This window comes from Allosphingosinicella vermicomposti, assembly GCF_003012815.1.
Taxonomy (GTDB): domain Bacteria; phylum Pseudomonadota; class Alphaproteobacteria; order Sphingomonadales; family Sphingomonadaceae; genus Allosphingosinicella; species Allosphingosinicella vermicomposti.
The window spans coordinates 112871-170541 of sequence record NZ_PXYJ01000004.1 but is presented as its reverse complement, the minus strand read 5'-3'; the positions used below and the strand labels follow the sequence as shown (position 1 = coordinate 170541).

General features: G+C 63.8%; 51 protein-coding genes and 1 other RNA gene (2 of these 52 running past the window's edge). 24 read left to right on the top strand and 28 right to left on the bottom strand.

Translation table 11 applies throughout. From position 1 onward, the window contains the following. From C7I56_RS11955 to C7I56_RS11935, 5 genes are all read right to left on the bottom strand, one after another. Positions 1-432 carry the 5' portion of a retropepsin-like aspartic protease gene (locus C7I56_RS11955; RefSeq protein ID WP_158703130.1) on the bottom strand. The gene continues 429 nt to the left of window position 1, outside the view, so only the first 432 of its 861 coding nucleotides appear in the window; it begins with the start codon at positions 430-432; its stop codon lies beyond the left edge, outside the window. A gap of 125 nt (positions 433-557) precedes the next feature. After that, on the bottom strand, positions 558-1670 hold the full coding sequence (locus C7I56_RS11950) for an alpha/beta hydrolase family protein (RefSeq protein WP_106640849.1): 1113 nt from the start codon (positions 1668-1670) through the stop codon (positions 558-560). A 38-nt stretch (positions 1671-1708) separates the two neighbouring features. Further along, entirely contained in the window at positions 1709-2905 is a 1197-nt protein-coding gene (gene metK, locus C7I56_RS11945; RefSeq protein WP_106640848.1) for a methionine adenosyltransferase, read from the bottom strand. Between the two features lie 73 nt (positions 2906-2978). After that, complete coding sequence (gene lnt / locus C7I56_RS11940; protein ID WP_106640847.1) at positions 2979-4577, bottom strand: apolipoprotein N-acyltransferase; 1599 nt, start codon at positions 4575-4577, stop codon at positions 2979-2981. Beyond that, entirely contained in the window at positions 4558-5049 is a 492-nt protein-coding gene (locus tag C7I56_RS11935) for a flavin reductase family protein (protein WP_106640846.1), read from the bottom strand. The genes lnt and C7I56_RS11935 overlap by 20 nt, the downstream gene beginning before the upstream one ends. A 67-nt stretch (positions 5050-5116) precedes the next feature. Here C7I56_RS11935 and C7I56_RS11930 point away from each other — a divergent pair, with 67 nt between their 5' ends. Beyond that, a complete protein-coding gene (locus tag C7I56_RS11930) occupies positions 5117-6337 on the top strand; it encodes an NAD(P)/FAD-dependent oxidoreductase (RefSeq protein WP_106640912.1) in 1221 nt (406 codons plus the stop codon). A 26-nt stretch (positions 6338-6363) separates the two neighbouring features. Here C7I56_RS11930 and C7I56_RS11925 read toward each other — a convergent pair whose 3' ends face one another. Beyond that, positions 6364-7248, bottom strand: a complete 885-nt coding sequence (locus C7I56_RS11925) for an agmatinase family protein (RefSeq protein ID WP_106640845.1) — start codon at positions 7246-7248, stop codon at positions 6364-6366. Positions 7249-7289: 41 nt separating this feature from the next. Here C7I56_RS11925 and hutI point away from each other — a divergent pair, with 41 nt between their 5' ends. From hutI to pnp, 13 genes are all read left to right on the top strand, one after another. Beyond that, positions 7290-8501 (top strand): imidazolonepropionase, encoded by a 1212-nt coding sequence (hutI, locus tag C7I56_RS11920; protein ID WP_106640844.1) that lies wholly within the window; start codon positions 7290-7292, stop codon positions 8499-8501. Positions 8502-8607: 106 nt separating this feature from the next. Next, positions 8608-10275, top strand: a complete 1668-nt coding sequence (hutU, locus tag C7I56_RS11915; protein ID WP_106640843.1) for a urocanate hydratase — start codon at positions 8608-8610, stop codon at positions 10273-10275. After that, on the top strand, positions 10272-11777 hold the full coding sequence (gene hutH / locus C7I56_RS11910) for a histidine ammonia-lyase (RefSeq protein WP_106640842.1): 1506 nt from the start codon (positions 10272-10274) through the stop codon (positions 11775-11777). Before hutU ends, hutH begins: the two co-directional genes overlap by 4 nt. Next, the gene (locus C7I56_RS11905) at positions 11771-12553 is read left to right on the top strand and encodes a nucleotidyltransferase family protein (RefSeq protein ID WP_245409706.1); all 783 of its coding nucleotides are present in this window, start codon (positions 11771-11773) and stop codon (positions 12551-12553) included. The genes hutH and C7I56_RS11905 overlap by 7 nt, the downstream gene beginning before the upstream one ends. A 240-nt stretch (positions 12554-12793) precedes the next feature. After that, complete coding sequence (rimP, locus tag C7I56_RS11900) at positions 12794-13339, top strand: ribosome maturation protein RimP (protein ID WP_106640841.1); 546 nt, start codon at positions 12794-12796, stop codon at positions 13337-13339. Between the two features lie 4 nt (positions 13340-13343). Continuing rightward, on the top strand, positions 13344-14942 hold the full coding sequence (gene nusA / locus C7I56_RS11895; protein WP_106640840.1) for a transcription termination factor NusA: 1599 nt from the start codon (positions 13344-13346) through the stop codon (positions 14940-14942). Next, complete coding sequence (locus C7I56_RS11890; protein WP_425352399.1) at positions 14923-15645, top strand: DUF448 domain-containing protein; 723 nt, start codon at positions 14923-14925, stop codon at positions 15643-15645. The genes nusA and C7I56_RS11890 overlap by 20 nt, the downstream gene beginning before the upstream one ends. Position 15646: 1 nt before the next feature. Further along, a complete protein-coding gene (infB, locus tag C7I56_RS11885) occupies positions 15647-18184 on the top strand; it encodes a translation initiation factor IF-2 (RefSeq protein ID WP_106640838.1) in 2538 nt (845 codons plus the stop codon). A 102-nt stretch (positions 18185-18286) separates the two neighbouring features. Further along, positions 18287-18694, top strand: coding sequence for a 30S ribosome-binding factor RbfA (rbfA, locus tag C7I56_RS11880; protein ID WP_106640837.1), 408 nt, complete (start codon positions 18287-18289; stop codon positions 18692-18694). A 203-nt stretch (positions 18695-18897) separates the two neighbouring features. After that, positions 18898-19515 carry a thymidine kinase gene (locus tag C7I56_RS11875; protein ID WP_106640836.1) on the top strand — a complete coding sequence of 206 codons (618 nt, stop codon included), beginning with the start codon at positions 18898-18900 and terminating at the stop codon, positions 19513-19515. Positions 19516-19518: 3 nt separating this feature from the next. Next, on the top strand, positions 19519-20484 hold the full coding sequence (truB, locus tag C7I56_RS11870) for a tRNA pseudouridine(55) synthase TruB (protein ID WP_106640835.1): 966 nt from the start codon (positions 19519-19521) through the stop codon (positions 20482-20484). A gap of 18 nt (positions 20485-20502) precedes the next feature. Then, on the top strand, positions 20503-20772 hold the full coding sequence (gene rpsO / locus C7I56_RS11865) for a 30S ribosomal protein S15 (protein ID WP_106640910.1): 270 nt from the start codon (positions 20503-20505) through the stop codon (positions 20770-20772). A gap of 292 nt (positions 20773-21064) precedes the next feature. Then, a complete protein-coding gene (gene pnp, locus C7I56_RS11860) occupies positions 21065-23386 on the top strand; it encodes a polyribonucleotide nucleotidyltransferase (protein WP_106640834.1) in 2322 nt (773 codons plus the stop codon). Between the two features lie 292 nt (positions 23387-23678). On the opposite strand, the gene C7I56_RS11855 is transcribed toward pnp, so the two are convergent. The 3 genes from C7I56_RS11855 to mscL all read right to left on the bottom strand — a co-directional run bounded on the left by C7I56_RS11855 (position 23679) and on the right by mscL (position 24827). Next, a complete protein-coding gene (locus C7I56_RS11855; RefSeq protein WP_106640833.1) occupies positions 23679-23921 on the bottom strand; it encodes a hypothetical protein in 243 nt (80 codons plus the stop codon). Between the two features lie 133 nt (positions 23922-24054). Continuing rightward, positions 24055-24397: a transfer-messenger RNA gene (gene ssrA, locus C7I56_RS11850) on the bottom strand. Further along, positions 24375-24827: a large conductance mechanosensitive channel protein MscL gene (gene mscL / locus C7I56_RS11845; protein ID WP_158703128.1), complete on the bottom strand. Its 453-nt coding sequence runs from the start codon at positions 24825-24827 to the stop codon at positions 24375-24377. The genes ssrA and mscL overlap by 23 nt, the downstream gene beginning before the upstream one ends. Before the next feature lie 72 nt (positions 24828-24899). Here mscL and C7I56_RS11840 point away from each other — a divergent pair, with 72 nt between their 5' ends. The 4 genes from C7I56_RS11840 to C7I56_RS11825 all read left to right on the top strand — a co-directional run bounded on the left by C7I56_RS11840 (position 24900) and on the right by C7I56_RS11825 (position 27586). Continuing rightward, complete coding sequence (locus tag C7I56_RS11840; protein ID WP_106640832.1) at positions 24900-25502, top strand: LemA family protein; 603 nt, start codon at positions 24900-24902, stop codon at positions 25500-25502. A gap of 94 nt (positions 25503-25596) precedes the next feature. Then, positions 25597-26388, top strand: a complete 792-nt coding sequence (locus C7I56_RS11835) for a TPM domain-containing protein (RefSeq protein WP_342587711.1) — start codon at positions 25597-25599, stop codon at positions 26386-26388. Beyond that, the gene (locus C7I56_RS11830) at positions 26382-27062 is read left to right on the top strand and encodes a TPM domain-containing protein (protein WP_106640830.1); all 681 of its coding nucleotides are present in this window, start codon (positions 26382-26384) and stop codon (positions 27060-27062) included. The genes C7I56_RS11835 and C7I56_RS11830 overlap by 7 nt, the downstream gene beginning before the upstream one ends. After that, positions 27059-27586 (top strand): NUDIX hydrolase, encoded by a 528-nt coding sequence (locus C7I56_RS11825; RefSeq protein WP_245409704.1) that lies wholly within the window; start codon positions 27059-27061, stop codon positions 27584-27586. The genes C7I56_RS11830 and C7I56_RS11825 overlap by 4 nt, the downstream gene beginning before the upstream one ends. 105 nt (positions 27587-27691) lie before the next feature. Here the strand turns inward: C7I56_RS11825 and C7I56_RS11820 are convergent, their stop codons facing one another. The 6 genes from C7I56_RS11820 to C7I56_RS11795 all read right to left on the bottom strand — a co-directional run bounded on the left by C7I56_RS11820 (position 27692) and on the right by C7I56_RS11795 (position 34487). Then, positions 27692-27970, bottom strand: a complete 279-nt coding sequence (locus C7I56_RS11820) for an ETC complex I subunit (RefSeq protein WP_199792409.1) — start codon at positions 27968-27970, stop codon at positions 27692-27694. Positions 27971-28058: 88 nt separating this feature from the next. Further along, a complete protein-coding gene (gene hrpB / locus C7I56_RS11815; RefSeq protein WP_106640828.1) occupies positions 28059-30599 on the bottom strand; it encodes an ATP-dependent helicase HrpB in 2541 nt (846 codons plus the stop codon). Positions 30600-30751: 152 nt separating this feature from the next. Beyond that, positions 30752-31765 carry a polyprenyl synthetase family protein gene (locus C7I56_RS11810; RefSeq protein ID WP_425352398.1) on the bottom strand — a complete coding sequence of 338 codons (1014 nt, stop codon included), beginning with the start codon at positions 31763-31765 and terminating at the stop codon, positions 30752-30754. A 141-nt stretch (positions 31766-31906) separates the two neighbouring features. Further along, the gene (locus C7I56_RS11805; protein WP_425352397.1) at positions 31907-33316 is read right to left on the bottom strand and encodes a sensor histidine kinase; all 1410 of its coding nucleotides are present in this window, start codon (positions 33314-33316) and stop codon (positions 31907-31909) included. A gap of 106 nt (positions 33317-33422) precedes the next feature. Further along, positions 33423-34088 carry a response regulator transcription factor gene (locus C7I56_RS11800; RefSeq protein ID WP_106640827.1) on the bottom strand — a complete coding sequence of 222 codons (666 nt, stop codon included), beginning with the start codon at positions 34086-34088 and terminating at the stop codon, positions 33423-33425. A gap of 96 nt (positions 34089-34184) precedes the next feature. Continuing rightward, positions 34185-34487, bottom strand: coding sequence for a PepSY domain-containing protein (locus tag C7I56_RS11795; RefSeq protein WP_106640826.1), 303 nt, complete (start codon positions 34485-34487; stop codon positions 34185-34187). Between the two features lie 262 nt (positions 34488-34749). On the opposite strand from C7I56_RS11795, the gene C7I56_RS11790 reads away from it, so the two are divergent. Continuing rightward, on the top strand, positions 34750-36558 hold the full coding sequence (locus tag C7I56_RS11790; protein ID WP_106640825.1) for an ABC-F family ATP-binding cassette domain-containing protein: 1809 nt from the start codon (positions 34750-34752) through the stop codon (positions 36556-36558). Between the two features lie 23 nt (positions 36559-36581). On the opposite strand, the gene C7I56_RS11785 is transcribed toward C7I56_RS11790, so the two are convergent. The 9 genes from C7I56_RS11785 to C7I56_RS11745 form a co-directional block, all read right to left on the bottom strand. Further along, positions 36582-37523 carry a hypothetical protein gene (locus C7I56_RS11785; RefSeq protein ID WP_158703127.1) on the bottom strand — a complete coding sequence of 314 codons (942 nt, stop codon included), beginning with the start codon at positions 37521-37523 and terminating at the stop codon, positions 36582-36584. Between the two features lie 46 nt (positions 37524-37569). After that, on the bottom strand, positions 37570-38277 hold the full coding sequence (locus tag C7I56_RS11780; protein ID WP_158703126.1) for a hypothetical protein: 708 nt from the start codon (positions 38275-38277) through the stop codon (positions 37570-37572). A 31-nt stretch (positions 38278-38308) separates the two neighbouring features. Continuing rightward, complete coding sequence (locus C7I56_RS11775; protein ID WP_158703125.1) at positions 38309-39019, bottom strand: hypothetical protein; 711 nt, start codon at positions 39017-39019, stop codon at positions 38309-38311. A 243-nt stretch (positions 39020-39262) separates the two neighbouring features. Next, positions 39263-39985, bottom strand: a complete 723-nt coding sequence (locus tag C7I56_RS11770) for a tetratricopeptide repeat protein (protein ID WP_106640821.1) — start codon at positions 39983-39985, stop codon at positions 39263-39265. Further along, entirely contained in the window at positions 39982-41346 is a 1365-nt protein-coding gene (gene prsR / locus C7I56_RS11765) for a PEP-CTERM-box response regulator transcription factor (protein ID WP_106640820.1), read from the bottom strand. The genes C7I56_RS11770 and prsR overlap by 4 nt, the downstream gene beginning before the upstream one ends. Then, complete coding sequence (gene prsK, locus C7I56_RS11760) at positions 41343-43400, bottom strand: XrtA/PEP-CTERM system histidine kinase PrsK (RefSeq protein ID WP_106640819.1); 2058 nt, start codon at positions 43398-43400, stop codon at positions 41343-41345. Before prsK ends, prsR begins: the two co-directional genes overlap by 4 nt. Positions 43401-43580: 180 nt before the next feature. Beyond that, positions 43581-44894, bottom strand: coding sequence for an amidohydrolase (locus C7I56_RS11755; protein ID WP_106640906.1), 1314 nt, complete (start codon positions 44892-44894; stop codon positions 43581-43583). 5 nt (positions 44895-44899) lie between these two features. Continuing rightward, entirely contained in the window at positions 44900-45526 is a 627-nt protein-coding gene (locus C7I56_RS11750; RefSeq protein ID WP_158703124.1) for a DUF4893 domain-containing protein, read from the bottom strand. Continuing rightward, a complete protein-coding gene (locus C7I56_RS11745; protein ID WP_106640817.1) occupies positions 45511-46293 on the bottom strand; it encodes a 3-hydroxybutyrate dehydrogenase in 783 nt (260 codons plus the stop codon). Before C7I56_RS11745 ends, C7I56_RS11750 begins: the two co-directional genes overlap by 16 nt. Before the next feature lie 129 nt (positions 46294-46422). Between C7I56_RS11745 and ypfJ the strand changes: the two genes are divergently transcribed. After that, complete coding sequence (gene ypfJ / locus C7I56_RS11740; protein WP_106640816.1) at positions 46423-47307, top strand: KPN_02809 family neutral zinc metallopeptidase; 885 nt, start codon at positions 46423-46425, stop codon at positions 47305-47307. Between the two features lie 132 nt (positions 47308-47439). Here ypfJ and C7I56_RS11735 read toward each other — a convergent pair whose 3' ends face one another. The 4 genes from C7I56_RS11735 to C7I56_RS11720 are packed head-to-tail and all read right to left on the bottom strand — an operon-like array spanning position 47440 to position 52897. After that, positions 47440-50838, bottom strand: coding sequence for a chromosome segregation SMC family protein (locus C7I56_RS11735; protein WP_106640815.1), 3399 nt, complete (start codon positions 50836-50838; stop codon positions 47440-47442). Positions 50839-50859: 21 nt separating this feature from the next. Beyond that, positions 50860-51576, bottom strand: a complete 717-nt coding sequence (locus C7I56_RS11730; protein WP_106640814.1) for a thioredoxin domain-containing protein — start codon at positions 51574-51576, stop codon at positions 50860-50862. After that, on the bottom strand, positions 51576-52325 hold the full coding sequence (locus C7I56_RS11725; RefSeq protein ID WP_158703123.1) for a DsbA family protein: 750 nt from the start codon (positions 52323-52325) through the stop codon (positions 51576-51578). The genes C7I56_RS11730 and C7I56_RS11725 overlap by 1 nt, the downstream gene beginning before the upstream one ends. Next, complete coding sequence (locus tag C7I56_RS11720) at positions 52322-52897, bottom strand: DUF721 domain-containing protein (protein WP_106640812.1); 576 nt, start codon at positions 52895-52897, stop codon at positions 52322-52324. Before C7I56_RS11720 ends, C7I56_RS11725 begins: the two co-directional genes overlap by 4 nt. Positions 52898-52911: 14 nt before the next feature. Here C7I56_RS11720 and mutY point away from each other — a divergent pair, with 14 nt between their 5' ends. The 4 genes from mutY to C7I56_RS11700 form a co-directional block, all read left to right on the top strand. Next, a complete protein-coding gene (gene mutY, locus C7I56_RS11715; RefSeq protein ID WP_106640811.1) occupies positions 52912-53967 on the top strand; it encodes an A/G-specific adenine glycosylase in 1056 nt (351 codons plus the stop codon). Positions 53968-54074: 107 nt separating this feature from the next. Then, positions 54075-55661, top strand: coding sequence for a DNA methyltransferase (locus C7I56_RS11710; protein WP_106640810.1), 1587 nt, complete (start codon positions 54075-54077; stop codon positions 55659-55661). A gap of 162 nt (positions 55662-55823) precedes the next feature. Further along, positions 55824-57113: an adenylosuccinate synthase gene (locus C7I56_RS11705; protein WP_106640809.1), complete on the top strand. Its 1290-nt coding sequence runs from the start codon at positions 55824-55826 to the stop codon at positions 57111-57113. 19 nt (positions 57114-57132) lie between these two features. Then, positions 57133-57671 carry the 5' portion of a class I SAM-dependent methyltransferase gene (locus C7I56_RS11700; protein ID WP_106640808.1) on the top strand. 211 nt of this gene lie beyond the right edge of the window, so 539 of the gene's 750 nt are visible here — the first part of the coding sequence; its start codon is at positions 57133-57135; its stop codon lies off the right edge, out of view.

Genomic DNA, 57671 nt, shown 5'->3' with positions numbered 1-57671 from the left:
GATTGTGACGATGCCAGCGGCGAAATCGATGGTGATGGTTTTGTTTTCGAACAGGTTGAGGCCGATAATGCCGTCAAGCTCGGAATCCAGGGGGTTCAACTGTCCCATATCGATGAGGGTCAGAACCTGCGGCGCCAGCGTCAGGCCACCCACTTTCATCGCCAACCCGTCGCAACGAGGGCCGTCCCCGCGCTGCCCCATCATGCGGAAGCCGGTCAATTGACCCCAAGGCTCGCAGCCCGCCGCTTTGGCGGTGTCGGGGTGGATGAGCGTGAGGCCCCCGCCCGTGTCGAAAAGATATTTGCGGACCTTGCCGCCGATTTCGGCTTCCATCACCCAGCGGTTGCGCCAAGGTATGAGTTCGATGACTGCCTCTGGCTGCGCCTTGGGCGGCGCGGCATCGGCCGCCGTCCCGGTGAGCAGGCTCGTCATCACGCATAATAGAAGTCGGTTCACTTTAAGTCCCTCACGAAACATGTACCCGCTACAGAGGCAGCAGGTGAATGCGAAGTTGGAAAGGGTCGTTCCAATTTGCGCTGCGGATATCCGGCTGGCCGCTATCGGGCCGCAGGTTCCACCGGGAAGGGGGCAACTTCCGGGTAGGAGGTCGGGAGCTGCAACCCTTTTCCTCTCACATGATGCTCCAAGAAAGCGACAGCCAAATTATTCGTAATGGCCAGCGCGCGCGGACCGGAGATTGAGCCGAGCCTCGCCTCCCTATTTCTGGGAGACACGGATTGAGGCGGCGCCAATGCGATGTCAGTGAAAGTCAGGTGGCGGGAACCCTTGATCCGAAGCGATACGGCATGCGTCGATCTGGAGCCGACCTGCCGCCAAAGATCGGCGCGGCGCGTTTCATCCTTGGCGGCGCTGCCGAACAGCCGTGATAGGCCCGTCCGCTCTTCAGGGTCGGACGTCAGGTAAAGGATCGGCTGAACGGGGCGGGCCTCGGCGGTCGCGCCAGCGAAATCTCCGTCGAGGTTGATTGCTGCGAGAATCCGGGGATCGCGCGCGGCCGCCAGCACTGCGGCGGCGCCCCCGCGAGAATGTCCGAAAGCGGCGATCTTTCCGATGTCGAGGCGCCCGGCCAAGGGATGGCCGCTGGGGGCCGCAAGGCGATCGAGCATGGCCAAGAGGTCGAGCGAGACCTTCTCGAAATCCGATGCGCCCGATTGCCCTCCCGGCCCTGCGCATGAGCCCGTCTCGTTGGGCGACAATGCTGCGACCACATAGCCGTTCGACGCCAGGGCTTCGAGAAGAATGCTGTAATCGGTCGGCAGCTGGGCCGCGCCGGGCGCGAATAGAATCAATGGGAAGCGGCTGCCGGGTGCAAGGCCGGCGCCGGTCACCGCCGAGCCTATGGCTGGCGAGAAGGACGAAGCCGCAGCCGCGCCGAAGCGGCGTGCAAGTTGCCCGTAATTCTCATCGGCCTTTTGCGGAGGAAGAACAGCCTCCCGGCCATGAGCGGCGGCGGGGTAGTAAAGATAGACGGGCAGACGGCGCGGCGCGCTGCCGCCTATTTCAACGCGCTGCCAACATTCGAACGATCGCCCGACGCCATAAGGGCCGGACGGAGGCGGCAATTCAGATGGTGCCGCGGCAAGTTTCTGCGGTGTGGAGGGCTCCTGCGATATCAGCATCAGCGCGCCCGCAAGGAGGGTGGCGGCCACCAAGATGGCCAGCCAGACCTTGCGGACGCGCCTCCCGATCAGAGTGCCGCCTTCAGCTTTTCGACGAGGTCGGTGCGTTCCCAGCTGAACAGGTCACCTTCCGCCTTGCGGCCGAAATGGCCGTAAGCTGCAGTGCGGCTGTAGATCGGCTTGTTGAGGCCGAGATGGGTGCGGATGCCTTTCGGCGTCAGGCGGACGAGCTGCGGAAGCACTGCTTCGAGCTTGGCCTCATCCACATTGCCCGTGCCGTGCGTATCAACATAGACGGACAGAGGTTCGGCGACGCCGATCGCGTAGGAAAGCTGGATGGTGCAGCGCTTGGCAAGGCCCGCGGCGACCACATTCTTGGCGAGGTAGCGCGCGACATAGGCGGCCGATCGGTCGACCTTGGTCGGATCCTTGCCCGAGAAAGCGCCGCCGCCGTGCGGTGCCGCGCCGCCATAGGTGTCGACGATGATCTTGCGGCCGGTAAGGCCCGCGTCGCCGTCCGGGCCGCCAATTTCGAAGCTGCCGGTCGGGTTGATGTGGTAGACGGTTTCGTCCGACAGGAGTTCGGCCGGAATGACGCTGGCGATCGCCTGCTTCACATAGGTGTGGAGCTCGGCTTCCTTGTCGCCCTCGTCATAGCCCTTGGCATGCTGGGTCGAGACGACGATCGTCGTCGCGGCAACCGGCTTGCCGTTTTCGAACTTCAGCGTGACCTGGCTCTTAGCGTCCGGCTCGAGGAACGGCGCGGCGCCGCTGTGGCGGTCGGCGGCCATCTTTTCGAGGATCTTGTGGCTGTAATAGAGGGTCGCGGGCATGAGGTCCGGCGTCTCGTCGCAGGCGAAACCGAACATGATGCCCTGGTCGCCCGCGCCTTCATCCTTATTGCCGCTTTCATCGACGCCCTGCGCGATATGGGCGGACTGGCCATGAAGAAAGTTGGAGAATTCCAGCTTCTCCCAGTGGAAGCCCTCCTGTTCATAGCCGATCTTCTTCACGGTCTCGCGGACGGTGCGCTCGATCTCCTCCAGAGCGCCGGGCGCCCATTGGTCATTCTCGTAAACGCCCTTGCAGCGGATTTCGCCGGCAAGGACGACGCGCTGGGTGGTGGTCAAGGTCTCGCAGGCGATGCGCGCTTCAGGATCCTTAGAGAGGAAGAGATCGACGATCGCGTCCGAAATCTGGTCCGCAACCTTGTCGGGATGGCCTTCGGAAACCGACTCGGACGTGAAGATGTAATTGCTGCGCATCGCTGAAAACCGGCCTTTGCTTGGAGGTTTAAGGTGATATTTGCGGATATAAAGATATCCTTATGTGCGCGTCCTAGCGGGCTTTACGGCGGACTGCAATCGCGGCCGCGGCGATGAAGAGCGCAAAGGCGAGGGGCAGGATATTGCCCAGGCGCGCGAAGAGAGTCGGCGCCTTCGCGGACGGCAGCGGTGCATCGATCACGCCGGCGACACCGTTGCCGAGGCTATGGAGGATGCGCCCGTCGGCATCGACCACCGCCGAAATGCCGGTCGGCGTGGCGCGCAGGACAGGAAGCCCTTCCTCCAGCGCGCGAAGCTGGGCCTGCGCCAGATGCTGGGGCGGACCCCAGGCGCCGAACCAGGCGTCGTTGGACGGATTGAACAGGAAGAGCGGACGGTTGGCCCGTTCCACCACCTGGCCGGAGAAGATGATTTCGTAGCAAATCTGGAAACCGACCTTGCCGATGCGCGGAATGTCGAGCGTGAGCGGGCCGGGGCCGGGATCGAAATCAACATCGCCCGGCGCGAGGCGGGACAGGCCGATGGCGGAAAGGATCGGCCGCATCGGCAGATATTCGCCATAAGGCACGAGGTGCGATTTGTCGTAGCGGGTGAGGATCTTGCCGCCGCCATCCATCGCGAAGATGGAATTGGTGGCGCTCGTCACTTCGCGGCCATCGGGAGACTGGAAGGTGACGCCGCCGGTCAGCAGTATGTCATTGGGGCCGATGGACAGGCTCACCCGCTGCCGCAGCCGCTCGATATAGCGCTGGAGGAAAGGATAGGTGCGTCCGTCCTCCAACTGCTCCGTCACCGCCGCTTCGGGCCAGAGAAGAAGGCGCGGCGTGCCTTCGGGCAAGCCTGACAATTTCTGGATACGGGCGAGGTTGCGGTCGGAGGCATCTTCCTTCCACTTGTCCGCCTGGCTGATATTCGGCTGGACGATCCGGGTGGCGAGGGCGTTCGGCGCAGTCACGGCCGGCTGTGCGCTCATCAGGATTGCCGATCCCGCCGCAATCGGCAGCAGCACGAGGGCCGCGCCACGCCATTGGCGACGGATGAGCAATAGAAGGGTGCCGCCAATCAGGGCCGTGACGCCGGAGAGGCCGTAAGTGCCGAGCCAGGTCGAAAGCCGCGCCACCGGCGTGTCGAGCAAGGCCACGCCGATCGGGTTCCACGCAAAGCCGGTGAAGAGGGTCGCCCGCAGCCATTCCGTCACGATCCATGCGGCGGCGAAAACGAGTGTGAGGAGCAGGGCATTGGCTCGCCCCCAGCGCCAGGCAAGGCCAGCCGCAGCCGCTGGATAGACGGCGAGGTAGAGTGAGAGCAAAACCACCGCGACCCAGCCGAGCCAGACCGGCATCGCCGCTTGATAAGTGAAGGCGGTCGCGATCCAGTTGAGGCCAAGCACGAAATTGCCGACACCGAACCACCAGCCCCGGGCCAGCGCGCTCCTGAGCGTCGGTGCGCGTTCGATCAGCCACAGAAGACCCGCGATCGCGATGAGCGTCAGAGGCCAAAGGCCGATCGGCTGAAACCCGCAAGCGCCGACGAGGCCCGTGAGAAAGGCGTAGAGCCACGCAGCCTTGTTTCCCGGCAAAGGCTGTGGCCCAGCAGCGCTGTCATTCTGGATCCCGGCATTGGCCGGGATACTAGATACTGGCTCGTCCATATTGCCCGTTCAAATAGAGGAGAGGATCGATATCGTCCCGCACCTCCACATGTTCCACCACGCCAATAAAAATGCTGTGCGTTCCGAAGGGGTGATGATCGATCCGGCGGCAGAGGAGCGAGGCCTGCGCCGCTTCCAGGCGCGGCGGACGGGTGCAATCGAGCTCCCACCCTTCGGCGAAACGCAGATTCTTCTGCTCGCGGTCGGCGAACATGGCGGCCAGATGCTGCTGGTCCGCATGGAGCACGTTCACGCCGAAATGCGACACGTCTTCCAAGGAATTGTGCAGCGCGGTGGCGCGGTTGATGCAGACGAGCAGGCTCGGCGGATCCATCGATAGCGACGACATGGCCGTTGCCGTGATGCCCATGGGCTGGCCATCGACGCAGATCGTGATGATGTTTACGGTCGATGCGACCCGGCGCATGGCCTGGCGAAAGGTGCCGACGAGTTGGGGATCGCTGCCGTCCATCTTTTTCCCCTTTGCCCGCGCCGATGGCCGATAGGCAAGGCGCAATATCGTGGGTTATGCGCTGCCCATGAGGAATTATGACATCATCATCGTAGGCGCAGGGCATGGCGGCGCCCAAGCGGCAATCTATTTGCGGCAATGGGGCTTTACCGGCAGCATCGCCCTGATCGGCGACGAGCCTGAGCTTCCCTATGAGCGGCCGCCGCTCTCCAAGGATTATCTCGCCGGGGACAAATCCTTCGAGCGCATCCTTATCCGCCCCGCCGCTTTCTGGCAGGAGCGGGCCATCACCCTCCTCCCCTCGACGCGGATCGCGGCTCTCGATCCGGCGGCGAAGACGATGACCTCAGCCGATGGCCAGGCATTTACTTATGGTACGATGATCTGGGCGACGGGTGGCACGCCGAAGCGGCTCGGCTGCCCGGGCGAAGGCCTCGCGGGCGTCCACGTCGTCCGCAACCGCACGGAAGTTGATGCCATGACGGCAGAGCTTCCGTCGGTGCGGAATGTCGTGGTGATCGGCGGCGGCTATATCGGCCTCGAAGCGGCGGCGGTACTCCGCAAATTCGGCAAGGCCGTGACATTGGTCGAGGCCCAGAATCGCGTCCTGTCCCGCGTGGCGGGTGAGCCGATCTCGCGCTTTTACGAGGCCGAGCATCGCGCGCAGGGCGTCGATATCCGCCTCAACAGCGGGGTCGCGGCGATCGAGGGCGAGAACTGGGTGACGGGCGTCCGATTGTCCGACGGCATCTTGCTCCCCGCCGAGATCGTGATCGTCGGCATCGGCATCGATGCCGCGACGGCTCCGCTCCAGGCAGCGGGCCTCGCGAGCGCAAATGGCGTCGATGTCGACGCCTTCTGCCGCACCAGCGACCCTTTCATCTACGCCATCGGCGATTGCGCCGCGCACGAAAACGCCTTTGCGGGCGGCCAGCGGCTGCGTGTTGAATCGGTACAGAACGCCCATGATCAAGCCTCCTGCGCGGTAAAGGCGATCCTTGGTCAGCCGGAACCTTACCGGGCTATGCCGTGGTTCTGGTCCAACCAATATGACCTGAAGCTGCAGACGGTCGGCTTGTCGGTCGGTTACGATGAGACGGTGCTGCGCGGCGATCCGGATAGCCGGAGCTTTTCGCTCATCTATTTGCGGCAAGGCCGGGTGGTCGCCCTCGACTGCGTCAACGCGACCAGGGATTATGTACAGGGGCGAAAACTGGTCGAGGCTGGCGCGACAATCGATCCGGACCGGCTGGCGGATACGAGTATGCCGCTGAAGGAGATGCTCTAAAGCCCTCCCCCTCGGTGGGGGGGGGCTTAAGCGCGCCCTGAATACCCCGCCAACACCTCGCACACCCACCGGGCGGCGGTGAGCGCCGTTATGTCGCTGACATCCAGCCCGGGGTCGAATTCGGTCAGGTCGACGAGCTTCACCTTCCGGTGCGCTCCCACCCAGCGCGCGGCCTCGAAGAACATGTCGACCGGCATCCCGCCGGGCCGCGCGCCGGGCGCCCCGGGACATTGCGCGCGGTCGATCACGTCGATGTCGAAATCGACCATCAAGGCCGTGCAGTGACTGAGGCGGACGAAGGCGTCCTCCATCACTTCGATGATGCCGCGTTTCTTCACGTCCGCAATCGTGATGACTACGATCCCCGCCTCCTTCGCCGTGCCGTGCATCTTCGCGGTGTTGGCGAAGGGGGCGAGGCCGATCTGCACGATGTTGCGGCCGGGAAGGCCATCCTCCAGCAGACAGCGTATGGGATTGCCGTTGCGCGGGCCTTCATCGGTATCGCGCAGGTCGAAATGCGCGTCGAGGGTGATGACGCCCACCTGATCCAGCGGTACGCCAAGGCCATGGGCGGCGGGGCGTGTCACCGCATTGTTGCCGCCGATCAGCAAAGTAAGGCCGTGAGATGCCGTGCAATGCGCGGCATGATCGCGGATCGATTCAAAGGCGTCGCCCGGCATCAGCTGAGCAACCGGCGCATCGCCCTTGTCGGCGATCTTGAGCGCCAATTCCTCGCCCATTTCCACATCATAAGTGCTGAACCGGCGCAGCGTCTCCCGCACTACCCTTGGCGCATCGGCGCAGCGGCCGGGCGTGACGGAGCCGAGGCCGAGCGGCGCGCCGACCAGTGCGACGTCGCCCGTCCCGGTGGTGAACAGATCGGTGATACGTGGCCAGGAAGAATTGCTCATGGCCTTTGCCTTACACCCTTTGTCTGCCAATAAGCGAGGCCATGTGGGACCGCATCCTCGTCAATTGCAATATCGCGACCATGGATCGGTCCGTGCCCGGTGCATTCGGCGCGCTCGAGGATGCGATGATCGCCATTGATGGCGGCAGGATTGCGCGGGTCGGGCGGCGGATCGACATGGCGGGCTTCCAAGCTAAACAGGTCGATAATCTCGGCGGCGCATGGGTCACGCCTGGGCTGATCGATTGCCACACCCACCTCGTTTTCGGCGCCAACCGCGCGCACGAATATGAAATGCGCTTGAATGGCGCGACCTATGAAGAGATCGCCAAGGCAGGGGGGGGCATCGTGTCCACCGTCGCCGCGACGCGCGGGGCGAGCGAGGACGAGCTTGTCGAGGCGGCCCGCCCGCGCCTTCACGCGCTGATGAAGGGCGGCGTCACCACCGTCGAGATCAAGTCCGGCTACGGCCTCGATACGGAAACCGAGATGAAATTGCTCCGCGCCGCGCGCGCTTTGGGGAAGGGCGAGAAGGTGCGGGTCAGCCCAACCTTGCTCGCGCTCCATGCCCTGCCGCCGGAATATAGGGAGCGGCGCGCCGAATTCGTGCGGATCGCGGTGGAAGAGATGCTGCCCGCCGCGGCGCGCGAAGGGCTGGCGAGCGCCGTGGATGCCTTTGCCGAAGGGATCGGCTTCACGATCGATGAAGTGCGGCTCTTGTTCGATGCCGCCAAGGCGCACGGCCTGCCGGTGAAGCTCCATGCCGAGCAGCTTTCCAATCTTGGTGGCGCGGCGATGGCGGCCGACTATGGCGCCTTGTCCGCCGATCATCTCGAACATGCCGACGAGGCTGGAATTGCGGCGATGGCTCGGGCGGGAATGGTCGCGGTGCTGCTGCCCGGCGCTTTCTACGCCCTGCGCGAAACCAGGGAGCCGCCCGTCGATCTGCTGCGCAAATATAAGGTGCCGATGGCGGTCGCGACCGATTGCAATCCGGGCACGTCGCCGGTGTTGTCACCGACATTGATGCTCAACATGGCGACCACTTTGTTCCGCCTGACGCCGGAGGAGGCTTTGGCGGGCATGACGGTGCATGCCGCGAAGGCGCTGGGCCTGGCTGATGACATCGGCACGGTCAGCGCAGGCAAGGCCGCCGACCTTTGCGTCTGGCGCGTGAACCGCCCGGCCGAGCTTTGCTATTGGATAGGCTTGCCCGGTCCGGAACGGCGGATCGTGGCTGGGGAAGACAGCTGAGGCTTGCATAAATTCACCCGTTCGTGTCGAGCGAAGTCGAGACACGCCCGCGCCACGCTTCTCGACTTCGCTCGAAGCGAACGGGTTGGATAAAGAGATGAGAGAGATGCAGAACAGACGCGACAATAGCCGCCATATCGCGGCGCCGACCGGTTCGGAGATCAGCGCCAAACATTGGACCACGGAAGCGGCGATGCGGATGCTGATGAACAATCTCGATCCGCGCGTCGCGGAGGCGCCGGAAGAGCTCGTCGTCTATGGCGGCATCGGCCGTGCGGCGCGGGATTGGCAAAGCTATGACCGGATCGTCGAGACGCTGAAGCGGCTGGAGGAGGATCAGACCCTGCTCGTCCAGTCGGGCAAGCCCGTGGGCGTGTTCCCGACGCACAAGGATGCGCCGCGCGTGCTGCTCGCCAATTCGAACCTGGTGCCGCATTGGGCGACCTGGGATCATTTCAACGAATTGGATCGCAAGGGCCTGATGATGTACGGCCAGATGACGGCCGGGTCGTGGATCTATATCGGCACGCAAGGGATCGTTCAGGGCACCTACGAGACCTTCGTCGAAATGGGCCGCCAGCATTATGCGGGCGATCTTTCGGGCAAGTGGATTTTGACCGCGGGCCTTGGCGGCATGGGCGGCGCGCAGCCCTTGGCGGCGGTGATGGCGGGCGCGCATTGCATCGCGATCGAATGCCAGGAAAGCCGCATTCAGAAGCGGCTCGAGACCCGTTATCTCGATTATCGCGCGGACACGATCGACGAGGCGCTGGAGATCATCGCCAAAGCCGACCGTCCGATCTCCGTCGGCGTGCTCGGCAATGCGGCGGAAATCCTGCCCGACATGGTGAAGCGCGGCATTCGCCCGGATGCGGTCACCGATCAGACCTCGGCCCACGATCCGGTAAACGGCTATCTGCCCATCCGCTGGAGCGTCGAGAAATGGGTGGAGATGCGGGAGAAAGACCCCAAGACCGTCGAGCGCGAGGCGCGGTCGTCGATGGCCGTCCATGTCGAGGCGATGCTCGCCTTCCAGAAGATGGGCGTTCCGACCTTCGACTATGGCAACAATATCCGCCAGGTCGCGAAGGATGAGGGTGTCGAGAATGCCTTCGACTTCCCCGGCTTCGTGCCCGCTTATGTCCGCCCGCTCTTCTGCCGGGGCATCGGCCCGTTCCGCTGGGCGGCTCTGTCCGGGGATCCCGAGGATATCTACAAGACCGACCAGAAGGTGAAGGAGTTGATCCCCGATGATCCGCACCTCCATCGCTGGCTCGACATGGCGCGCGAGCGGATCGCCTTCCAGGGGCTCCCGGCACGCATCTGCTGGGTGGGGCTTGGCCTGCGCGACAAGCTGGGCCTCGCCTTCAACGAAATGGTGGCGAGCGGCGAACTCAAGGCTCCCGTCGTCATCGGCCGCGATCATCTCGATTCCGGGTCGGTTGCCTCGCCCAATCGCGAGACCGAAGCGATGAAGGATGGATCGGACGCGGTCAGCGATTGGCCCTTGCTCAACGCCCTCCTCAACACCGCGTCCGGCGCGACCTGGGTGTCGCTCCATCATGGCGGCGGCGTCGGCATGGGCTATTCGCAGCATAGCGGCATGGTGATTGTGGCGGACGGAACCGAAGATGCTGCCCGCCGCCTGAAGCGCGCCCTCTGGAACGACCCCGGCACCGGCGTCATGCGCCACGCTGACGCGGGCTATGACATCGCCATTGATTGCGCGCGAGAGCAGGGCCTCGATTTGCCGATGATCGGAGCACGCGGATGATCACGCTTCGCCCCGGCTCGGTGACATTGTCCGAGCTGCGCGCCATCTGGGACAGCGCCCCTCTCGCCCTGGACCAAGACGCTTATGCCGCGATCGATGCGGCGGCCGACAATATCGCGAAGATCGTCGCATCGGGCCGCACCGTCTATGGCGTGAATACCGGCTTTGGTCTCCTTGCCCAAACCCGCATTCCGGACGACCGGCTGGCCGAGCTTCAAACCAATCTTATCCTCTCCCATAGCTGCGGGCTTGGAGAGGCGCTGGAGCCGCGCATCGTGCGGCTTATTCTGGCGCTGAAGGTGATCGGCCTCGCGCGCGGTCATTCGGGCGTAAGGCGGATCGTGGTGGATCGGCTGCTGACGCTGCTCGAAGCCGACGCGCTGCCGGTTATTCCCGCTCAGGGTTCGGTGGGCGCCTCAGGCGATCTCGCGCCGCTTGCCCATATGAGTGCTGCTTTGCTGGGTGAAGGGCAGATCCTGCTGAAGGGTCAGCTATATGCATCCCGTGATGCTTTGGCGAAGATCGGCCTTGAGCCGCTGCAGCTCGGGCCGAAGGAAGGCCTCGCCCTCATCAACGGCACGCAGGCCTCGACCGCCATCGCGCTCGACGCTTTGTTCACCGGCCAGCGCGTGTTGGAGGCCGCATTGATCGCCGGGGCGATGTCGATCGATGCCCTTAAGGGTACGGATGCTGCCTTCGATCCGCGCATTCATGAAGTGCGCGGACAGCCGGGACAAATTACGGTCGCGGCGGCGCTTAAGACTTTGCTGGCTGGAAGCCAGATCCGCCAGTCCCACGCGGCGTGCACGAAGGTGCAGGATCCCTACAGCTTCCGCTGCCAGCCGCAGGTGATGGGCGCGTCGCTCGATCTTCTCCGCAATGCCGCGCGCACGCTTGAGATTGAGGCGAATGCCGTCACCGACAATCCTTTGCTCTTCGGCGAGGATGCGATTTCCGGCGGCAATTTCCACGCCCAGCCGGTCGCCTTCGCCGCCGACATGATCGCCATGGCGCTCTGCGAAGTCGGCTCGATCAGCGAACGTCGCACCGCCGTGCTCGTCGACCCCAAGATGAGCGGGCTCCCCGCTTTCCTAGTCGAGGATAGCGGCGTCAATTCGGGTTTCATGATCGCGCAGGTGACGGCGGCGGCTTTGGTGTCGGAGAACAAGACCCTCGCTTTCCCGTCCAGCGTCGATTCGATCCCGACCTCGGCCAATCAGGAGGATCATGTCTCCATGGCGACGGCGGGCGCGCGGAAAGCTGGGCGCATCGCGCGCAATGCGGCGGGCGTGATCGGTGTTGAGTTACTTGCCAGCGTGCAGGGCGTGGATTTCCATGCGCCTGACACGTCTTCGCCCGTGCTCGAAGGCGCGAAGGGCACGGTCCGCGCCGCAGTGCCTTTCTATGCCAAGGACCGCTATTTCGCGACGGACATGCTGTGGGCGCAGGATGCGATCCTCGCCGGGCAATTCGCGCTTCCTGAAAGCATCGCCCTGTGGTGAGCGCGCAGGGCGGCTGGACCGCGATCGTCCTTGCCGGGCAAAGGCCGGGGGAGAATGTCTTCGCGCGCAGCCACGGCGTGCAATTGAAGGCTTTGATCCCGGTCGGCGGCAGGCAGATGATCGAGCGGGTGATCGAAACCTTGCTCGCCGCGCCGTCGGTTGGCGACATCGTCATTCTGGCGCAGGAGCCGGACCGGCTGGCGACGGTGCCCGCCGATGCGCGCGTCCGCACGGCGCGCTCGCAGCGGGGAATCGCCCAGTCGATCCGCGCCGTGGCGGGGAAGGATGCGCCGTTTCCGGTCCTGGTGGTGACGGCCGATCATGCCTTGCTCACCGTGGATATGGTCGAGACATTCCTTGCGGGCAGCGGCGGCGATGTGTCCGCCGCGCTCGTCGATCGCGCAACGGTGGAAGCCGCCTATCCGCAGACCAAGCGGACCTGGCTGCGTTTTTCGGACGGCGATTATAGCGGCGCCAATCTTTTCGCGCTGAGGAGCGAGAGGGCTCAAGCCGCGCTCGATCTCTGGTCGAGAGTCGAGCAGGACCGGAAGAAGGCGCTGAAGCTGCTGACATCGTTCGGCCCGGTCCTCGCGATCCGCGCGCTCACCCGCACCATTTCGCTCGATAAGGCGCTTGCGGCGCTTGGGCGTAAGGTGGGCGTTGAGGCCAAGGCGGTGCGCTTGCCCTTCGCCGAAGCGGCGATCGATGTGGACAAGCAGGCGGATTTGGAATTGGTTGAAGAGATCATTTCCAACCACTCCGTTCGTGCCGAGTAGGGGCTGAGCGAAGTCGAAGACCCGTATCGAAGCATCGTCCCATGGAGCCCTTCGATACGCCGTTTCGGCAAGCTCAACGGCTACTCAGGGCGAACGGAAGGGAGGCTGGATTCAAACCGCTTGTCGCATCGGCGGGTTTCGCCTATATAGCCCATGCCTTTCTCGACATCGTTAAAGTGTTGAGGCTGGTCCCGAGGGCGGGGCCGGCGACGAAGGCCTATAGCTATTTAAAGGAGCCGCATGGCCGATATCGCGACGTTGACCGATCTCATCGAACCCGAGGTGAAGGCCGAGGGGTTGGCGCTTGTGCGCGTGAAGATGATCGGCGGCACGTCGGATCCGACCCTGCAGGTGATGGCCGAGCGCCCCGATACGCGGCAGCTGACTTTGGAGGATTGCTCCACCTTGTCGCGCCGCCTGTCGGACCTGCTCGACCGGCTGGAAGAAGAGGGCAAGGATCCGATCGAGGGCGCATACCGGCTGGAAGTCAGCTCGCCCGGTATCGATCGTCCGCTCACCCGCCTCGCCGATTTCGACGATTGGAAGGGCTTTGAAGCCCGCATCAATCTTGCCGAGAAGCTGGAGGGCCGCAAGGTTCTGACCGGCGATTTGATCGGCACGGAAGGTGAAGCCATCCGCATCGACGTGCCGAAGATCGGCGAGATGCAAATCCCTTTTTCCGCGGTTCATAACGCCAAGCTCGTCATGACCGACAAACTCATTGCGGCGACCGCCCCGCTCGATGCGGAAGGCGCCGATTCCATTCAGGTAGAAGGACAGGACTAAACCCATGGCCACTGCGATTTCCGCCAACAAGGCCGAGCTCATCGCCATCGCCGACAGCGTCGCGCGCGAGAAGCTGATCGACAAGGCGATCGTCATCGAGGCGATGGAAGACGCGATCCAGCGCGCCGCCCGTGCCCGTTATGGCGCCGAAAACGATATTCGCGCCAAGCTCGATCCGGTGTCCGGCGACCTTCGCCTGTGGCGCGTCGTCGAAGTGGTCGAGCAGGTCGACGACTATTTCAAGCAGGTGAGCCTCGTCGACGCGCAGAAGTTGCAGCCGGGCGCGGTTCTGGGCGACTTTATTGTCGATCCGCTGCCCCCGATCGAATTCGGCCGCATCGCGGCGCAAGCCGCCAAGCAGGTCATCTTCCAGAAGGTCCGCGACGCCGAGCGCGAACGTCAGTTCGAGGAATTCAAGGATCGCGTCGGCGAAATCATCACCGGTGTCGTAAAGCGCGTCGAATTCGGTCACGTCGTCGTCGACCTCGGTCGCGCCGAAGGCGTCATTCGCCGCGACGCGCAAATCCCGCGCGAAGTCGTCCGCGTCGGCGACCGCGTTCGCAGCCTCATCCTCAACGTCCGCCGCGAAAATCGCGGGCCGCAGATCTTCCTCAGCCGCGCGCATCCGGACTTCATGAAGAAGCTTTTCGCGCAGGAAGTGCCGGAAATTTACGACGGCATCATCGAGATCAAGGCCGCCGCCCGCGATCCGGGCTCGCGCGCAAAGATCGGCGTTATTTCGCATGATAGCTCGATCGACCCGGTCGGCGCTTGCGTCGGCATGAAGGGGAGTCGCGTTCAGGCGGTCGTCCAGGAAATGCAGGGCGAAAAGATCGACATCATTCCGTGGAGCGAAGACACGGCGACCTTCATCGTCAACGCGCTGCAGCCCGCGACTGTGGCCCGCGTCGTCATCGACGAGGAAGAGGGCCGTATCGAAGTGGTGGTGCCGGACGATCAATTGTCCCTCGCTATCGGCCGCCGCGGCCAGAACGTGCGCCTCGCCTCGCAGCTCACCAGCTCGCAGATCGACATCATGACCGAGGCCGATGCGAGCGAGAAGCGTCAGAAGGAATTCGTCGAGCGTTCGGAAATGTTCCAGAACGAGCTCGATGTGGACGAGACCTTGGCTCAACTCCTCGTCGCCGAAGGCTTCGGCGCGCTGGAAGAAGTGGCCTATGTCGAGGTGGACGAGCTCGCCTCGATCGAAGGCTTCGACGAAGATCTCGCTGCCGAGCTTCAGAACCGCGCCAAGGAAGCGCTCGAGCGCCGCGAGGAAGCGGCTCGCGAAGAGCGTCGCGGCCTTGGCGTCGAAGACGCGCTTGCCGACATGCCCTATCTCACTGAAGCGATGCTGGTGACCCTGGGCAAGGCAGGCATCAAGACGCTCGACGATCTCGCCGATCTCGCCACCGACGAATTGGTGCAGAAGAAGCGGCCCGAACAGCGCCGCCAGAAGGAAAGCAACCGGACCGAGGACAAGGGCGGCATTCTTGCCGAATATGGCCTCAGCGACGAGCAAGGCAATGAAATCATCATGGCCGCCCGCGCGCATTGGTTCGAGGATGAAGGGGAGGACGCTGTTGCGGGAACTCCCCAATGAGACGCTAAGCGGCGATAAAGCCCCCTCCCGCAAACGCGAGGGGAATGAGCCCGAACGCAAGTGCATCCTGTCCGGTGAGCATGCCGGACGGGGTGACCTCATCCGCCTCGCGCTTGGCCCCGACGGTCAGGTCGCGCCGGATGTCCGCGCGCGTGCCCCCGGCCGTGGCGCCTGGATCGGCGTCGATCGCGCGACACTGGAAGCGGCACAGGCTAAGGGTAAATTGAAGGGCGCGTTGATGCGATCCTTCAAAACCAATAGTCTCGCCATTCCCGACGACCTTGCCCAGCGGATCGAGGAGGCTTTGAAGAAAGCGGTGCTTGACCGGCTCGGCCTCGAGGCGCGCGCGGGCAATCTCCTCAGCGGTAGCGAGAAGATCGAAGTCGCGGCGCGGCGGGGCGAGGTGCGTCTCCTCCTCCATGCGTTCGATGCGGGCGAGGATGGTAAGCGAAAGCTCGACCAGGCTTGGCGCATGGGCGATGGAGAGGCCGCAGGGCTGGTTTTTCCAGAGCCGCGTCCCATATTGTCAATGGCTTTAGGCCGCCAGAATGTGGTACATGTCGCCCTGATCGACGCCGCTGCCGCTGCGCGTGTGCGCCACGCTTATAATCGCTGGCGCGCTTTTATCGGAACGAATGATGGGCTAAGCGCCGGGTCGGCCAGTGTGCCGGAAGCGTCGGCTGTGGATGTGAACGAAGGATAGTATGAGCGATACGAACGACAAGCCGAAGCTGGGAACCCGCGCACCTCTGGGCCTGAAGCGCACGGTGGAGACGGGGCAGGTGAAGCAGAGCTTCAGCCATGGCCGGTCCAACACCGTCGTGGTCGAGGTGAAGAAGCGCCGCATCCTGGGCAAGCCCGGTGAGGCCGAGGCTCCCAAGATCGAGGAAGCCGCACCTGAAACGCCGGTCGCCAAGGCACCGCCGCCTCCGCCGCCCGCGCCAAAGCCTTCGCGCCCGGTGAACGACGCCGCGAGCCGTAAGGAATTGCAGGAGCGTCTGCTCCGCGAGGCCGAGGAAGCGCGCATGCAGGCGCTCGAGGAAGCGCGCCGCCGCGAGGACCGTCAGGCCGCGCAGCAGAGTGAGGAAGAAAAGCGCCGCGCCGAGGAAAACCGCAAGGCCGAGGAAGAAGCTCGCCGCAAGGCCGAGCAGGAAGCCGAAGAAGCGAAAAAGCGCGAGGCTGAAGACGCCGCGCGCCCCGCTGCCGAAGCGCCTGCTGCCGCCCCGGCCGCTGCGCAAACTGAGGAAGAGGAGCGGCGCCCTGCGCATCCGAAACCCCAGCGTTTCACGCCGGTCAAGCGTCCCGAACCGCCTGCGCGTCCCGCGCGCAGCACGCGTGGCGGCGACGATCGCCGCCAATCGGGCAAGCTCACCGTCAGCCGCGCCCTCAATGAAGGCGAAGGCGCCGCGCGTGCCCGCTCGCTTGCAGCGCTAAAGCGCGCCCGCGAAAAGGAACGGCGCCATCATCAGCAAGCAGGGCCGCAGGCCAAGCAGATCCGCGACGTCGTGGTCCCGGATGCGATCACCGTCGGCGAACTCGCCAACCGTATGGCCGAAAAGGGCGCGGACCTTGTGAAGGCGCTCTTCCGCATGGGCATGGTCGTGACCGTCAACCAGACGATTGACCAGGACACAGCGGAATTGCTGGTCACGGAATTCGGCCATAATCTGAAGCGCGTCAGCGAAAGCGACGTGGACATCCAGACTGAGCAGGATGTCGATGCACCCGAAACGCTTGAGTCGCGCCCCCCGGTCGTCACGATCATGGGCCATGTCGATCACGGCAAGACGTCGCTGCTCGACGCCATTCGTGGCGCGAACGTGCAGTCGGGCGAAGCTGGTGGCATCACCCAGCATATCGGCGCTTATCAGGTGGCGCTGAAGGACAAGTCGAAGATCACCTTCCTCGACACGCCGGGCCACGAGGCCTTCACGGAAATGCGCGCTCGCGGCGCCGATGTGACGGACGTTGTCGTTCTGGTCGTCGCCGCCGACGATGGTTTGAAGCCGCAGACGGTGGAAGCCATCAACCACACCAAGGCGGCGGGCGTCCCGATGATCGTCGCGATCAACAAGATCGACAAGGAAGGCGCCCGTGCGCAGCGCGTCCGCGAGGAATTGCTGCAGCATGAAATCGTGGTCGAGGAACTGGGCGGCGACGTTCAGGACGTGGAAGTCTCGGCGCTCAAGAAGACCAATATCGAGGGCCTTCTCGATGCAATCGCGCTCCAGGCTGAAATTCTGGAATTGAAGGCCAATCCGAACCGCGCAGCCGAAGGCGCCGTGGTTGAAGCCAAGCTCGACAAGGGCCGTGGCCCGCTCGCGACTGTGCTCGTCCAGCGCGGCACGCTGAGGGTCGGCGACGTGATCGTCGTCGGCGCCGTCAGCGGCAAGGTCCGCGCGATGATCGACGACAAGGGGCGCCAGGTGAAGGAAGCCGGACCTTCGGTTCCGGTCGAAGTACTCGGCCTTGGCGGCGTTCCGTCGGCGGGCGATACGCTGACCGTCGTCGAAAACGAAGCGCGCGCCCGTGAGGTCGCGACCTATCGCCAGAGCGTGATGGACAGAAAGCGCACGACGACGGCGCCGGTCAGCCTCGAGAATATGTTTGCGAGCAAGGCTTCGACCACCAAGGAATTCCCGATGGTCGTCAAGGCCGACGTCCAGGGTTCGGTCGAAGCCATCGTCAATGCATTGAACAAGATCTCCACCGACGAGATCAAGGTCCGCATCCTGCATTCGGGCGTCGGCGGCATCACCGAAAGCGACGTCACTTTGGCGAGCGCGAGCGGTGCGCCGATCATCGGCTTCAACGTCCGCCCGAACGCCAAGGCGCGCGAGATTGGCGAGCGCAACAAGGTCGAGTTCCGCTATTATGACGTCATCTATCACCTCACCGACTGGGTGAAGGAAGCGATGGCGGGCGAGCTTGGTCCGGAGATCATCGAAACGGTTGTCGGCCGCGCCGAAGTCCGCGAGGTCTTCCCGGCGGGCAAGAAGGACAAGGCGGCCGGTCTCCTCGTCCTCGAAGGCATCATCCGTAAGGGGCTCAATGCGCGCCTCACCCGCGACGACGTCATCGTGTCGAAGACGACCATCGCTTCGCTCCGCCGCTTCAAGGACGACGTGGCCCAGGTCACGGCCGGTCTCGAATGCGGCGTGGTCCTTGCCGACACCAACGACATCAAGGCGGGCGACACGCTCGAAGTCTTCGAAGTCGAGGAACGGGCACGGGTTTTGTAAGAACAGGCGTCACCCCGGCGAAAGCCGGGGTCTCGTCGTGGAAGGGCACCCTTCCGTCCCGAGATTCCGGCTTTCGCCGGAATGACGTGTTGGGGTTGAGATATGCGTCATAACGAAACCAGTGAAGGCCGCTCGGTCCGCCTGCTCCGCGTCGGCGAGCAGGTGCGCCATGCCTTGTCCGACATATTGATGCGCGGCGACGTGCATGACGATGTGCTGGCCTCGACTCACGTGTCCGTCACCGAAGTGCGCATGTCGCCGGACCTTCGCCACGCGACGGTCTTCGTGAAGCCGCTGCTCGGCAAGGATGAGGATAAGGTGCTGAAGGCCCTTCGCACCAACACTGCCTATCTCCAGTCCGAAGTCGCCAAACGGGTGAACATGAAATATGCCGCCCGCCTCAAATTCCTCGCCGACGAGAGCTTCGACGAGGGCAGCCATATCGACTCCCTCCTCCGTTCCCCCACCGTTGCGCGGGATCTGACCGGCGAGGACGGGGATGAAGAATAGCATCTATCCGTTCGTGCTGAGTAGGGACTGAGCGAAGCCGAAGGCCCGGATCGAAGCACTGTTGCACGGAACCCTTCGATACGCCGGTTCGATCCTTCGACAAGCTCAGGATCACCGGCTACTCAGGGCGAACGGTTCTACGGCTCACAATTCCGTTCAGGCGGGAATGACGCGGTCAGGAAGTTCCGCTACACGCGCCCGCCATGGCCAAGCTCTATTTCTACTACGCCTCGATGAATGCGGGGAAATCGACCACCCTGCTCCAGGCCGATTACAATTATCGCGAGCGGGGCATGGAAACGATGCTCTACACCGCCGCGATCGACGACCGCGCGGGCGTTGGCACCATCGCCTCCCGCATCGCGCTCGCCGCCCCCGCGCAAATGTTCGGGCCGGAAACGGATATCCGCGCGGAAGTGGAGGCGGAGCTCAAAAAGCGGCCGCTCCATTGTATCCTGATCGATGAAGCGCAATTCCTGACCCGCGCCCAGGTGTTCGCGCTCGCGAGCATCTGCGACGAACTCGGCATTCCCGTCCTCGCCTACGGATTACGGACGGACTTCCAGGCCAATCTCTTCCCCGGCAGCGCGCACTTGCTGGCGCTGGCCGACTCCCTCATCGAACTGAAGGCCGTCTGCGAATGCGGCCGCAAGGCGACGATGAACCTTCGGGTCGACGCCCAAGGCCATGCCGTCCGCGCCGGCGCGCAGACCGAAATTGGCGGCAACGACCGCTATATTGCCCTTTGCCGTCGCCATTTTATGGAACGGCTGAAGGCGGCCGAAGCGCAGCAACTCTCGCTCGCCATTGTGGGGGCCTGAACCGTGCATGGCTGGCTGATCATCGACAAGCCCCTGGGGCCGGGCTCCACGGACATCGTCTCCGCCGTGAAGCGCGCATTGCGGGCGGGCGGCTATACCAAGATGAAGGTCGGCCATGGCGGCACATTGGATCCGCTGGCGAGCGGCGTTCTTCCCGTGGCACTCGGCGAGGCGACCAAGCTTTCCGGGCGAATGCTGGACGCCGACAAGGTCTATGATTTCACCATCCGCTTTGGCGAGGAAACGAGCACGCTCGATGCCGAAGGAGAGGTGGTGGCGACGTCCGATGTGCGTCCGGCGCTGGCGGACGTGGAGGCGGTGCTGTCGCGCTTCACCGGCCCGATCGAGCAGGTGCCGCCCATTTATTCCGCGCTGAAGGTCGGGGGAAAACGCGCCTACGATCTCGCGCGGGCTGGGGAAGAGGTGACGCTGGCGGCGCGGCAGGTCACGATTCATTCGCTTTCTATCCTCCCACCCACCGCTAGTCCTGAGCCTGTCGAAGGACGGAACCAGCTGGAACGGGCTTCGACAGGCTCAGCCCTAGCGGGGGAGGGGGAATTGCGGGTTGATGAAATCACCCTCACCGCCCGCGTCTCCAAGGGCACCTATATCCGCTCGCTCGCCCGCGACATTGCTTACGCCCTCGATACGGTGGGTCACGTCACCATGTTGCGGCGGACCAAAGCCGGGCCCTTCACCCTGGAAAGCGCGATTTCGCTGGACAAATTGGGCGAAGCCGCTAAGGCGCGCGAGCTTGAACACATTCTCCTGCCATTGGCGGCGGGGCTGGACGACATCCCGGCTCTACCCGTCACGCCCGATCAGGCAGGGGCGCTCCGTCAGGGGCGGAAGCTGATCGGGTTTGCCGCGAAACCGGGGCTTCATCTGGCAATCGAGAACCATGTTCCGGTCGCTCTGGTGGAGCTTTGCGAAGAGGAACTTCGCGTGGTGCGCGGCTTCAATCTCTAGTTTTTGAAAGGAATGACGATGTCGGTTACCGCCGAACGTAAGCAGGAAATCATCAAGGACAACGCCCGCGCTGGCCAGGACACCGGTTCGCCGGAAGTGCAGGTGGCGATCCTTACCGAACGCATTTCGAACCTGACTGAGCACTTCAAGACCCACGCGAAGGACAACCATTCCCGCCGCGGTCTGCTGATGCTCGTCAACAAGCGCCGCTCGCTTCTGGATTATCTCCGCAAGAAGGATGAGCAGCGTTACCAGGATCTCATCGCGAAGCTCGGCCTTCGCAAGTGACGAAAGGGCGCCCACCGGGCGCCCTTCTGTTATTCTGGGCACTATGCCCAACCGTCACCCTGAACTTGCTTCAGGGTCCATCTTTCAGCCCAAGAGGGGCTGCGGACATGGATGCTGAAACAAGTTCAGCATGACGGTTCTACAGACAGTCCCGCAATCCGGCGGGGCGCTGAATGGGGTCGCGATAAAGCGCTCCGACCGGCGGCGGGCCGGACGCCCGCCACGCGGCCCACGACCTTGTGGGCCTCTATAGGCCCCCCGGACATCGGGTTCGGGGAGTGAAGGAAAAAATATGTTCGATACGAAGAAAGTAGAAATCGAGTGGGGCGGAAAGACCCTCACGCTCGAAACGGGCAAGGTTGCCCGCCAGGCCGACGGCGCGGTGATCGCGACCCTCGGTGAAACCGTCGTGCTTTGCGCCGTCACGGCCGCGAAGTCGGTGAAGGAAGGGCAGGATTTCTTCCCGCTCACCGTTCACTATCAGGAAAAATTCTCGTCGGCCGGACGCATTCCGGGCGGCTTCTTCAAGCGCGAGCGCGGCGCGACCGAGAAGGAAACCCTGGTTTCCCGCCTCATCGACCGTCCGATCCGCCCGCTCTTCCCGGAAGGCTTCTACAACGAAATCAACGTCATCGCCCAGGTTCTGAGCTATGACGGCGAAAACGAGCCCGATATCCTGGCGATGATCGCAGCGTCTGCCGCGCTCACCATTTCGGGCGTTCCGTTCATGGGCCCGATCGGCGCCGCCCGCGTCGGCTATCAGGACGGCGACTATCAGCTCAACCCCACCGACGAGATGGTTGCCGCTGGCGACCTCGACCTCGTCGTCGCCGCCACCGGCGATGCGGTCATGATGGTCGAATCCGAAGCCAAGGAGCTTTCGGAAGAAGTCATGCTCGGCGCCGTCGTGTTTGCCCACAAGGAAATCCGCAAGGTCGTCAATGCGATCATCGATCTCGCCGAAAAGGCCGCGAAGGACCCGTGGGAACTCAACACCGGTGACGACACGTCCGCGATCAAGGCGGAATTGAAGAAGCTGATCGGCGACGATGTTGCCGCCGCCTACAAGCTCACCAACAAGTCGGAACGCTCCAACGCCCTCAACGCCGCGCGCGCCAAGGCGAAGGAAGCGATGGCCGACAAGAGCCCGCAGGAGCAGATGGTCGCCATCAAGCTCGTCAAGAAGCTTGAAGCCGAAATCGTCCGCACCGCCATCCTGAAGGACGGCCGCCGCATCGACGGCCGCGACACGAAGACGGTTCGCCCGATCGTCGCGGAAGTCGGCTTCCTGCCGCGCACCCATGGCTCGGCGCTCTTCACGCGCGGCGAGACCCAGACCATCGCCACCTGCACCCTCGGCACCAAAGATGCCGAGCAGATGATCGACGGTTTGAATGGCCTCTCCTACCAGCATTTCATGCTGCACTATAACTTCCCGCCCTACTCGGTCGGCGAAGTGGGCCGCTTCGGCGCCCCGGGCCGTCGCGAAGTCGGTCACGGCAAGCTCGCCTGGCGCGCGCTGCACGCCGTGCTGCCGACGAAGGACGAGTTCCCTTATACGATCCGTCTCACCAGCGACATTACCGAGTCCAACGGCTCGTCCTCGATGGCGTCGGTCTGCGGCGGAAGCCTCGCGATGATGGACGCCGGCGTGCCGATCAAGCGCCCGGTCTCCGGCATCGCCATGGGCCTCATCCTTGAAGGCAAGGATTTCGCGGTCATCTCCGACATCCTCGGCGACGAGGATCATCTCGGCGACATGGACTTCAAGGTGGCGGGCACGTCCGAAGGCATCACCACGATGCAGATGGACATCAAGATCGCCGGCATCACCGAGGAAATCATGCGCACTGCGCTTGAGCAGGCTAAGGAAGGTCGCGCCCACATCCTCGGCGAAATGGCCAAGGCGCTCGACACGACCCGCACCGAGCTTTCGGCCCACGCGCCGCGTATCGAAACGATGCAGATCGACAAGTCGAAGATCCGCGAAGTCATCGGCACGGGCGGTAAGGTGATCCGCGAGATCGTCGCTGAAACCGGCGCCAAGGTCGACATTGACGATGAAGGTCTGATCAAGATTTCTTCGTCCGACCTCAGCCAGATCGAGGCCGCGAAGAAGTGGATCCAGGGCATCGTGGAAGAAGCCGAAGTCGGCAAGATCTATAACGGCAAGGTCGTCAACATCGTCGATTTCGGCGCGTTCGTGAACTTCATGGGCGGCAAGGACGGCCTCGTCCACGTCTCCGAAATGAAGAATGAGCGCGTGGAAAAGCCGACCGACGTCGTGTCCGAAGGCCAGGAAGTGAAGGTCAAGGTTCTCGAAGTCGACAGCCGCGGCAAGGTTCGCCTGTCGATGCGCGTCGTCGACCAGGAAACTGGCGAGGAGCTGGAAGATACGCGCCCGCCCCGCGAGGAGCGTCCGCGCGGTGAGCGCAGCGACCGGGGCGGCGAACGCCGCGACCGTGGCCCGCGCCGTGATGGCGAAGGCCGTGGCGATCGTGGCGGTCGAGGCCGTGGTGGAGATCGTGATCGCGGTCCGCGCCGCGAGCGTTCGGACGACAATGGTCCGGAGCCGGAATTCGCGCCCGCTTTCCTGAAGCGCGACGACGACTGATTAATCCAGGTTATCCTGAAATGGGAAAGGGGCTCCTCGTGGGCCCCTTTTTCGTTTCTAAGCCACTGAAACACCTTACAATTTTAGTTTGAAGCGCTACATTTTGAGAGACTCGAGCATATGGGGGGCTTCGAGTTAAAGGCTTCGCCGCGTTTGCTCCCTTTTTCGCGGCGGAGCCTTTTTCATTCCTCTCCCATCGTCATTGCGAGCGCAGCGCGGCAATCCAAGGGTTCCGAACCTAGTCGCGCGATGTATTGCTTCGTCGCTACGCTCCTCGCAATGACGAGGTAGGTTACTCTCCCGTAGCTTCATTCACGGCCACATCGCCTTCAACCTCATTCCCGAAGTCCGCAAATTCCTCGTTGAGGTCGGCTTCCGCCTGCGCGACGCCATTCGCCGCCTCGGCCTCCAGTTCATCGGCGCGGTTGGTAAGGTCCGCTTCCAATGCCTTGGCGCGGTTCTCAACGCTCTCCGGCTCGCTTTCCGAACAGGCGGCCAAGGTGAGCAGGGCAGCTGCAATAACGATGTGTTTCATTGAAATCTCCCTCCACGTCTTTCGTCAGCATGACCGATGCGCATGGGAAGGAAAAGGGGCTGGAGCTTCCATTCGCTCGACAGCCGCAAAAAGAGGTCGGGGGATTCTGTTGCCCGGCTCCCCCGGGGCCGCTGGTTTCCACTTCTGTTACCCGGTGTGGTCCCTACCGTGCTTTTGTCTGATATAACCTAAACCGTGAGGTCCGGGTTACGCAGCAATAGCAAGAGCCTCGTTATCGTTGGCACTTGTGTGTTGTGAGCCTTGAACGGGTTACTCAGCCCGGATGAAAACTGCGCTTTTCAATACACGTCGATCCTAGTTCGGCCCCATCAGGACCGGCCTAAAAGGCCGATTTTGGTGGAGCCGCCGGGTACCGCCCCCGGGTCCGCTGCATCTATTACACGCCGCATTTTATCATCATAGCCGGACGAATCCGGCACCATGAATATAGGCTCATTCCGCCGGATTTGAAGGGGCTCCGCGCGCGGTGCGCAGTTCGTCCCGGATTTCGCGCAGCAGCGCGACGTCCGCCGGTTCCGCCGCCTGTGGCACATCCTTGTCCGGAAGCACGCGTTTGATACTGCGGACGAGGAGGTAAATGAGGAAAGCGACGATCAGGAAATTGACCGCCGCCGTCGCGAAATGGCCATAGCCGATCATCGGCACGCCCGCTTCCTTCAGCGCCGAATAATTGTTGGGATCGCCCGCGAAATTGGCGGGTAGGGCGCCGAGCCGCAGAAAATAATTGGAGAAATCGAGGTCGCCGACCGCCCATCCGATCAGCGGCATGACGAGATCGTCGGTCAGCGAGGTGACGATCCGCCCGAACGCGGCGCCGATGATGACGGCAACGGCCAGATCGATCACATTGCCGCGATTGATGAACGCCTTGAACCCCTGAAGCATTTCGTTCCTCCATTGCGAACGGCCGGGCGACAGACTAACTCAGGATGAACAGCGTTCAAGGAGGAACGATAAATGCGCTCGAAGACCCTGATGAGGATGTTCCTTGTACCCACCGCGGCGGTGTCGCTTTCGGCATGCGGGGTGAATTCCATCCCGACTGCGGAAGAGGACGTGAACGCCAAATGGGGCCATCTCCAGTCCGAATATCAGCGCCGCTCCGATCTCATTCCCAACCTTGTTCGCACGGTGCAAGGCTATGCCGCGCAGGAAAAGGGCGTGCTGACCGAAGTCACCAATGCCCGTGCCCGCGCGACGCAGGTTCAGCTGAACGCGGCTGATCTTGACGATCCGGCCAAGGTGAAGGCGTTCAATGATGCGCAGTCGCAGCTCGGCTCTTCGCTCGGCCGCCTGCTTGCGACCGTGGAGGCCTATCCGGATCTCAAATCGAACCAGAACTTCCTGACGCTGCAAAGCCAGATCGAGGGCACGGAAAATTCGATTCTTGTCGCCCGCCGCGATTATAATGAATCGGTTCAGGCCTATAACACCCGCATCCGCACCTTCCCCGACCTGATCGGTGCCAAGGTGATTTACGGCGCCACGCCAAAGACCCCGTTCGAAGCATCGGCAGGCGCACAGAACGCGCCGACTGTCGATTTCGGCAACGGCCAGTAATTTCATGGCCCTACACACCGCTAGTCCTGAGCCTGTCGAAGGACGGATCCAGCTGGAACGGGCTTCGACAAGCTCAGCCCTAGCGGTGTGGGGGGTGCTGCTTTTTCTCCTGCTCGCGCTCATCGCGTCGCCCGCCTTTGCGCAGGAATTCCCCAAGCTCACCGGGCGCGTCGTCGACAACGCCGATCTGCTTCCACCTCAGGACGAAGCCGCTTTGACGCAGAAGCTGGAGGTGCTGGAGAAGAATAGCGGCCGCCAGTTCGTCGTCGCCACCGTGCCCGATCTTCAGGGGCGGACGATCGAGGATTATGGTTATCGTCTCGGCCGCACTTGGGCGATCGGCAGCGCGAAGAAGGATGACGGCACGATCCTGCTCGTCGCGGTGAAGGAGCGGAAGATACGCATCGAAACGGGCTATGGCGCGCGGCCGGTGCTGACCGACGCCGTCTCCAGCCTCATCATCCGCAACTTTATCACGCCTGCCTTCAAGGACGGCGATTTCGCGCGCGGGATCATGGAGGGATCCGATCAGATCATCGACATGCTTCAGTTGCCGGAAGCGGAAGGCCGCGCTCGCGCCGCGCAAATTGCGGCCGAACAGGAGGCCGATGACAAGGCGGCGCTGCAGATCGTCTTTTGGGTGTTCGTCGTTATCATCCTGTTCTTCGTCATCATCGGTAGCTTCGTCTACCGCATGGGCAAGAAATATGGCCGCAAAGGCTCCAGCGTCTGGATGTGGGGGGCGGGCAGCGGTTGGACGAGTTCTGGCTCCGGATGGGGCAGCTCCAGTTCTTGGGGCTCCGGCGGTGGCTGGGGCGGTGGTGGCGGCGGCTTTTCCGGCGGCGGCGGGTCGTTTGGCGGCGGTGGCGCTTCGGGGGGATGGTAATGCTGCGTTTCAATGAAGCCGATCACGCGCTGGTCACGGCTGCTGTTGCTGATGCCGAGCGCAAGAGCGACGGCGAAATCGTAACGATCGTCGCCGAGCGGTCGGACAGCTATCATGACGCGGCGCTCCACTATGCGGTTGCCGCGATGCTGCTGGTTCCAGCGCTGATCGCTTTCCTGCCGCAAGGCACGGTCGACGGGATAAGCGCCATGCTGCTCGGCTGGGATGCTGAGCTGACTCGTTTCTCGCTGATGACCTGGATCGCCACCTTCCAGATCGGCCTGTTCCTGCTCGTCCGCTACGGCCTTGCCTGGATGCCGCTCCGCATGGCCCTGACGCCCGCCCGCGCTAAGACGCGCCGGGTGCGCCGCCGCGCCATCGCCTTGTTCAAAGCGAGCGCCGAGCATCGCACTTTGGGCCGCACCGGTATTCTCCTCTACGTGTCGCTTCGCGAGCATCGTGCGGAAATCGTCGCCGATCAGGCCATTCACTCGAAAGTCGCACCGGAAATCTGGGGCGAGGCCATGGCGGTACTCGTCGACAACCTGAAGGCGGGGCGGCCGGGCGAAGGCGTGGCGAAGGCGGTAGAGGCGATCGGCGCCGTCCTTGCCCAGCACCTGCCCAAGACGGTCGAGGATACGAACGAACTGCCCGACCGGCTGATCGAGCTGTGACCGTCCCGGGGCTGACGGGCGATCCGCAAATCGTCTGGCAGGGCAAATATGTGACCGCGATCAAGGACGGCACGTGGGAATATGTCTCCCGCGCCGGCGGCGTCAGCGCGGCGGTGATCCTCGCGGTGGATGACGGCCATGTCATCCTGGTCGACCAATATCGCGTGCCCTTGGGCCGCCGCTGCATCGAGCTTCCCGCCGGCCTGGTCGGCGATGAAAGCGCAGGCGAAACGCCGGTCGACGCCGCGGTGCGCGAGCTTGAGGAGGAAACCGGCTATCGCGCGGAGCGGATGACGGAGCTCGGCTATTTCCACTCCTCGCCCGGCATGCTGTCGGAAGGCTTCACCCTCTTGAAAGCCGAAGGCCTCACCCGCGTCGGCGCGGGCGGTGGCAATCATGACGAAGATATCATCGTCCACCGCGTGAAGCTGGACGGCGTGCCCGCCTTCCTCGCCGCCAAGCGCGCGGAAGGCGCGGCCGTGGACGTCAAGCTGCTGCTCCTGCTCGGCAGCCAATATCTATAATCGTCATTCCGGCAATCGTCATTCCGGCGGAAGCCGGAATCTCATGACGGAAAGGCGCGGTCTCTTCCCGAGATCCCGGCTTCCGCCGGGATGACGGCGTAGGATTTACCGGAAATTGTCGGCGTAGGACTGAATCTTCAGCACCGGCGCCGCGGCGGGCACGACATGATAGTCGATGCCGTTGCGGTCGGCATAAGCCTTAGCCTCGTCCAGCGACTTGAAGGACAACTTGACCTGCGTCTGCGTGTCGGCGCCGCCCGCCCATCCGGTCAGCGGATCGGCCTGGCGCGGGCTTGCCGACTCGAATTGCAACACCCATTCCTGCGCGCGGGCACGCCCCGATTGCAGGGCATTTTTCGAACGCTGGAAGATACGCGCGGCCATCATTTCGTCCTTTGAAGGTATTAGGCCCGAGTGGCGCGAACAGCGATTCCCGTCAAGCCCGTAAGCCCTCCCCTCGATGGGAGAGGAACTATGAACGCTGCGCCGCCTTCTTCGTCCGGAGCGTCGGATCAGCCCCAGCCGGATCCTCCGGCCAAGGATGCTTGGGATAACGCCCGCGCATTTCCTTGGCGACGTCCTTCCAGCTTCCCGCCCAGAAACCGGGCAAATCCTTCGTCGTCTGGATCGGCCGCCCGGCGGGTGAGGTGAGGCTGAGGATCAGCGGCGTCGTCCCGATCATCGGATGGGCGGACAGGCCGAACAAGGCTTGGACGCGGACTGTAACTGTGGGGCCGCCTTCCGCTTCGTAATCGATGGCGTGGCTGCTCCCCGCTGGCGTCGTGAAGCTGGCCGGAGCAATGCGGTCCACCGCCTTCCACCCCTCCCAGCCGAGCAGCATATCGAGCGTGCCCGACAGGGCGCCGGGATCGATATCGGTAAGGCGGCGCTTGCCCGTCGCCAGCGGCGGCAGCCAATCGTCGAGCGACGCCAACAAAGCGTCATCGGAAAGATCGGCAAGGTCCGGCTGGACCGTGCGGGCAAAGGCGGTGCGCGTGCGCAATTGCCGCGCGTTTTCGCTCCACGGCAGGAGATCGAGCCCATGGAGCCGAACGCCCTCGACCAAGGCGGCGGCAATCGCCTCCGGACTGGCCTTCGCATCGCCGCCTTCGGAAAGCATGATCGCGCCGAGCCGCCGTCCGCGTGTCGCCGACACCCCGCGTGTCGCAGAATCGAAGAGCAGTTGCGCGCCCGTCTCGATGCGATCGGCGAAGAGCGCTTCAACAATCGTCTCGTCGATCGCAGCGGCGGAAAGAATACGCGCGCCCGAGGCTGCCCCGCCAACCTCAGCAACGGCGAGCCACGCTTCACGCGCAAGCGGGCTTGCCGGATCGAGCACGAAGCCGCGCCCGCCAGCGGAAATCCAGCTCGCCCCATCGGCCGAGCGCCGCTTCGACAGCCGATCGGGAAAGGCAAGGGCGATGCACCCTCCAAGAATCTCGTTCGTCCCGAGCGAAGTCGAGTGGCGCACTTCGGACTCTGTGCCAGTGCCCCTCGACTTCGTTTCTTCGAAACGAAGTTTATCCTGAGCGCCTGCTTTGGCAGGCAGTCGAAGGGCTCGGGACAAACGGACCTCCGAAAGCCACCGTTTCGCCAACCCCCGCGCCGCATCTGCACGTTTTCCACGCTCGCCCCGCCACCGCCGCAGCCGCAGTTCCAGATCGGCGTCATTCCCGCCGAGCCCCCGTTCGGACAGCAGCACCGCCACCTCCGCCGCTGTCTCGCCCCAGCCGCATTCGTCGGCGCGGATCAGCATATGGGCGAGCCGCGGCGGCAGCGGCAGACGCGCAATAGCTTGGCCATGCGCGGTTGGCCGTCCGTCCGTATCAATGGCCTCCAGCGACAAGAGGCGCCTCTTGGCTTCCGAAATGGCTGCGGCTGGCGGCACGTCCACCCACTTCAGGTCGCGCGGATCGGCAATGCCCCAGATCGCGCAATCGAGCGTCAGGGCGCTCAAGTCGGCCTCAAGGATTTCGGGCGGGTCGAAGCGGGGCAGGCCCGCCGTCGCGGCCTCTTCCCACAGGCGATAGACAATGCCCGGCGCCTGCCGCCCCGCGCGGCCCGCGCGCTGGGTGACGGCGGCCTGGCTCGCCCGCTCCGTAACGAGCCGCGTCATCCCCGCCGCACGGTCATAGCGCGGGCGGCGGGCGAGGCCGCTGTCGACAACCACCCGCACCCCGTCCAGCGTCAGGCTGGTTTCGGCGATAGAAGTGGCGAGCACGATCTTGCGCACGCCGGACGGCGGCGCGGCGATGGCGGCGCGCTGCTGCGCGGGCTCCAGCGTACCGTGCAGCTTATGGACCTCCGCCGCGACACCCTCCAGCCTCTCCGCCGTGCGTTCGATTTCCGCGACGCCGGGCAGGAAGGCGAGGATGCCGCCCTCGCTCTCGCGCAGCGCCGTGCGGATCGCGGCCGCCATATCCTCCTCGATCCTTTTTTCAGAGGACCGGCCGAGATAGACATGGGTGAGCGGGTGCATCCGCCCCTCGCTCTCGATCACCGGCGCGCTGTCCATCAGCGCGGAAAAGCGCGCGCCGTCCAATGTCGCGGACATTGGCAGGATGCGGAGGTCCGGCCGCAGCGCCACCTGCGCGTCGAGGGCAAGAGCCAAGCCGAAATCGCTGTCGAGGCTGCGTTCGTGCACCTCGTCGAACAGCACGGCGGACACGCCCGCCAGCTCCGGATCGGCCTGGATGCGATTGCGGAAAATGCCTTCGGTGACGACAAGGATGCGCGTCCGCGCCGATCTTTTGCTGTCGAGCCGCGTCGCATAGCCGATCGTCTCGCCCACCTTCTCGCCCGCAAGCTCCGCCATCCGCTCCGCCGCCGCCCGCGCCGCAAGGCGCCGGGGAGAAAGGAGCAAAATCTCGCCCGTACACCAGGGTTCGGCGAGGAGCGCAGGCGCCACCGCCGTCGTCTTCCCCGCACCCGGCGGCGCGACGAGCACGGCGCTTGAGCGGTCGCGCAAGGTCGCGAGGAGATCGGGAAGGACGGCATGGATGGGAAGAGTCACGCGGCACCCCTTAACCCACTCCGTTCGTGCTGAGTAGGGACTGAGCTTGTCGAAGGCCCCTATCGAAGCATTCAGCGTCAAGCCCTTCGATACGCCGTTTCGACAAGCTCAACGGCTACTCAGGGCGAACGGATATCCCCAATGCGGGGGACTTAATAAGCCCGCGAAATCGCGAACTCGACGGCCTCGATCAGCGCCGATTTCGCCGCGCCCGAAGGGAAAGGCCCGAGCGCGTCAATCGCGCGCTGGCCGTAATGGCGGGCGCGCTCCAGCGTGTCGTCCAGAGCGCCGGTTGCGCGGAGAAGGCCCGTCGCATGAGCAAGGTCCGCGTCCGAAACCTGGTCGCCTTGCATCGCCGCCTTCCAGAACTGCCGATCCTCCGCACTTCCCCGCGCATGCGCAAGGATGACGGGCAGGGTGACCTTGCCGTCGCGGAAATCGTCGCCGACGCCCTTGCCCATGGTTTCGGCGTCCGACGCATAATCGATCGCGTCGTCGATCAGCTGGAAGGCGATGCCGAGGTTGCGGCCATAGGAATCGAGCGCGTCCTCGACGCCCTCGTCCCGTTCTGCGACCACGGCGGCGATGCGGCACGCGGCGGCGAAGAGGGCTGCGGTCTTGGCGTTGATGATCGCGAGATAATGGTCCTCGGTCGTCTCGACGCGGCGTTGGGCGGTCAGCTGGTCGACCTCGCCCTCCGCGATGATGTTGGACGCGCGGCTCAGGATGCGGAGCACCTTCAGGCTCCCGTCCTCGACCATCAGTTCGAAGCTGCGCGAGAAGAGGAAATCGCCGACCAGCACGCTCGCCGGATTGCCCCAGATGATGTTGGCGGTGCGCTTGCCCCGGCGCAGGCCCGAACCGTCGACGACATCGTCGTGAAGGAGGGTCGCCGTATGGATAAATTCGACGGCTGCGGCCAGCTTATGATGCCGCGCGCCGCCATAATCGAGCAGGTTCGAGCAGGCCAAGGTCAGCATCGGCCGCATCCGCTTGCCGCCGCCCGCGATCAGATGGCCCGCAAGCTCGGGGATGAGCGCGACTTCGCTTTGCATCCGCTCCAGGATCACGGCATTCACGCGATTGAGGTCGGCCGACACGAGATGGATCATCGCGTCGAGGGAAGGCGCGGCCTTGGCGCCGATGGAGTGGATCGTTGCTGTCACGACGCTTGGCCTGTGCCGGGATCAGGTCAAAAAGGCAAGCCTGCCTGCCCATAAACCGTCACTCAGGAAGCCGGGGTCTCGCGACGGGAGCGAGCTTCATTCGGCCTGAGATCCCGGCTTCCGCCGGGATGACGGGTTGGGTCAGGTGCCGTGGTTCACTGCCACCGGCAGCTTCAGCCGCACCAGCAGGCCGCCCAGATCCTCGCTCTCTTCCAGCGCCACCGAACCGCCGTAAATCTGCGCGACGTCGCGGACGATGGCCAGGCCGAGGCCGGTGCCAGGCTTTTCGGTATCGAGTCGCGCGCCGCGCTCGAAGATGGTGCCGCGTTCGCCCTCCGGAATGCCCGCACCGTCATCCTCGATCTCGATCTCCACGCAATCGTCCGTTTCCTTCACCGTCACGAACACGCGGCCGCCGCCATATTTGGCGGCATTTTCGATAAGGTTGCCGAGCATTTCGTCGAGATCCTGCCGCTCGACGCGCGCCGCGGCGGTTTTGACGCCGGCAAGATCGATCGTGACATGCTCGTAGAGGCGGTCCACGGCCCGCTCGACCGCCTCAAGCGACGGCCAGACCTCGGCGCGCGACTGGGCGGTGGCGCGGCGGCCGATGGCGCGGGCGCGGGCAAGGTGATGGTCGACCTGGCGCCGCATCGTGGCGGCTTCGCGGATCACGGTCGGCGCAAGGTCCGGGCTGTGCGCGGTCGCTTCATTAGTGATGACAGTGAGCGGCGTTTTCAGAGCATGGGCGAGGTTCCCGGCATGGCGCCGCGCTTCTTCCGCCTGCACCTCGACGTGGGCGAGGAGGTCGTTCAATTCCTCGGCCAATGGCGCGATCTCGCTCGGCAGGCGCACTTCGATGCGGCTCTTCTCGCCGGACTTGATGTCGGCAATCGCCTTGCGCACGCGCCGGAGCGGCCATAATCCGTAAAAGGCCTGCAGCGATCCAAGCACGATCAGGCCGAGGCCGAGCACCGCGAAGGACCGTACCAACGTCCGACGAAGCACCGCGATCTGCTCGTCCAGCCCCTCGCGGCTTTGCGCGACCTGAAAGCGCCAGCGCACCTTCGATCCGGGAATTTGCACGTCGCGCTCCAGAACGCGCAGCATTTCCGGATCGAATTCGGGACTGTCATAAATGTGGACATCGGTGTCGCTGTGCGCACCGCCGATGCGCAGCCGGCGATCCCATAGCGAGCGCGAAGGCAAATCCTGAAGCTCGCGCTGCTCCGCGGACAGGCTCTGGTCGCCGCTAATCTGGTAATAGAGCCCCGAATAGGGCTCCAGGAAACGCTGATCGGCGGGTGCGCGATTGAGGAACACCTCGCCATCCGGACCGATCTCGGCCGACGCGATCAGCGCGGAGAGCACATAATCGAGTTGGGAATCGAAATTGCGCGTGATGGCGGAGGAGAGCACCCGATCGAGGCCAAAGCCGCCCGCGCTCAACAGAATAACAATCCAGATCGTCGAAATGCCGATCATCCGGCGCGTCAGCGATCCGGTGGATTGCGGGTGGCCCCTGCTTTTCATGCGAAACGGAAGGCGCATGGATGCCCTTATCCGTCACCCTGAACTTGTTTAAGGGTCCATAGCGACACCAACGCGTGGCCCGAAGATGGATGCTGAAACAAGTTCAGCATGACGATGTCGCGCTTCATGCACCCGGATCTTCGAGCGAATAGCCAAGTCCGCGGATCGTAGTGATCACGTCCTGGCCTAGCTTCTTGCGGATACGCGTCACGAATACTTCGATCGTGTTCGAATCGCGGTCGAAATCCTGATCGTAAATATGTTCGATCAGCTCGGTCCGGCTCACCACCTTGCCCTTGTGGTGCATCAGGTAGGAGAGCAATTTATATTCCTGCGCGGTGAGCTTCACCGGTTCCCCGGCTAGCGTCACCTTGCCGGACCGCGTATCGAGCCGCACGTCTCCAGCGACCATTTCGGTGCTGGCATTGCCCGACGCGCGGCGGATGAGGGCGCGTAGCCGCGCGATCAGCTCTTCTGTCTGGAAAGGCTTGGCGAGGTAATCGTCGGCGCCGGCATCGAGGCCCGCCACCTTGTCCGACCAGCTGTCGCGCGCGGTGAGGACGAGGACGGGCACCTTCATGCCTTCCTTGCGCCAACGGTCGAGGACGGTCAGGCCGTCAATCTCCGGCAGGCCGAGGTCGAGGATGATCGCGTCATAGCTTTCGGTGGAGCCGAGATAATGGCCGTCCTCACCATCGGTGGCCAGATCGACGGCATAGCCCGCGCCTTCCAGCGTGGCGCGGAGCTGGCGCCCCAAATTCGGTTCGTCTTCGACGATGAGAACCCGCATGCAGCAATCCTTAATCGTGGCGTCGCATCAATATCGGCGCAACAACCGCGATTGCCAATGGGTTCCTGAACGAAACGTTACGCAGACGGGATGAAATCAGTTTCCGGAGTGGCCGATCACCTGCCCAGTGCGCGCATCGACATCCACCCAGATCACCCGGCCGTTGCGCATGAACTTCAGACGATAGACGCCGCCCGACATTTCCGGCCCGAGATAATCGGCGCCCCGCATCCGCGGCAGAACGCGCGATTCGATCTCACGCAGGGACAGGGCCTTGCCTTGCTTGCGCGCTTCATAGGCCTTGTCCTGATCGCGGTCGCGGTTCTGAGCCTCGACTGCGGACACAGGCGTGGCGATGAAGCCAAGAGCCAGGAAGGAAAGAAGGATACGCGATACCATGGACACTGCTTTTTTAAATGACTGTTCGGGGCCGCTTTTATGCCGAGCGCATTGAATAGGTTATGAATGGCGCCGAAGAATCATATTCAGGCTTCTCGTTACGGTCTCGTAAATAGGCAAGCGTTTTCCAATCCACGGCGGTTCGGCGCAAGCGGGAATCTCATGACGAGTAGGGCGCGTTTTCGCCCTGCGACCCCGGCTTTCGTCGGGGTGACGCATGTGGATTGTTGAGCCCGTCCCCCTCTCCCCCTATGTGCCCCCCATGGCAGCACCCGTCCTTACCTATGAAAAACTCGGCCTCCAGCAGGGGAGCGGCTGGCTCTTTCGCGGCATCGACCTGTTCGTGGGCGAGCGCGACCGGCTGGCGCTGATCGGCCGCAACGGCGCGGGCAAGACCACCCTGCTCAAATGTCTCGCGGGCGTGATCGAGACGGACGAGGGGCGGCGCACCATCCAGCCGGGCACCAAGGTCGTGATCTTGGAGCAGGATCCCGACGTCTCGCCATTCGCCACGCTTCGCGATTTCGCGATTGCGGGCGATGATGCGCCACCCGTCCACGAAGTCGAAGCCATTGCCGACCAGATCGGCATCGACCTTGGCCGCGAAGCCGCCACGGCGAGCGGGGGCGAACGCCGCCGAGCCGCCATCTGCCGCGCGCTCGCGCAGGAGCCCGACGTGCTCCTCCTCGACGAGCCCACCAACCATCTCGATCTCGCCGCCATCGAATGGCTGGAAGACTGGCTCGGCCGCTATAAGGGCGCCTTCGTCGTCATCAGCCACGACCGGACCTTCCTCAAACGCCTCACCCGCTCGACCCTCTGGCTCGACCGGGGCAATCTGCGCCGCCAGGAAATCGGCTTTGGCGGCTACGACGCTTGGGTCGAAAAGGTCTATGAGGAAGAAGCGCGCGCCGCCGAGAAACTGGACGCGAAACTGAAGCTCGAACTCCACTGGCTGCAGCGCGGCGTCACCGCCCGGCGCAAGCGCAACCAGGGCCGCCTCGCCAAGCTCCACGAAATGCGCGCCGTCCGCGCCTCCATGCTCGGACCCGCGGGCACCGCCAAGCTCGCCATCGAAAATGACGATGTGAAGACCAAGACGGTAATCAATGCCGAAAAGGTCGTGAAGCGCTTCGGGGAGCGCGTGATCATCAAGGACTTCACGCTGAAGATCCAGCGCGGTGACCGCATCGGCATCGTCGGCGCGAACGGCGCTGGTAAGACGACCTTGCTGCGGCTCCTCACCGGCGAGATCGAACCCGACGAAGGCACCGTCTTTCGTGCCAAGACCCTCGACGGTGTCGTCATTGACCAGCAGCGCAAGCTCCTCGACCCGCAAAAGCGCGTCCGCGACATCCTTGCCGACGGCGGCGACTGGGTCGAGGTGCGCGGCGTCAAGAAGCACGTGCAGGGCTATCTCAAGGAATTCCTCTTCGCCCCCGAACTGATCGACGCGAAGATCGGCACGCTTTCGGGCGGCGAACGCTCCCGCCTTCTCCTCGCCCGCGAATTCGCGCGGCGCTCGAACCTCCTCGTCCTCGACGAACCGACCAACGACCTCGACCTGGAAACCCTCGACCTCCTTCAGGAAGTGATCGCGGATTATGAAGGCACGGTCATGATCGTCAGCCACGACCGCGACTTCCTCGACCGCACCGTGACGATCACTTTGGGCCTAGACGGCTCCGGCACCGTTGACGTCGTCGCGGGCGGTTATGAAGATTGGGAACGACAGCGTAAACAGACCGCCCAATCTCGTTCGTCCCGAGCCAAACCGAGGGACGCAGAACCAGCCGATGTCGCCGCCCCGGACGAACGGAAATCGAAACCGGCGAAGCTCACCTACAAGGATCAGCGCGACTACGATCTGCTTCCCGGCAAGATCGAAGAACTGGAAGCAGCCATCGCCCGCGACGAGGCCGAGCTTTCAAACCCCGATCTCTACACGAAAAACCCGGCCCGTTTCGCCGCCCTTACCAAGGCGATCGAACAAGCGCGCACCGAACGCGACGCCGCCGAAGAGCGCTGGCTCATGCTTGCCGAGCAGGTTGAAGCTTTGACGGATCGATAAGCCGAGCGCCTAGGGTCCAGACCCTAGTCCAGCATCGCTTGAACGGCGCTGAGGTCCAATTCCTCAAAAGCGGCACGCAAGGGAACAAGCTGCTTGTTGATCCCGCCTCTTGGATGTTCCTTCACCGAGAAGGTGATCACCTGCGCCGAGGTCTTCGGCTTGCCGGTAAAGAAGGCAGGGTCCAATTCCGTCAGCGGACGCGCGTTGCGATCGTTGCATGGGGCAGGCCGACTGGACGCTTCGCACGCCTGGGCGGCACGTTGCTTGGGCGTCAATGCCGCCAGTTCGGCCTTCGTTTTTTCCAGGGTTTTTCTGGTCGCTTCCATATATATGGCATCGCCTCCCCCGGCGAGATTGGCCTGGTCCTCTGCAATCACCAATTGGTAAAATCGTTCGGTGGTGAGCGGGCGAAACGGCGCGTGCCCGGGTTTGTGCAACATCACATAGCCGGTCCCATTGCGCGAATAGGTCGTCACTCCGCCTTCCGTGCGCAGGTCGGCAGGCGCGGTGAATGCATTGCGCCCGCCATCGGCACGCGGCGATCCCAAGCCTTTAAAGTCATTGATCCAGTAGGTCAGCGTCGGCCCTTCGCCATCGCCCGGATATTCGCCCTGCGCATTGGGCTTGGAGCGGCCGATATTGATGAAGCGCAGCAGGATTGAACCCGTGGCAACATCCGGCCCGGGAACGCGGCCAAGCGGCCCCGGTGGCCCGACCTGGACGCTCGCACCCAGCGCAAAACCCCGCCGGTCCCGCAAGGCCTCGCTGCCGAGCAGCATGTCGCGGATCTTGACCGCTTTCAGATGCAGAGGTGTCTTTTCCGACGGCGAAGGTGTGGTCTTGGAGTTATTATATCCAATGTCGAGGCGCCCCTTCGCCGCTGCCGATGCAGCATCTTGGGACTGAGCCCAAAGCGGCGCGCCCGCAAAAGTGGCGGCAATCGCCAACATCGTTCTGATGTTCATGATCTTCCTTTAGAACTTAGCAATTCGTGTTATCGAAGCCCACGCGCTACTTGTTCGGTAAAGCAGCTATGAATTTACGCTGCTCAGCCGTTAAGCCTCCTCGATCTCCCGCAAGTGTATATACTATTTGCTGAAGATAAGCGGTGTCTGGGATGCCTCCTGGATTTGTGCTTCGTTTGACCTTCGCGGGAATTTTCTTGTTCTTCAGAAGGTCGAAAAGCTCGAGAAAATCTTTTTCCTCTGTCACCGGGCCGACGCGGTATCGCGACGACGGAGCGCTTCCGCTACGTGAATTGTTCAGGCAGTATAAGTAGAGTAAATTGTAAGAAACAGGCTTGGCCGGCACGACGATTGATGCACGTTGGATCAACATGCCGTGTTGAGTGTCCGTAGTTTCGGATTCCATAATCAAGCCCGGCGGAAAATCGACGGTTACCGGTTTGCCGGTTGTGTTGCGGAATTCGAGACATAATTGCACCAGATCGCCGCTGCCATACTCGACAGGAGGTTCCTCATCCTCCTCGTTCCGGCACTTCTCCCATTCGAATATGCTGGTTCCGGGAATGGGCTGCGCGATGGATACGCCGGCAGGGAGCACAAGCGGACGCCCTTGTGGAGGCAGGTCGCTGGACATGAAGCCGGGGCGGCGACCAGAGCTGTCCTTACGCGGCGCAGCAGTTGCTTCCCGCTCGTTGCATGCTGCAGTCACGATAACGCAAGCTAGAACAGCTTGCCAAATTGCGCGATAATTCATGATAAGTCTCTGAAAAGAAGTAAGTCGGATATTACTTGTTTGGCAGGGCAGCGATAAACTTACGATCTTCTGCACTCAGACCTTTGTCGCTGGTAAGGTGGCTGACCGCTGTCTGAAGCATGGTATTTGCTGGAAACATCGCGCCTGCCGCATTCGTTGGCTGATCCCAAAGCTTCGCGGGTATTCGCTTGTTCTTCAACAGCTCGAACAGCTCGACGAAATCCTTTTCTTCAGTCACCGGACCGAGCCGATAACGGGAGGCAGGGCCGCTTACGCCTCTCGGCGCGTTCAGACAGTACATATAAAGCAAGCTGTAATGTACGCTTTTAGCCGGTACCACGATCGAGGCACGCTGGACAAGCATGCCGTTCTGCGTGTCGGTGGTTTCAGATTCCATGATCATGCCAGGAGGAAAATCGACTGTGACCGGCTTGCCGGTGGTATTGCGAAATTCCAAGCATAGTTGCACGGAATCGCCGCTGCCGTGCTCTTGCGGGGGATTGTCGCCATCGTCCTCATTCCGGCATTTTTCCCACTCAAACATGTTGATACCCGGGATCGGCTGGACGATCGATACCCCGGCGGGCAGGACGAACGGACGTCCTTTTGGCGGCAGGTCGCTGGCGCCAAAGCCGGGCCGATAATCGGCATTCGGGTCGTTGCGGACGGCCGCGACCGCATCTCGCGCCCCGAAGGTTGCGAGGAAAAGGGTGCAGCACAGAAGAAAACCGGCGTTTCGCAAGATTTGAGTTCCCTTTCGGATATGGCAGCAGCCCACGGGCCAGTCTCGCCACTCCATTTGGCTAGGCATTTGGGATCCCAAGCAATCCTCGTGCGACAAAGACGCTGTTCGGAGCTACCAATCTTTGTGACGAGGGGACGTGGAAGGCCGGGATGCTAGGAAGTGCTTCGAGCCCAATGCCTTCCGTCGTGGGCACGCATCCATGCTACAGAATGCTGCAAGGAAGATGTGCTGCCAGGAGCGCTAATGCGCCCGCGCCATTTTCACATGCGCAGCAATCGCTTCGTCCGCAGGTGACAGTGCAGCCGCTTTCTCCAACAGCCTCAGCCCCTCCGCCTTATCTCGTCCGCTCTTCACCAGCGCCCAGCCCAAAGTGTCGAGTGCTGCCGGATCGTTCGGCACCCCCGCCAGCGCCTGCCGGGCGAGTGGGATCGCCGCGTCATATTTGCCTATCGCCGCATAAGAATAAGCGAGGTTGTTGAGCGTGGCGGCGCTGTTGTCGCCCCGGCCGCGCAATTCTTCATAAAGGGCCGCCGCTTCTGCCCAGCGCTCGCTTTGCATCGCGCCGCCGCCCATGATGCGGAGCGTCTCATCGAGGCGCGCGGGCGTATCGCCGATCGCGCCTGCCGAGCGGAAGGCCGCCGCTGCCTCGCGATAATCGCCCGCCATGAATAAGGCATCGCCCTTCAGCCGCTGGCGCTCGGGCGTCATGGCCAGGCGGTCGAGCTGGGCCAAGGCATCGCGCGCCTTGCCGCTGACCAGCAAAGCCGCCGCATAGGCCTGCTGTGCATTGTCATCCGAAGGATTGGCTTCTGCGCGCTGGCGGATCTGCTCCATTTCCTCGGGCGAGAGCGCTGGAGCGTCCGCCGTTTCCTCCGGCATTCGCACGACCGTGTTCGACACCTCGGTCTCGTTCGAACAGCCCGCGCTGAGCGCGAGAATCAGGGGAAGGATCAGTTTCTTCATGCGGGCTGCAAATCATATTGTTTGAGGAGATCGTAAAGGGTCGGTCTGCTGATCCCCAGCAATTTCGCCGCCGCCGAAATATTATTCTCCGCCCGCGCCAGCGCCTTCGCGATCGCCTTGCGGTCCGCCGCCTCGCGCGCGGCTTTGAGGTTCACTGGCAACTCCTCCTCATCGACGCGAAGGTCGAGATCGTCCGGGGTGATGAGCTTGCCATCCGCCATGATCACCGCCCGTTTCAGCTTATTTTCAAGCTCGCGGACATTGCCCGGCCAGTCATAGCCGTCGATCGCGGCAAGCGCGGCGGGGGTGAAGCCCTTGACCCCGCTCTTCATGTCGCGCGCGAAACGCTGGAGGAAATGCTTGGCAAGAAGCGCCGCATCGCCCGGCCGCTCGGCGAGCGAAGGGATACGCACCGGAATTTCGGCGAGGCGGTAGAAAAGGTCGTCGCGGAACGTGCCCTGCGCGATCATCGCCTCCAGGTTGCGGTGCGTGGCGCAGACGATGCGCGTGTCGACCGCAATGGGTTTGCGTCCGCCGATCCGCTCGATCACCCGCTCCTGAAGGAAGCGGAGCAATTTAACCTGCAAGGGCAGCGGAATGTCGCCCACTTCGTCCAGGAACAATGTGCCGCCCTGCGCCAGCTCGATCTTGCCCTCGGTCGTCTTGATCGCGCCGGTAAACGCGCCCTTTTCATAGCCGAACAATTCTGCCTCGAGCAGATTTTCGGGGATCGCCGCGCAATTGATCGCGACGAAGGCACCACCTTTCCGCGCGCTTGCTTCGTGGAGGCCGCGCGCCAGCAACTCCTTCCCCGTGCCGCTCGCGCCCAGCAGCAGCACCGACACATCGGTATTCGCCACCCGCTCAATCGTGCGCGCCACCTTAAGCATGTCGGGCGCAGCCGTCACCATCGTGCCGAGCACGGTGCCGCCCTCGCCCGCTTTCTCTTCCAGTCGCCGGTTTTCGGTTTCGATGCCGTGCAACTGGAATGCACGGCGGACAATCAGGCCAAGCTGGTCGATATCCACCGGCTTCTGGTAGAAATCATAAGCGCCCGACGCGATCGCCCGCAGCGCGCTTTCCCGCGCGCCATGGCCGGATGCGACGATCACCTTGGTTTCGGGGCGGAGCGCCAATATTTCTTCCAGCGCCGCGAAGCCCTCCGTCACCCCATCCGGGTCGGGCGGCAGGCCGAGATCAAGCGTCACCACCGCCGGCTCTTCTGCGCGGATGAGAGCGATGGCCGATGCGCGGTCGCTCGCCGTCACAACCTGATAGTCTTCGTAGGCCCAGCGCAATTGCCGCTGCAACCCCTCATCATCTTCGACGATCAAAAGAATAGGTTTCGCTGCGCTGCTCATGCGCTGATCCGTTCTGCTTGGGAAAAAGCGGGCAGGCGCCCGGATGGAAGTGTGATGGTGAAAGTCGTGCCTGCGCCCTCGCGGCTTTCGACCTCCAGCCGCCCGGCCATCGCCTCGACAAGGCTGCGCGCTTCATAGGCGCCGATGCCGAAGCCCGCTTCCTTGGTGGAGGCGAATGGCTGGAACAGGCGCGTGCGGATGAAGTCGGCGGACATGCCCGCGCCCTCGTCCACGATGGCGATCGTCACCGCGCCGCCTTTCTCACCCAGGATGATGCGCACCGGCGCGCCTTCCGCGCTCGCATCGATCGCATTTTGGACGATGTGGATCACGGCCTGCTCAAGGCCCGGAGCGTCGGCGAGCGCGACGACATCCAGCGCGCCCTCCAGCTCCACCGGATGCGCACGCGCCTTGGCCTCCGCGATCGGTGCCAGCACGGAATGGAGCGTTATGGCACGCGGCGGCTGGACCTCGCCCTGCGCGCCGCGTGACAGGCGGGCGAGCAGGTCGTTCATCTTTTTGACCGACCCTTGAAGCGTCGCGATCATGTCGGCGCGGAATTCGGGATTGTCGGCGTGCCGCTCGGCATTGCGCGCGACAAGCGAAATCTGGCTCACCAGATTCTTGATGTCGTGCATGATGAAGGCAAAGCGGCGGGAAAATTCGTCGAATTTGCGCGCGTCCGCCAGATCCTCCTGCGCCCGCGCTTCGGCAAGGTAGCTTGCCGCCTCGATTCCCGCAGTGCGGAACAGGTCGATATCCTCCCAATCGATGCGGCGGCGCACCGGCGGCGCGGCGAGCAGGACGAGCCCGATCAGCCGGTCGTTGTGGAGGAGGGGAATGCCCGCCCAGATATCGACGGTGCGCATCCAGACGGGAAGGGGGATCGCCGCCTCATCGATGGTTAGCTGCCCGTCCTTCGCCATGCCGAAATCAACGACATAGGCGCGGGGCCCGATTGCGCGGACGAAGGCCGGATCGTCGAACGCCCCGCATTCCCCCGTCCAGTTCCAGCGCGCTGTGGGGATGAAGCGGCCGCCCTCGATCGTCAGCATCAACCCGCCCTGCGCCTCGGCGATTTGGGCGAGCGCCTTCACGACGCGCACATCGATCGGCAGCGCCTCTTCGCCTCCCGCTCCGATCGTGCGGGTGAAGCGCAGCCATTCGGCGCGATAATCGTAGCGGTGCTGGAAAAGATGCTTCGCGGTCTTCACTCGCAGCCAGGCGCGTGCCCGGCGGAAGGGGAGGAGGAAGAGGAGGGTTGCCGTAATCAGGATCAGGATGGCGCCTTGCGCGGTATCCACCCATTTGGCGCCCAATGCTTCCAGCGCCCGCGTCGCCGACATCATGATGATGAGATAGGCGAAGAGGGCGAGCAGCGAGATGGTCTGGAAAGTCGCCGTGCGCGACAATTCCACCCGCCACGTCTCCCGTCGGCCCGCCACCGCGAAAAAGGGGACGAGGAGCACCAGCATCGCGGCGCGCAACGCAGAAAGATCCTCGGGCAGGGCACGGGTCAGATAGGCGACGGTGTAAAGGTGGAGGTCGTAAGTCCACATCGCCGTCAGCCCCAATAAGGGAAGCCGGATCGCCTGCCGGGATTCCGGCGACGCCTGCACGTAGAGATTGTGCACAAGGATCAGCGCCCCTGCGGAGAAGGTCAGACCCAGGCCCTGCCAGGCGGCGAGTATGGCCGGTTCCGGTACGCGAGTGATGGGCAAGAGGCAGGTGATGAGCAGCTGCCCCCCGGCAACCGCCGCCACCGCGCCATAAACGGTCTTCAGCGCTCTTTGCCGCTCATCGGTCCGTCCCGCCGCGATCCGGTGCATGAAAGCGAGAAACGCGATATTGCGCGCCGCTTCGGCAAGCCCCGGCAGGATATCGGCCGGGCTCCTGTTCGCGACGAACGCCATCCAGGCGCTCATGATCGCAAAAGCTGCGGCGAGGGGATGGCTATTCTTTTCCGTCCGCCAATGCCGCAGCAGCCAAAGTGTCAGCGCGCCATACAGGCACGCCGCGAGTATCGCCGATCCTTGTCCGATCGCCGCGATCATATCATCATGCCTTCCGGCTCATGCGTAAAATTTCCCGACACATGTCCCGTGTCGTCGAAATTTACAAAGAAAGTCTGAACGCCGGGCCCGTCATTCCGGCGAAAGCCGGAATCTCTTGACGAAAAGGGCGCGATCTCGTCCCGAGACCCCGGCTTCCGCCGGGGTGACGAGTGGGCGGCCTTACTTCTTCCGCAAAACCCCCAATGCCCCGATCACCATCGCCTCGGTCGCCGTCTCGATGGTCGGCTCCGCATCCGGCGCATAAAACGGGCTGTGGATGCTGGCGAGTTCGATCTCGCCGCGCTCGGCCTTTTCCCACCGGTCCTTCGGCACCGTGCCGACCCAGAAGATGAAGCTCTCGATCGACTTGTCGGCAAGATAATAGCGGCCGAAATCCTCGCCGCCCATGGTCGGCGGCAAATGCTGTACCCGGCCCTCGCCAAAGCGCGCCTTGAAGAGGGCAGCGGTGCTTTCCGTCAGCCCGTTCGTGTTGAAGGTCGCGGGCGTATATTCGGCCTCGCGGATCGTCACGTCCGGCATCCGGTCCTCCGGCATTCCCGCCGCAATCGCCTCGCCCTTCGCGATGCGGCGAATCCCGTCGAGCAGGGTCTTGCGCACATCGTCCTTGTAGCTGCGGACGGTCAACAGCAGCTTCGCCTCGTCGGGAATGATATTGTGCTTGGCGCCCGCGTGGAAGCTTCCCACCGTCACCACGCCCGCATCCTGCGGATCGAGTTCGCGGCTGACCAAAGTCTGCAGCGCACCAACGATGCGCGACGCGAGTACCACCGGATCTTTCGCCGCGTGCGGATAGGCGCCATGGCCGCCGACGCCTTTCACCGTAATGTCAACGCTATCGACATTGGCGAGCACATAGCCCGGCGCATAGCCGATATTCCCCGCCACCATCTGCCCCGTATTGTGGAAGGCAAGCGCATGGGTTGGCTTCGGGAAGCGCGCATAGAGGCCATCGTCTAACATCGCTTTGGCGCCGACGCCGATTTCCTCGCCCGGCTGCAGGATCATGACCAAAGTGCCCGACCATTGATCCTTCATCGCCGCAAGCTGCCGCGCCGCGCCGATCCAGGCCGTCATGTGCGTGTCGTGGCCGCAGGCATGCATCACGCCGCTTTCGACGCCCGCAAGGCTGGTGCCCCGCACCTTGCTCGCAAAGGGAAGGCCGGTCTGCTCGATTACCGGAAGCCCATCCATGTCGGCGCGCATCAGCAGCACCGGGCCGGGCCCATTCTTCATCACCGCGACGACGCCCGTTTTGCCGACGCCCGTCGTCACGTCATAGCCAAGCTTCTTCGCCTCGGCCGCAAGCTTCGCGGAGGTTTTCACTTCCGCCATGCTGAGTTCGGGGTTGGCATGAAGGTCGCGATAGAGCGTTAGAAGCCACGGCATATCCTTCTTCACCGCGTCGGAAAGTGGGCTGGCCGCAACCGGCCCGGCGATGATGGCCGAGGCCAGCAAGGCAGCAATCATCTTCATATCATTCACTCCCCCGGTACGATTTCGATCACGTCGATGGTCGATTCAAAACGCGGATAGGGCAACAGCAAGCGCCAGCGCCGCTCATCCAGCCGATCCAATATGCCGGCCATGTCGCGCTCGCGATCATCGCCGTAGCGGAAGCTGCGCTGCTCATCGCCAAGCTGCAATGTGCCAAGGAAGATGCGCCGCGTGTCGCCGTCCGGGTAGAGGATGCCGATCGGCCGCTGCGACCCGTCGAGCGTGGTGAAATGCATTTTCCCATCCGCCTTGTGGATGCGGCAGTTGAAATAGGGATAGGCGACATAGGAGAGGTACGCGCCGCCGACCTTCAGCGTGCGGCAGCGATAATCGCCTGGCGGGATGTCCACGAAGGGGATGGCGGCATCGGGATCGAGGAGCGCGCCTTCCGCCGCGATCGCCGCCCCATGCCCTTCGGCACGCGCTTGCGTCAGGCCCTCGACAAAGGCGGATCGCCAGCGACGCAGCCGGTCGCGATCGTCTTCCGTCGCCTGCACACGCCACTCACTGCCCGCCAGCGCCGCATTCGTGCAAGGCTGGTTCTCGCCATCCTGAGCGGCGCTGCATGCAACGGCGAAAGCGAGGAAGCCGATCATCATTGCGCCGTCCACCCGCCGTCCATGCAAATGTTCGTGCCGGTGATCGACGCCGCTTCATCCTTGCACAGGAACAAGGCGAGGGCCGCGACCTGATCGACGGTGACGAACTGCTTGGTCGGCTGAGCGGCGAGCAGCACGTCGTTCACCACTTGCTCCCGCGTCAGGTTCCGCGCCTTCATCGTGTCGGGAATCTGGTTCTCGACGAGCGGCGTCCACACATAGCCCGGGCTGATGCAATTCACCGTCACGCCGCTTTGCGCGGCTTCCAGCGCCACCGCCTTGGTGAAGCCCGCAACGCCATGCTTCGCCGCGACATAGGCGGATTTGTTGGGGCTCGCGACCAGGCTGTGCGCAGAAGCCGTATTGATCACGCGACCCCAGCCCTTCGCCTTCATGCCCGGCAGCGCAAGGCGGGTGGTATGGAAGACGGCGCTCAGGTTCAGGGCCAGGATCAAATCCCATTTTTCGACCGGAAATTGATCGACCGGCGCGACATGCTGCATCCCGGCATTGTTGATCAGGATGTCCGCGCCGCCAAGATCGTCCGCTTCCGCCATCAAGGCCGCAATCGCCTCGGCTTTGGTGAGGTCCGCTCCATTATAGCGCACCGTTCCGCCGCTCGCGGCTTCCAGCTCCGCCCGGATCGCCTCGATCTCGCCCGGATCACCAAACCCGTTCAGGACGACATTCGCGCCCTCGCTGGCCAATGCCCGCGCGCAGGCAAGCCCGATGCCGGAAGTGGAGCCCGTCACGATCGCCGTCTTGCCCTTCAGAAACATGCGCACTCCCTTTCAAGCTCCGCTCTATGGCGGAACGATCAAGCAGCATCTTTGGCCGCCGCGTCCGCAAATGCAACCGGCACGCCCGCGAAAGCATTGAAGGCGGACATCGGATCAGGAGATTTCCCCATGCGCCTCGACGATTACCGCACCAGCAGCAATGTCGGCGACCAGCGCGGCCAGAGTTTCGGCGGAATAGGCGGCGGGGGCGGCGGCATTTTCGGCCTGCTCTTCGGCCTCGTCGCCAGCCGCTTCGGCATTGGCGGCATCATCGTGCTCGTCATCGGCGCCATGCTCTTCGGCATGAACCCGTTCGGCGGCGGGGGCACCGGCACGCAGCGTGTGGCGAGCGGTGGCAACAATGCGGCGCAGGCCTGTGCGGTTGATCAGGAAAGCCGCTTCTCCTGCCAGGTTCTGGCCAATACCGAAGATACGTGGGCGGGCATCTTTCGGGAACGCGGCCAGACCTATCGGCCCGCCCAGTTCAATTTCTACGGCGGCACCGGCCAGTCGGGCTGCGGCATCGCCCAATCGGCGATGGGGCCTTTCTACTGCCCGACCGACAATGCCATCTACCTCGATACGAATTTCTATGACGAGCTTCGCAATCGCTTCGGCGCGGCGGGCGATTTCGCGCAGGCCTATGTGATCGCGCATGAAGTGGGCCACCACATCCAATATCTCACCGGCACGCTTGGCGAAGCGAGCCGCGCCCAGCAGGCCGTCTCGCCGGCCGAGGGCAATGCCATCCAGGTCCGCGTCGAGCTTCAGGCCGATTGCTATGCCGGCGTCTGGGCCGCCCGCAACCGCGCGCGGCTGGAGCCCGGCGACGTCGAAGAAGGCATGACCGCAGCTTCCGCCATCGGCGACGACACCCTCCAGAAACAGTCGCAAGGCCGCGTCGTCCCCGAAAGCTTCACCCACGGCACGTCCGCGCAGCGCATGGAATGGCTGAAGAAAGGCCTCGAAAGCGGCGACCCGGCGGTGTGCGACACCTTCCAGAAGGCTGCCTAAGCCTAAAAGCCCTCCCCCTTGATGGGGGAGGGTTGGGTGGGGGTGATGTCTCCGGAAAAGTCAGCGCTCTACGTCGTAGATCACCCCCACCCGACCTCCCCCATCAAGGGGGAGGGGAAGGAAGGGTAGAACCTACTCCGCCGCCAACAATTTCTCCGCACCGCCCAAATCCACACTCACCAGCCGGCTCACGCCCCGCTCGATCATGGTGACGCCGAACAATCGGTGCATCCGGCTCATCGTCACCGCATTGTGCGTGACGATCAGATAGCGCGTATCCGTCTCCGCCGTCATCCGGTCGAGCAAGTCGCAGAAACGCTCGATATTCGCATCGTCCAGCGGCGCGTCCACTTCATCGAGCACGCAGATCGGAGCCGGATTGGTGAGGAACAGGGCGAAGATCAAAGCCACCGCCGTCAGCGCCTGTTCCCCGCCCGACAGCAGGGTCAAAGTCGACAATTTCTTCCCCGGCGGCTGCGCCATGATCTCAAGGCCCGCCTCCAGCGGATCGTCCGATTCCACGAGTTCGAGATGCGCGGCGCCCCCTTCGAACAGGGTCGTGAACAGGCTCTGGAAATGGCCGTTCACCGCCTCGAACGCCGCCAGCAGCCGCGCCCGCCCTTCGCGGTTCAAACTGCCGATCGATCCGCGCAGCCGGTGGATGGCGAGGCCCAATTCCTCGCGCTCAGCGGCGGATGTCGTGCGGCCTTCCTCCAGCTCGTTCAATTCCTGCTCGGCGATGAGGTTCACCGGCCCCAGCCGTTCACGGTCCATGGTCAGCCGTTCGAGATCCGAGGATTCGCGCGCCGCTTCCTTCACCGTCTCCGCGTCAAACCCGGCCCTTTCGGGCAGCAAAGGCGGCGGGCATTCGAAGCGCTCGCCCGAAATCCGGCCCATTTCGATGCGCCGCATCTCCTGATTTTCATGCCGCGCCACCGCGCCCGCCCGCGCCTCGCGCGCGATGGACAAGGCCTCGCCCACGTCCGACAGCCTTTGTTCGGTTTCGCGCAAAGCCGCCTCGGCCTCGCGTTCCGCCGCCATCGCCGCATCCGCGCCGGTCCGCGTGGCTTCATAGTCGCGCTCCAACTCCCCAATCCGCTCCGCCAGCCGCTCTGGCGCCCCGGCGAGGACGAGTGCCTCTTCCTCCGCTTCCTCGATGCGGCGGCCCATATCGGCGTGTCGCTGCTCGGCCTGGCCCGCGCGCGCGGTCCAGTCGGCCATTTCCCTGCCCGCCGCGTCGGTGCGCAGCCGGTCGCTGCTCAAATTCCGCGCATGGGTCGCCGCCTCCGCGCGAATATCGGCGAGCGCGCCCTGCGCCTCCTCCGCTTTCCCCCGCAAATCCGCGACCCGCGCCTCGGTCGCCGCCGCATCGGGAAGGGCCGTCACCGCTTGCTCCGCCGCCCGCGCCGCCGCCTGCGCCTCGCCGACATCGGCTTCGACCAGCGTCAGCCGCTCCGCAATCCCTGTCCGCTTCACGTCGAGCCGCTCGATCGCGACATTGGCCGCATCTTCCTCGCGCCCCGCTTCCCGGATCGCGGCGCCCGCTTCGGCCTCCGCACGTCGCCCGGCCTCGACCGCCTCGCGCGCCGCCTGCGCCTTGGCCAGCGTCGCCTCGATCCGCGCCTGCGCTTCCTCGACCTTCGCCTCCGCGCCCGGGCGCGCCGCCTCGATCTCGGCCAGGCGGTTGAGCCGGATCAGCCGCTCCGCCGCCGCCGCGCCCGTCCCTTGCGTGACGAAGCCGTCCCAGCGTCGCATCCGGCCGTCGCGCGTCACCAGCCTTTGGCCGGGTGCGAGGGGGAGGGTGCCGTCATCCGCCTCCATCACGCCGATCTGTGCAAGGCGGCGGCGAAGTGCATCCGGCGCCTCCACCTTGTCGATCAGCGGGATCGCACCCTTGGGGAGGCCCGCATCGCCCTTCCCGTCGCCCCCGCCGGTCCAGTCGGCGATTCTCGCCTCAAGATCATCGCCAAGCGCCGCTGCCAGCGCCCGTTCAAAGCCCGGCGCCGCCTTCACATGATCGATCGCTTTGTCGGCGCCCGCCGCTTCCACCGCCTTGGCGAGCGCCCGCGCTTCCGATTCCAGCGCGGCCAAAGCCGCCCGCGCCGCCGCGCCGTCGCTTTCGGCTTGATCGCGCGCCGCCGCCGCTGCCTGTCGCGCCGCCTCGGCCTCGACGATCCTGCGCTGCGCCTCTTCCAACGCCTGTTCCGCCGCCTCGCGCTTCGCCCGCGCCGCGCGTCGCGCCTCGACCAAAGGCCCTTCGTCGCCAAGCGCGGCGAGCTGTTCCTGCAGCCGCGCCGCTTCCGCTTCGGCCCGGGCGAGCCGCGCCCGCGCCTGTTCCAGCGCCGCGCCCGCGACCCGCGCTTCGGCTTGCTCCCCGGCTTGCTCCGCCCGCGCCTTGCCCAAAGCCTGCTCGGCCTCGCGCGCCGCATCCTCAAGCGCGATGCTGCGCTCGTCGATCGTCGCCCGCGCGGCTTCGGTCTCCGCAATGCGCTGGTCAAGCGCTTCCATTTCCTCGGAAAGCCGTGCCAGCGCCGCCTTGGCATCCTCGCCAAGCGCCGCCTCGCGCGCCCGGTCGCTCGCCAGCGTCTCGCGGCGTTTGGCGAGATCGGCGATCCGCCGCCCGACCTGATCGCGCTCCGATTTCAGCGCCGTCAATTTGTGCCCCAGCGCCGTCGCCTCGTCCCGCGCAGCCAGCGCCGCCTTGCGTCGCTCGGCGAGCAGGGTGGCCGCCTGCGCCTGATAGGCCGCCGCGCCGCGCTGGGCTTCCGCCGCTTTGTCCACCGCCGCGACCGCTCTGTCCGCCTCGATCTTGGCGGCATCGGCCGCCGCCGCCGCTTCCCGCCAGCGCGCGAAGATCAGCCGCCCTTCGGTAGTCCGGATATCATCGGACAGTTTCCGGTAGCGTTCCGCCGCCCGCGCCTGCCGCTTCAACGCCGCCGCGCGCTGCTCCATGTCGCCGAGCAGTTCGTCCAATCGCGTGAGGTTCGCTTCGGCCGCCCGTAACTTCTGCTCGGCATCCTTGCGGCGGACATGAAGGCCCGCAATCCCCGCTGCTTCCTCCAGCATCTGCCGCCGTTCGGTGGGCTTGGCCGCGATGATCGCGCCGATCCTGTTCTGGCTAACAAGGGCAGGGGAGTGGGCGCCGGTCGCCGCATCGGCGAAGAGGAGCGAAACGTCCTTCGCCCGCACGTCCCTGCCGTTCAGGCGATAGGCCGAACCCGCCCCGCGCTCGATCCGGCGGGTGACTTCCACCTCGCCGTCATGCTGGGCGGCACCATCGACAAGCAATGAAACTTCGGCGAAGTCGCGCGCGGCGCGGGACGCTGTGCCCGCGAAGATCACGTCCTCCATGCCGCTGCCGCGCATCGATTTGGGGCTCGATTCCCCCATCACCCAGCGAATCGCTTCCAGCACATTGGATTTGCCGCAGCCATTGGGTCCGACGACGCCGGTCAGGCCGGGCTCGATGCGCAGCTCGGCGGGTTCGACAAAGCTTTTGAAGCCCGAAAGCTTGATCCGCTTTATCTGCACCCGCGCTCAGCCTCCTTCAGGTCAGCCGCCCGCCGCCTTGATCAAAGGCTCAAGCGCGGACCAGTCACTCGCATCCACCTTCTTCCCGTTGATGAGGAAGGTGGGCGTATATTCGAGATTGTGCACGTCGATCGCGGTCTTGCGCATCGTCAGCAGCCGGTCGATCTCCGCCTGGCTGGTGAGGCAGGCCTTGGCGGCGGCGGGCGTGACATTGCCCTTTGCGGCATAGGCCTGCAGCCCCGCCGCGTCGGCGATCAGCGGCATGCCTTGCGCGGGCACCATGTCGGTGATCCGCTTGCGCTCGTCCGGATTCATCGTGCGAAGCTTGTTCACCCATTCGGTCTGCCCGGCGAACAGGGCGTCGGTGACCGCGAAATAATCCTTTGGTCCGGCGCAGCGGCTCACCAGCGCCGCCGCCATGTCATAGGGATCGCGGATATAATTGCGGAATTCGAAGTTCACCCTGCCCGACTTCACATAATTTTGAAGGAGCTTGGGGTAGCCTTCTTCCGCGAAATGCGCGCAATGGCCGCAGGTCAGCGATCCAAGCTCGACGACCTTCACCTTCGCCGCCGGATTGCCGACGCGAAAGCCGCCGTCCGGCGTCGTGGCAACCGCTCGCGACCAGTCGCGCTGCGCCGCAGCCTTGGGCGCTGCCTTCTTCGTCTGGGCGACGGCGGGCCCGGCGGCCACCAGCGCTACCGCGCCGAAAGCCGCCGCGATTAGGCGCGCGCCCATCAGTCCAGCGCCGCCCGCAGCGCAGGCTCAAGCTGTTGCCAGGATGCGGCGTCAGGCACGACATTGCCGTTGATCAGGAAGGCCGGCGTTCCTGAAATGCGATATTCAGTGTTGGCGACATTCTGGATCTCGATCAACTTGTCGAGCGCCGCCTTGTCGGCGAGGCAGCTATTCGCCTTGCCTTCCGGAACGCCCCGCATCTTCACGAAATCGACGAGGCCCAAGGCGCGCGCATATTCGCCGATCTGCTGCTGCGGCGGCAGGGAGCCGAGGCGCTGCTGGGTCGCCTGATCCATCGTCGAAGCGCGGCCCAGCCATTCCTCCTGCGCGGCGAACATCTGGTCGGTCAGTTTGAAGAACGGCGTCGCGCCGTTGCAGCGGGCGAGGAGCGAAGCCGCCATGTCGGCGCCGTCGCGCACATAGTTGCGGAATTCCAGGCTCACCTGGCCGGACTTCACATACGTATTTTCAAGCTGCGGAATGCCTTCCTCGGCAAAGGCGGCGCAATGGCTGCAGGTCATCGACCCGAATTCGACCAGCTTCACCGGCGCATCGGGGTTGCCCATGCGGAAGCCGCCTTCCGGCGTCGCTTCGACCACATCGGTCCAGCTGCCGCCGTTGGGCGCCGCGATCTGCTCCAGCGGCGCCGCGTTGTTAAGGCTGGCCGTTCCGTTCGTATCAGCGTCGCCGCCGCAACCCGCAAGGGCGAGGGCAAGCGCCGCGACGCCGCCGGTAAAGACTGCCTTCATTGCCTTCTGTCTCCTATTTTCCCAGTCACCGGGATGGATGTGATAACCGCCGGGCATTCGCTCGCCGCAACGCCGCGTGCAAGCCCTTCCAGCACTGCGCGAAGCTCCGGATCTGCGATCTGCCGCACCGAATCGCCCATAGCCTCGGGCAGCGGGCGGAGCGATGGCGGCGCGGGCCGTTTCCGCTCCGCAGCCTGAACCCGGCCTTGCTTGAACTGCACCCGCTCGACGGCCGGATAGCCGAAGAAGCGGTTCACCCGCTCGACGATCACCGGCACGACATGCTGCATCATCGGCGCATGCGCGCCCTCCACGACGAGGGTCAGCACGCCTGAAGATTTGCGGCCCGGTGGGAAGCGGATCGATTCCGGCGCGGACACGGCGGCATAACGCTCGCCCGCAATTTCGCGCCAGCGCGTGACGATGGACGATTGGATGAAGCCGAAGCGGCGAAAGGCCGCTTGCCCCACTTGCGGAACGAGATCGGACACCGCCCGGGCGCGATTTGCCCGCGGCGCATCCGCTTTCTTATTCAGAATCGTCCCGCCCGATTTCGCCATGAGCTTCAGCATGGCATAGACGCCCCATGCTCGTCGATGCTTCAAATGCCCTTCTCACCTGGTACGACGCGCACAAGCGCGACCTTCCCTGGCGCGCGGTGGCGGAGGAAATAGCCGACCCCTATCGCGTCTGGCTCTCCGAAATCATGCTTCAGCAGACGATGGTCGCCGCAGTCCGCCCCTATTTCCACCGCTTCACGACCCTCTGGCCGACTGTCGAGGATCTAGCGGCGGCGGACGAGGCCGAAGTGATGAAGGCCTGGGCTGGCCTTGGCTATTATGCCCGCGCCCGCAACCTCATCGCCTGCGCCCGCGCAATCGTCGCTCAACATGGCGGACGGTTTCCGAATAGCGAGGCCGAGCTGCTCCAGCTCCCCGGCGTCGGCCGCTACACCGCCGCCGCTATCGCCGCCATCGCATTTGGCCGTCGCGCGGTGGTGGTGGACGGCAATGTCGAGCGCGTCGTCTCCCGCCTCTTTGCAGTGAAAGAGGCGCTGCCGGGGGCGAAGAACCGCATTTACGACCGCACCGATGCCATCACGCCCGCGCATCGGAGCGGCGATTTCGCCCAGGCCATGATGGACCTCGGCGCCACCATCTGCGTGCCCAAGACTCCCGCCTGCGGCATCTGCCCGCTTCATAGCTTTTGCGCTGCCCGCGCGGAGGGCGATCCCGCGCGCTACCCGATCAAGGCAAAGAAGGCCGAACGCCCAACCCGCATCGGCCACGCTTACTGGCTGGAGCGCGGCGGCGAAGTCCTCCTCGTGCGCCGTCCTGCCAAGGGTCTCCTCGGCAACATGCTCGCTTTCCCGTCTACCGAATGGACCGAGGCGGTACCTGCGGGCGCCGCGCCTGCTCGAGCGCCCTGGGAACAAGCGGGCAGCATCGACTACGTCTTCACCCATTTCGCGCTCACCCTCCACCTCCATTGCGCGATGACGGATGACGATGGGGGCGATGGCATTTGGTGGCCGGTCGACATGCTGGAAGAAGCCGGTCTCCCCACCGTCTTCGCGAAATTGATCGCCCGGGGCCGCGCCTGGCGATCCGATCAGCGCCTAGGCCTTCGCCAAGACATTTAGGTCATTAGTCCGAACCCGGAATGATGCCATTTCGGAGACTGTTTGGATCAGACTGATCGTGACGCCCTCATGCCTCCTCTCCAAGCTTCGGCTCGGGGGGAATAACAATGGCCAATCGACTATTTTACGCGGATAATCTTGATGCGCTGCGCAGCCATGTCACGGATGAGAGCGTAGATCTCATCTACCTTGATCCGCCCTTCAATTCGAACGCCAATTACAACATCCTGTTCAAATCGCCCGCAGGCCACGCCGCCGACAGCCAGATTGAGGCATTCGAAGACACCTGGCACTGGAATAATGCTGCGGAGGATGCTTTCGAACAGGTAATGCGGTCAGGCTATGCCCGCGCCTTCGAGCTGCTCCGGGCGATGCGCGGCTTCCTGGGCGAAAATGACATGATGGCCTATCTGTCGATGATGGCCATTCGCCTGATCGAGCTCCACCGCGTGCTCAAATCCACCGGCAGCCTCTATCTCCACTGCGATCCGACAGCCTCGCATTATCTGAAGCTGCTGTTGGACGGGGTCTTCGAACCTTCAAACTATCAGAATGAAATTACTTGGAAACGGACGTCGGCTCACAGCGATTCCGGACGCTTCGGTCGCAACACCGATACGATCCTGTTCTATTCGAAAAGTATGAAGCGCACCTGGAATCCGATCCACGGCGGTTACAGCGATCAACACCGCGCGCGATTTCGTAACCGCGATCCCGATGGTCGTCTGTGGATGGACGATAATCTCACGGCCAAAGGCTTGTCAGGCGGCGGTTATACCTATGAATACAAGGGCTGCACGTCCTTGTGGCGCGTCCCGCCCGGGACGATGGAAAAGCTCGATGAAGAAGGCCGGCTGCATTTTACGCGCAATGGCGGCATTCGACTGAAGCGCTATCTCGACGAAGCTAAAGGGGTACCGGTTCAGGCATTGTGGGACGATATCCCGCCGATCAACTCGCAAGCCCAAGAGCGCCTCGGCTATCCGACCCAAAAGCCCGTCGCTCTTCTCGAAAGGATCATCGCGGCATCGTCAAATGACGGCGATGTTGTGCTCGACCCCTTCTGCGGGTGCGGTACGGCAATTCACGCTGCACAGAAGCTCGGGCGGCGCTGGATCGGGATCGACGTCACGCACCTTGCCATTTCGCTGATCGAGCGGCGGATGAAAGAAGCGTTCCCCGACGCTGATTTCACGGTCGAAGGCACGCCGCGCGACTTGGCCTCGGCGCTCGATCTTGCACGGCGCAATAAATATCAGTTCCAATGGTGGGCCGTGTCGCTGGTCGACGGCATCCCGCATGACGGGAAGAAAAAGGGAGCCGATGGCGGCATTGACGGCCTAATCTATTTCCGACCCGACGGGAAACGCACCGAAAAGGCGCTCATCTCCGTAAAGGGCGGCCAAAATGTCGGCGTCACCATGATCCGCGACCTCCATAGCGCGATGGAGAGGGAAAAGGCGCCGATCGGCATCTTCATCACCGCCGCCACGCCGACCGGTCCGATGCTCCGTGAAGCCGCCGCCGTAGGCCGCTTCACCGACGAATTCGGGCGCGGCTGGCCCCGGCTTCAAATCCTGACGCTGGAAGAGCTTTTTCAGGGCAAGCGCCCGGCCATCCCTTTCCCCGACCCCCTCGCTGCCCTGCGCAAAACGCGGCGGGAAGAGAAGGCAAAGCAGGTGACCCTGCTCTAATCCAAACCATCCGCTAGTCCTGAGCCTGTCGAAGGACGTGTGCATCGCACGATCTCGATCGTCCTTCGACAGGCTCAGGATGAGCCGGGTCGACCATCCCGGGCTGGACCTTGTCCCTGAGTCCCCTTAGAGGCTCACCGTTACAATCGAGGAGCCAGGGCTTTGGCGAACGTTACGGTGATCGGCGGCCAGTGGGGCGACGAGGGCAAGGGCAAGATCGTCGATTGGCTGTCCAGCCGCGCCGATGTCGTCGCGCGCTTCCAGGGCGGGCACAATGCCGGCCACACCTTGGTCGTGGGCGATCAGGTGTACAAACTCTCGCTGCTTCCGTCCGGCATTGTGCGCGGCACGCTTTCCGTTATCGGCAACGGCGTCGTCCTTGACCCTTGGGCGCTGAAGGCTGAGGTCGAAAAACTAACTGCGCAGGGCGTCGCGATCACGCCGGACAATCTTCAAATCGCGGAAACCTGCCCGCTCATCCTGCCCATCCACCGCGATCTCGACGCGCTGCGCGAGGATGCAAGCGGGCAGGGCAAGATCGGCACCACGCGCCGCGGCATCGGTCCGGCTTATGAGGACAAGGTCGGCCGCCGCGCGATCCGCGTGTGCGACCTGCGCCATGTTGACGATCTCGGGCCGCAGCTCGATCGCCTTTGCGCGCATCACGACGCGCTGCGTGCCGGCTTCGGTCAGGCGCCGATCGATCGCGCGCGGCTGAAGCAGGATTTGGCGGAGATCGCCGATTTCGTGCTGCAATTCGCAAAGCCCGTCTGGCTGACGCTGAACGATGCCAAGCACAAGGGCAGCCGCATCCTGTTCGAAGGCGCGCAGGGCGTGCTGCTCGACGTCGATCACGGCACCTATCCGTTCGTCACCTCGTCCAACACGATCGCGGGCACCGCGGCGGGCGGCACCGGCCTTGGCCCTTCCGCGGCTGGCTTCGTACTCGGCATCGTCAAGGCCTATACCACGCGCGTCGGCTCCGGCCCATTTCCAACCGAACTCGATGACGAGATTGGTCAGCGGCTGGGAGAGCGCGGGCATGAATTCGGCACCGTCACGGGACGGAAGCGCCGCTGCGGCTGGTTCGACGCCGTGCTGGTCCGTCAATCCTGCGCCGTGTCCGGCGTCACCGGCATCGCGCTCACCAAATTGGACGTGCTGGACGGCCTCGAAGAGATCAAAATCTGCACCGGTTATCGCCTCGGCGGCGAGACGCTCGATCACTTCCCGGCCCATGCAGCTGACCAAGCAGCTGTCGAGCCCATTTACGAGACGATCGAGGGCTGGCAGGAATCAACAGCTGGCGCACGCAGCTGGGCCCAGCTCCCCGCACAGGCGATCAAATATATCCGCCGCGTGGAAGAGTTGATCCAATGTCCGGTGGCGCTCGTCTCGACCAGCCCGGAACGGGAAGATACGATACTCGTTCGCGATCCATTCGCCGACTGATCCTTTAAGGACCGACCACATGACGTCACGCGAAACCACCGGCCTCCTCCCCCGCATCGGCGACACGCCCGTTGTCGGCAGCGATGGCCGGTCCATCGGCGATTGGGCGGCCCTGCTGTCCTTCGGCGCAATCCAATGGCCCTGGCTGCTCCGCTCGCTTTCGGGTGGCAGCAAGGCGGCGAAGGCGAAGCTGCTCGACCGGCTCGACCTGCCGCAGGATTCGCTCCCCAATCTTGGCAGCTGGAAGGCTGATACCGGCCTCCTCACCCTCCTTGTCGATCACATTCTCGAAACCAAGCCGAGGCTGGTTGTCGAGTTTGGCGCCGGGGCGTCCACCTTCATCCTGGCCCGTGCGCTTCAAAAGGCGGGCGGCGGGCGGCTGATCAGCTTCGATCAGCATGCGGATTTCGTGCACGCCACCCAGGCCTGGCTTGCCGAACATGGCATGGAAGCCGACATGCGCGCTGTGCCGCTCCATCCCTCGCCCGACGGCTGGCCGGGCCTCTGGTACGACCATGGGCCCCTTCCCGATGGCATCGACATGGTGGTGGTGGACGG

Bases quoted from the DNA above. Each gene is read 5' to 3' on its own strand.
- metK (WP_106640848.1), bottom strand. From the start codon at position 2,905: ATGCGCAGCAATTACATCTTCACGTCCGAGTCGGTTTCCGAAGGCCAT.
- lnt (WP_106640847.1), bottom strand. From the start codon at position 4,577: ATGGACGAGCCAGTATCTAGTATCCCGGCCAATGCCGGGATCCAGAAT.
- C7I56_RS11935 (WP_106640846.1), bottom strand. From the start codon at position 5,049: ATGGACGGCAGCGATCCCCAACTCGTCGGCACCTTTCGCCAGGCCATG.
- C7I56_RS11930 (WP_106640912.1), top strand. From the start codon at position 5,117: ATGAGGAATTATGACATCATCATCGTAGGCGCAGGGCATGGCGGCGCC.
- C7I56_RS11925 (WP_106640845.1), bottom strand. From the start codon at position 7,248: ATGAGCAATTCTTCCTGGCCACGTATCACCGATCTGTTCACCACCGGG.
- hutI (WP_106640844.1), top strand. From the start codon at position 7,290: ATGTGGGACCGCATCCTCGTCAATTGCAATATCGCGACCATGGATCGG.
- hutU (WP_106640843.1), top strand. From the start codon at position 8,608: ATGCAGAACAGACGCGACAATAGCCGCCATATCGCGGCGCCGACCGGT.
- hutH (WP_106640842.1), top strand. From the start codon at position 10,272: ATGATCACGCTTCGCCCCGGCTCGGTGACATTGTCCGAGCTGCGCGCC.
- rimP (WP_106640841.1), top strand. From the start codon at position 12,794: ATGGCCGATATCGCGACGTTGACCGATCTCATCGAACCCGAGGTGAAG.
- nusA (WP_106640840.1), top strand. From the start codon at position 13,344: ATGGCCACTGCGATTTCCGCCAACAAGGCCGAGCTCATCGCCATCGCC.
- infB (WP_106640838.1), top strand. From the start codon at position 15,647: ATGAGCGATACGAACGACAAGCCGAAGCTGGGAACCCGCGCACCTCTG.
- rbfA (WP_106640837.1), top strand. From the start codon at position 18,287: ATGCGTCATAACGAAACCAGTGAAGGCCGCTCGGTCCGCCTGCTCCGC.
- C7I56_RS11875 (WP_106640836.1), top strand. From the start codon at position 18,898: ATGGCCAAGCTCTATTTCTACTACGCCTCGATGAATGCGGGGAAATCG.
- rpsO (WP_106640910.1), top strand. From the start codon at position 20,503: ATGTCGGTTACCGCCGAACGTAAGCAGGAAATCATCAAGGACAACGCC.
- pnp (WP_106640834.1), top strand. From the start codon at position 21,065: ATGTTCGATACGAAGAAAGTAGAAATCGAGTGGGGCGGAAAGACCCTC.
- C7I56_RS11855 (WP_106640833.1), bottom strand. From the start codon at position 23,921: ATGAAACACATCGTTATTGCAGCTGCCCTGCTCACCTTGGCCGCCTGT.
- mscL (WP_158703128.1), bottom strand. From the start codon at position 24,827: ATGCTTCAGGGGTTCAAGGCGTTCATCAATCGCGGCAATGTGATCGAT.
- C7I56_RS11840 (WP_106640832.1), top strand. From the start codon at position 24,900: ATGCGCTCGAAGACCCTGATGAGGATGTTCCTTGTACCCACCGCGGCG.
- C7I56_RS11830 (WP_106640830.1), top strand. From the start codon at position 26,382: ATGGTAATGCTGCGTTTCAATGAAGCCGATCACGCGCTGGTCACGGCT.
- C7I56_RS11820 (WP_199792409.1), bottom strand. From the start codon at position 27,970: ATGGCCGCGCGTATCTTCCAGCGTTCGAAAAATGCCCTGCAATCGGGG.
- C7I56_RS11805 (WP_425352397.1), bottom strand. From the start codon at position 33,316: ATGCGCCTTCCGTTTCGCATGAAAAGCAGGGGCCACCCGCAATCCACC.
- C7I56_RS11800 (WP_106640827.1), bottom strand. From the start codon at position 34,088: ATGCGGGTTCTCATCGTCGAAGACGAACCGAATTTGGGGCGCCAGCTC.
- C7I56_RS11795 (WP_106640826.1), bottom strand. From the start codon at position 34,487: ATGGTATCGCGTATCCTTCTTTCCTTCCTGGCTCTTGGCTTCATCGCC.
- C7I56_RS11790 (WP_106640825.1), top strand. From the start codon at position 34,750: ATGGCAGCACCCGTCCTTACCTATGAAAAACTCGGCCTCCAGCAGGGG.
- C7I56_RS11785 (WP_158703127.1), bottom strand. From the start codon at position 37,523: ATGAACATCAGAACGATGTTGGCGATTGCCGCCACTTTTGCGGGCGCG.
- C7I56_RS11780 (WP_158703126.1), bottom strand. From the start codon at position 38,277: ATGAATTATCGCGCAATTTGGCAAGCTGTTCTAGCTTGCGTTATCGTG.
- C7I56_RS11770 (WP_106640821.1), bottom strand. From the start codon at position 39,985: ATGAAGAAACTGATCCTTCCCCTGATTCTCGCGCTCAGCGCGGGCTGT.
- prsR (WP_106640820.1), bottom strand. From the start codon at position 41,346: ATGAGCAGCGCAGCGAAACCTATTCTTTTGATCGTCGAAGATGATGAG.
- prsK (WP_106640819.1), bottom strand. From the start codon at position 43,400: ATGATCGCGGCGATCGGACAAGGATCGGCGATACTCGCGGCGTGCCTG.
- C7I56_RS11755 (WP_106640906.1), bottom strand. From the start codon at position 44,894: ATGAAGATGATTGCTGCCTTGCTGGCCTCGGCCATCATCGCCGGGCCG.
- C7I56_RS11745 (WP_106640817.1), bottom strand. From the start codon at position 46,293: ATGTTTCTGAAGGGCAAGACGGCGATCGTGACGGGCTCCACTTCCGGC.
- ypfJ (WP_106640816.1), top strand. From the start codon at position 46,423: ATGCGCCTCGACGATTACCGCACCAGCAGCAATGTCGGCGACCAGCGC.
- C7I56_RS11730 (WP_106640814.1), bottom strand. From the start codon at position 51,576: ATGGGCGCGCGCCTAATCGCGGCGGCTTTCGGCGCGGTAGCGCTGGTG.
- C7I56_RS11725 (WP_158703123.1), bottom strand. From the start codon at position 52,325: ATGAAGGCAGTCTTTACCGGCGGCGTCGCGGCGCTTGCCCTCGCCCTT.
- C7I56_RS11720 (WP_106640812.1), bottom strand. From the start codon at position 52,897: ATGCTGAAGCTCATGGCGAAATCGGGCGGGACGATTCTGAATAAGAAA.
- mutY (WP_106640811.1), top strand. From the start codon at position 52,912: ATGCTCGTCGATGCTTCAAATGCCCTTCTCACCTGGTACGACGCGCAC.
- C7I56_RS11710 (WP_106640810.1), top strand. From the start codon at position 54,075: ATGGCCAATCGACTATTTTACGCGGATAATCTTGATGCGCTGCGCAGC.